Annotated in this window: 58 protein-coding genes, 2 tRNA genes and 1 pseudogene (2 of these 61 running past the window's edge); 44 read left to right on the top strand and 17 right to left on the bottom strand. The window is 71.0% G+C overall.

Annotated features, from left to right (window positions below):
* The 5 genes from AB0G10_RS00865 to AB0G10_RS00885 all read left to right on the top strand — a co-directional run.
* Positions 1–157, top strand: partial view of a hypothetical protein gene (locus AB0G10_RS00865; RefSeq protein ID WP_014447648.1) — the 3' portion only. The gene continues 2 nt to the left of window position 1, outside the view; only the last 157 of its 159 coding nucleotides appear in the window; the start codon is cut by the window's left edge — 1 of its three bases falls inside, at position 1; the stop codon is at positions 155–157.
* A 9-nt stretch (positions 158–166) separates the two neighbouring features.
* Complete coding sequence (locus tag AB0G10_RS00870) at positions 167–943, top strand: PH domain-containing protein (RefSeq protein WP_360914479.1); 777 nt, start codon at positions 167–169, stop codon at positions 941–943.
* Positions 940–1,797 (top strand): PHP domain-containing protein, encoded by an 858-nt coding sequence (locus AB0G10_RS00875; RefSeq protein ID WP_360917911.1) that lies wholly within the window; start codon positions 940–942, stop codon positions 1,795–1,797. Before AB0G10_RS00870 ends, AB0G10_RS00875 begins: the two co-directional genes overlap by 4 nt.
* Before the next feature lie 61 nt (positions 1,798–1,858).
* Positions 1,859–2,476 (top strand): MarC family protein, encoded by a 618-nt coding sequence (locus AB0G10_RS00880; RefSeq protein ID WP_360914482.1) that lies wholly within the window; start codon positions 1,859–1,861, stop codon positions 2,474–2,476.
* A 115-nt stretch (positions 2,477–2,591) separates the two neighbouring features.
* Complete coding sequence (locus tag AB0G10_RS00885; RefSeq protein WP_360917912.1) at positions 2,592–3,389, top strand: PD-(D/E)XK nuclease family protein; 798 nt, start codon at positions 2,592–2,594, stop codon at positions 3,387–3,389.
* Between the two features lie 176 nt (positions 3,390–3,565).
* Here the strand turns inward: AB0G10_RS00885 and AB0G10_RS00890 are convergent, their stop codons facing one another.
* Together AB0G10_RS00890 and AB0G10_RS00895 are read right to left on the bottom strand one after the other, a co-directional pair.
* Positions 3,566–4,420, bottom strand: a complete 855-nt coding sequence (locus AB0G10_RS00890) for an oxygenase MpaB family protein (protein ID WP_360914484.1) — start codon at positions 4,418–4,420, stop codon at positions 3,566–3,568.
* 93 nt (positions 4,421–4,513) lie between these two features.
* Entirely contained in the window at positions 4,514–4,945 is a 432-nt protein-coding gene (locus tag AB0G10_RS00895) for a Fur family transcriptional regulator (RefSeq protein ID WP_360914487.1), read from the bottom strand.
* A 116-nt stretch (positions 4,946–5,061) separates the two neighbouring features.
* On the opposite strand from AB0G10_RS00895, the gene AB0G10_RS00900 reads away from it, so the two are divergent.
* Positions 5,062–5,538, top strand: a complete 477-nt coding sequence (locus tag AB0G10_RS00900; RefSeq protein ID WP_360914490.1) for a DUF2231 domain-containing protein — start codon at positions 5,062–5,064, stop codon at positions 5,536–5,538.
* Positions 5,539–5,587: 49 nt separating this feature from the next.
* On the opposite strand, the gene AB0G10_RS00905 is transcribed toward AB0G10_RS00900, so the two are convergent.
* Positions 5,588–6,022 (bottom strand): translation initiation factor 2, encoded by a 435-nt coding sequence (locus AB0G10_RS00905; RefSeq protein WP_360914493.1) that lies wholly within the window; start codon positions 6,020–6,022, stop codon positions 5,588–5,590.
* 64 nt (positions 6,023–6,086) lie between these two features.
* Here AB0G10_RS00905 and AB0G10_RS00910 point away from each other — a divergent pair, with 64 nt between their 5' ends.
* Positions 6,087–6,266 (top strand): hypothetical protein, encoded by a 180-nt coding sequence (locus AB0G10_RS00910; RefSeq protein ID WP_360914496.1) that lies wholly within the window; start codon positions 6,087–6,089, stop codon positions 6,264–6,266.
* Between the two features lie 33 nt (positions 6,267–6,299).
* Here the strand turns inward: AB0G10_RS00910 and AB0G10_RS00915 are convergent, their stop codons facing one another.
* Positions 6,300–6,821, bottom strand: coding sequence for a hypothetical protein (locus tag AB0G10_RS00915; RefSeq protein ID WP_360914498.1), 522 nt, complete (start codon positions 6,819–6,821; stop codon positions 6,300–6,302).
* 164 nt (positions 6,822–6,985) lie between these two features.
* Between AB0G10_RS00915 and AB0G10_RS00920 the strand changes: the two genes are divergently transcribed.
* Entirely contained in the window at positions 6,986–7,207 is a 222-nt protein-coding gene (locus tag AB0G10_RS00920) for a hypothetical protein (protein ID WP_360917988.1), read from the top strand.
* A 14-nt stretch (positions 7,208–7,221) separates the two neighbouring features.
* On the opposite strand, the pseudogene AB0G10_RS00925 reads toward AB0G10_RS00920, so the two are convergent.
* Both AB0G10_RS00925 and AB0G10_RS00930 read right to left on the bottom strand, forming a co-directional pair.
* A pseudogene (locus AB0G10_RS00925) lies at positions 7,222–7,485 on the bottom strand (FmdB family zinc ribbon protein); the annotation flags it as partial.
* Between the two features lies 1 nt (position 7,486).
* On the bottom strand, positions 7,487–8,101 hold the full coding sequence (locus tag AB0G10_RS00930; RefSeq protein WP_360914501.1) for a 5-formyltetrahydrofolate cyclo-ligase: 615 nt from the start codon (positions 8,099–8,101) through the stop codon (positions 7,487–7,489).
* A gap of 83 nt (positions 8,102–8,184) precedes the next feature.
* Between AB0G10_RS00930 and AB0G10_RS00935 the strand changes: the two genes are divergently transcribed.
* From AB0G10_RS00935 to AB0G10_RS00960, 6 genes are all read left to right on the top strand, one after another.
* Complete coding sequence (locus AB0G10_RS00935) at positions 8,185–10,164, top strand: diguanylate cyclase (RefSeq protein ID WP_360914504.1); 1,980 nt, start codon at positions 8,185–8,187, stop codon at positions 10,162–10,164.
* A 46-nt stretch (positions 10,165–10,210) separates the two neighbouring features.
* On the top strand, positions 10,211–11,122 hold the full coding sequence (locus AB0G10_RS00940; protein WP_360914507.1) for a UTP--glucose-1-phosphate uridylyltransferase: 912 nt from the start codon (positions 10,211–10,213) through the stop codon (positions 11,120–11,122).
* Positions 11,119–12,429, top strand: a complete 1,311-nt coding sequence (gene glp / locus AB0G10_RS00945; RefSeq protein WP_360914510.1) for a gephyrin-like molybdotransferase Glp — start codon at positions 11,119–11,121, stop codon at positions 12,427–12,429. The genes AB0G10_RS00940 and glp overlap by 4 nt, the downstream gene beginning before the upstream one ends.
* The gene (locus tag AB0G10_RS00950) at positions 12,430–13,062 is read left to right on the top strand and encodes a GNAT family protein (RefSeq protein ID WP_360914512.1); all 633 of its coding nucleotides are present in this window, start codon (positions 12,430–12,432) and stop codon (positions 13,060–13,062) included.
* A 126-nt stretch (positions 13,063–13,188) separates the two neighbouring features.
* On the top strand, positions 13,189–13,944 hold the full coding sequence (locus tag AB0G10_RS00955; protein ID WP_360914515.1) for a hypothetical protein: 756 nt from the start codon (positions 13,189–13,191) through the stop codon (positions 13,942–13,944).
* Between the two features lie 78 nt (positions 13,945–14,022).
* Positions 14,023–14,099 (top strand) — tRNA-Ala (locus AB0G10_RS00960).
* A 78-nt stretch (positions 14,100–14,177) separates the two neighbouring features.
* Here the strand turns inward: AB0G10_RS00960 and AB0G10_RS00965 are convergent.
* Complete coding sequence (locus AB0G10_RS00965; RefSeq protein ID WP_360914518.1) at positions 14,178–14,699, bottom strand: DUF2199 domain-containing protein; 522 nt, start codon at positions 14,697–14,699, stop codon at positions 14,178–14,180.
* A gap of 133 nt (positions 14,700–14,832) precedes the next feature.
* Here AB0G10_RS00965 and AB0G10_RS00970 point away from each other — a divergent pair, with 133 nt between their 5' ends.
* On the top strand, positions 14,833–16,077 hold the full coding sequence (locus AB0G10_RS00970) for a GAF domain-containing protein (protein WP_360914521.1): 1,245 nt from the start codon (positions 14,833–14,835) through the stop codon (positions 16,075–16,077).
* A 78-nt stretch (positions 16,078–16,155) separates the two neighbouring features.
* On the opposite strand, the gene AB0G10_RS00975 is transcribed toward AB0G10_RS00970, so the two are convergent.
* The 3 genes from AB0G10_RS00975 to AB0G10_RS00985 form a co-directional block, all read right to left on the bottom strand.
* The gene (locus tag AB0G10_RS00975; RefSeq protein WP_360914524.1) at positions 16,156–18,603 is read right to left on the bottom strand and encodes a bifunctional polysaccharide deacetylase/glycosyltransferase family 2 protein; all 2,448 of its coding nucleotides are present in this window, start codon (positions 18,601–18,603) and stop codon (positions 16,156–16,158) included.
* Positions 18,600–19,391, bottom strand: coding sequence for a hypothetical protein (locus AB0G10_RS00980; RefSeq protein ID WP_360914527.1), 792 nt, complete (start codon positions 19,389–19,391; stop codon positions 18,600–18,602). The genes AB0G10_RS00975 and AB0G10_RS00980 overlap by 4 nt, the downstream gene beginning before the upstream one ends.
* Before the next feature lie 451 nt (positions 19,392–19,842).
* On the bottom strand, positions 19,843–21,426 hold the full coding sequence (locus AB0G10_RS00985; protein ID WP_360914530.1) for a phospholipid carrier-dependent glycosyltransferase: 1,584 nt from the start codon (positions 21,424–21,426) through the stop codon (positions 19,843–19,845).
* A gap of 75 nt (positions 21,427–21,501) precedes the next feature.
* On the opposite strand from AB0G10_RS00985, the gene rsmI reads away from it, so the two are divergent.
* A complete protein-coding gene (gene rsmI / locus AB0G10_RS00990; protein WP_360914533.1) occupies positions 21,502–22,350 on the top strand; it encodes a 16S rRNA (cytidine(1402)-2'-O)-methyltransferase in 849 nt (282 codons plus the stop codon).
* A 194-nt stretch (positions 22,351–22,544) separates the two neighbouring features.
* On the opposite strand, the gene AB0G10_RS00995 is transcribed toward rsmI, so the two are convergent.
* Positions 22,545–23,600, bottom strand: a complete 1,056-nt coding sequence (locus AB0G10_RS00995; protein ID WP_360914536.1) for a hypothetical protein — start codon at positions 23,598–23,600, stop codon at positions 22,545–22,547.
* A 132-nt stretch (positions 23,601–23,732) separates the two neighbouring features.
* Here AB0G10_RS00995 and metG point away from each other — a divergent pair, with 132 nt between their 5' ends.
* The gene (gene metG / locus AB0G10_RS01000; RefSeq protein WP_360914539.1) at positions 23,733–25,535 is read left to right on the top strand and encodes a methionine--tRNA ligase; all 1,803 of its coding nucleotides are present in this window, start codon (positions 23,733–23,735) and stop codon (positions 25,533–25,535) included.
* Between the two features lie 45 nt (positions 25,536–25,580).
* Here the strand turns inward: metG and AB0G10_RS01005 are convergent, their stop codons facing one another.
* Positions 25,581–26,615: a hypothetical protein gene (locus AB0G10_RS01005; RefSeq protein ID WP_360914542.1), complete on the bottom strand. Its 1,035-nt coding sequence runs from the start codon at positions 26,613–26,615 to the stop codon at positions 25,581–25,583.
* Between the two features lie 79 nt (positions 26,616–26,694).
* Between AB0G10_RS01005 and AB0G10_RS01010 the strand changes: the two genes are divergently transcribed.
* From AB0G10_RS01010 to AB0G10_RS01035, 6 genes are all read left to right on the top strand, one after another.
* A complete protein-coding gene (locus tag AB0G10_RS01010) occupies positions 26,695–27,648 on the top strand; it encodes a TatD family hydrolase (protein ID WP_360914545.1) in 954 nt (317 codons plus the stop codon).
* A 24-nt stretch (positions 27,649–27,672) separates the two neighbouring features.
* Positions 27,673–28,572 carry a 16S rRNA (adenine(1518)-N(6)/adenine(1519)-N(6))-dimethyltransferase RsmA gene (gene rsmA / locus AB0G10_RS01015; protein WP_360914548.1) on the top strand — a complete coding sequence of 300 codons (900 nt, stop codon included), beginning with the start codon at positions 27,673–27,675 and terminating at the stop codon, positions 28,570–28,572.
* Positions 28,569–29,144: a Uma2 family endonuclease gene (locus AB0G10_RS01020; RefSeq protein WP_360914551.1), complete on the top strand. Its 576-nt coding sequence runs from the start codon at positions 28,569–28,571 to the stop codon at positions 29,142–29,144. The genes rsmA and AB0G10_RS01020 overlap by 4 nt, the downstream gene beginning before the upstream one ends.
* A complete protein-coding gene (locus AB0G10_RS01025; RefSeq protein WP_360914554.1) occupies positions 29,141–30,088 on the top strand; it encodes a 4-(cytidine 5'-diphospho)-2-C-methyl-D-erythritol kinase in 948 nt (315 codons plus the stop codon). Before AB0G10_RS01020 ends, AB0G10_RS01025 begins: the two co-directional genes overlap by 4 nt.
* A 7-nt stretch (positions 30,089–30,095) precedes the next feature.
* The gene (locus AB0G10_RS01030; protein WP_360914557.1) at positions 30,096–31,895 is read left to right on the top strand and encodes an ABC-F family ATP-binding cassette domain-containing protein; all 1,800 of its coding nucleotides are present in this window, start codon (positions 30,096–30,098) and stop codon (positions 31,893–31,895) included.
* A 78-nt stretch (positions 31,896–31,973) separates the two neighbouring features.
* Positions 31,974–32,438, top strand: coding sequence for a DUF4383 domain-containing protein (locus tag AB0G10_RS01035; RefSeq protein WP_360914560.1), 465 nt, complete (start codon positions 31,974–31,976; stop codon positions 32,436–32,438).
* Between the two features lie 30 nt (positions 32,439–32,468).
* Here the strand turns inward: AB0G10_RS01035 and AB0G10_RS01040 are convergent, their stop codons facing one another.
* The gene (locus AB0G10_RS01040) at positions 32,469–33,071 is read right to left on the bottom strand and encodes a TetR/AcrR family transcriptional regulator (protein ID WP_360917913.1); all 603 of its coding nucleotides are present in this window, start codon (positions 33,069–33,071) and stop codon (positions 32,469–32,471) included.
* Between the two features lie 116 nt (positions 33,072–33,187).
* On the opposite strand from AB0G10_RS01040, the gene AB0G10_RS01045 reads away from it, so the two are divergent.
* The 10 genes from AB0G10_RS01045 to cysN all read left to right on the top strand — a co-directional run bounded on the left by AB0G10_RS01045 (position 33,188) and on the right by cysN (position 43,453).
* The gene (locus tag AB0G10_RS01045; protein ID WP_360914563.1) at positions 33,188–34,078 is read left to right on the top strand and encodes a resolvase; all 891 of its coding nucleotides are present in this window, start codon (positions 33,188–33,190) and stop codon (positions 34,076–34,078) included.
* Between the two features lie 17 nt (positions 34,079–34,095).
* Positions 34,096–34,167, top strand: a tRNA-Gln gene (locus AB0G10_RS01050).
* 81 nt (positions 34,168–34,248) lie between these two features.
* Entirely contained in the window at positions 34,249–35,691 is a 1,443-nt protein-coding gene (glmU, locus tag AB0G10_RS01055; RefSeq protein ID WP_360914565.1) for a bifunctional UDP-N-acetylglucosamine diphosphorylase/glucosamine-1-phosphate N-acetyltransferase GlmU, read from the top strand.
* Between the two features lie 111 nt (positions 35,692–35,802).
* Entirely contained in the window at positions 35,803–36,783 is a 981-nt protein-coding gene (locus tag AB0G10_RS01060) for a ribose-phosphate diphosphokinase (protein ID WP_127543476.1), read from the top strand.
* A 369-nt stretch (positions 36,784–37,152) separates the two neighbouring features.
* Entirely contained in the window at positions 37,153–37,767 is a 615-nt protein-coding gene (locus AB0G10_RS01065; protein WP_360914569.1) for a 50S ribosomal protein L25/general stress protein Ctc, read from the top strand.
* Between the two features lie 84 nt (positions 37,768–37,851).
* Positions 37,852–38,454, top strand: a complete 603-nt coding sequence (pth, locus tag AB0G10_RS01070) for an aminoacyl-tRNA hydrolase (protein WP_360914572.1) — start codon at positions 37,852–37,854, stop codon at positions 38,452–38,454.
* A gap of 106 nt (positions 38,455–38,560) precedes the next feature.
* Positions 38,561–40,201, top strand: coding sequence for a sugar transferase (locus AB0G10_RS01075; RefSeq protein ID WP_360914575.1), 1,641 nt, complete (start codon positions 38,561–38,563; stop codon positions 40,199–40,201).
* Between the two features lie 95 nt (positions 40,202–40,296).
* The gene (locus tag AB0G10_RS01080; protein ID WP_360914578.1) at positions 40,297–41,178 is read left to right on the top strand and encodes a 3'(2'),5'-bisphosphate nucleotidase CysQ; all 882 of its coding nucleotides are present in this window, start codon (positions 40,297–40,299) and stop codon (positions 41,176–41,178) included.
* Between the two features lie 65 nt (positions 41,179–41,243).
* Entirely contained in the window at positions 41,244–42,155 is a 912-nt protein-coding gene (gene cysD / locus AB0G10_RS01085; RefSeq protein ID WP_360914581.1) for a sulfate adenylyltransferase subunit CysD, read from the top strand.
* Positions 42,155–43,453, top strand: a complete 1,299-nt coding sequence (gene cysN, locus AB0G10_RS01090) for a sulfate adenylyltransferase subunit CysN (RefSeq protein WP_360914583.1) — start codon at positions 42,155–42,157, stop codon at positions 43,451–43,453. Before cysD ends, cysN begins: the two co-directional genes overlap by 1 nt.
* Here the strand turns inward: cysN and AB0G10_RS01095 are convergent.
* The 4 genes from AB0G10_RS01095 to galE all read right to left on the bottom strand — a co-directional run bounded on the left by AB0G10_RS01095 (position 43,450) and on the right by galE (position 46,692).
* On the bottom strand, positions 43,450–44,247 hold the full coding sequence (locus AB0G10_RS01095) for an ATP-binding protein (RefSeq protein WP_360914586.1): 798 nt from the start codon (positions 44,245–44,247) through the stop codon (positions 43,450–43,452). The two genes, cysN and AB0G10_RS01095, sit on opposite strands and share 4 nt — an antisense overlap.
* 97 nt (positions 44,248–44,344) lie before the next feature.
* The gene (locus tag AB0G10_RS01100) at positions 44,345–44,554 is read right to left on the bottom strand and encodes a hypothetical protein (protein WP_360914589.1); all 210 of its coding nucleotides are present in this window, start codon (positions 44,552–44,554) and stop codon (positions 44,345–44,347) included.
* A gap of 36 nt (positions 44,555–44,590) precedes the next feature.
* The gene (galK, locus tag AB0G10_RS01105; RefSeq protein ID WP_360914592.1) at positions 44,591–45,721 is read right to left on the bottom strand and encodes a galactokinase; all 1,131 of its coding nucleotides are present in this window, start codon (positions 45,719–45,721) and stop codon (positions 44,591–44,593) included.
* Complete coding sequence (galE, locus tag AB0G10_RS01110) at positions 45,718–46,692, bottom strand: UDP-glucose 4-epimerase GalE (RefSeq protein WP_360914595.1); 975 nt, start codon at positions 46,690–46,692, stop codon at positions 45,718–45,720. The genes galK and galE overlap by 4 nt, the downstream gene beginning before the upstream one ends.
* 132 nt (positions 46,693–46,824) lie before the next feature.
* On the opposite strand from galE, the gene trpS reads away from it, so the two are divergent.
* The 11 genes from trpS to AB0G10_RS01165 form a co-directional block, all read left to right on the top strand.
* Entirely contained in the window at positions 46,825–47,850 is a 1,026-nt protein-coding gene (gene trpS / locus AB0G10_RS01115) for a tryptophan--tRNA ligase (RefSeq protein WP_360914598.1), read from the top strand.
* A gap of 4 nt (positions 47,851–47,854) precedes the next feature.
* On the top strand, positions 47,855–48,385 hold the full coding sequence (locus AB0G10_RS01120) for a 2'-5' RNA ligase family protein (RefSeq protein ID WP_360914601.1): 531 nt from the start codon (positions 47,855–47,857) through the stop codon (positions 48,383–48,385).
* 21 nt (positions 48,386–48,406) lie between these two features.
* Positions 48,407–49,327, top strand: a complete 921-nt coding sequence (locus AB0G10_RS01125) for a YihY/virulence factor BrkB family protein (protein WP_360914604.1) — start codon at positions 48,407–48,409, stop codon at positions 49,325–49,327.
* Positions 49,328–49,334: 7 nt separating this feature from the next.
* Complete coding sequence (locus tag AB0G10_RS01130) at positions 49,335–49,706, top strand: hypothetical protein (protein WP_360914607.1); 372 nt, start codon at positions 49,335–49,337, stop codon at positions 49,704–49,706.
* Positions 49,706–49,945, top strand: a complete 240-nt coding sequence (locus AB0G10_RS01135) for a hypothetical protein (RefSeq protein WP_360917914.1) — start codon at positions 49,706–49,708, stop codon at positions 49,943–49,945. Before AB0G10_RS01130 ends, AB0G10_RS01135 begins: the two co-directional genes overlap by 1 nt.
* A gap of 172 nt (positions 49,946–50,117) precedes the next feature.
* The gene (locus AB0G10_RS01140; RefSeq protein ID WP_360914610.1) at positions 50,118–51,227 is read left to right on the top strand and encodes a BMP family ABC transporter substrate-binding protein; all 1,110 of its coding nucleotides are present in this window, start codon (positions 50,118–50,120) and stop codon (positions 51,225–51,227) included.
* 159 nt (positions 51,228–51,386) lie between these two features.
* Complete coding sequence (locus tag AB0G10_RS01145; protein ID WP_360914613.1) at positions 51,387–52,871, top strand: ABC transporter ATP-binding protein; 1,485 nt, start codon at positions 51,387–51,389, stop codon at positions 52,869–52,871.
* The gene (locus AB0G10_RS01150) at positions 52,868–54,124 is read left to right on the top strand and encodes an ABC transporter permease (RefSeq protein ID WP_360914616.1); all 1,257 of its coding nucleotides are present in this window, start codon (positions 52,868–52,870) and stop codon (positions 54,122–54,124) included. The genes AB0G10_RS01145 and AB0G10_RS01150 overlap by 4 nt, the downstream gene beginning before the upstream one ends.
* 3 nt (positions 54,125–54,127) lie before the next feature.
* The gene (locus AB0G10_RS01155; RefSeq protein WP_360914619.1) at positions 54,128–55,396 is read left to right on the top strand and encodes an ABC transporter permease; all 1,269 of its coding nucleotides are present in this window, start codon (positions 54,128–54,130) and stop codon (positions 55,394–55,396) included.
* Positions 55,397–55,427: 31 nt separating this feature from the next.
* Complete coding sequence (locus AB0G10_RS01160; protein WP_360914622.1) at positions 55,428–56,141, top strand: cytidine deaminase; 714 nt, start codon at positions 55,428–55,430, stop codon at positions 56,139–56,141.
* A protein-coding gene (locus AB0G10_RS01165) for a thymidine phosphorylase (protein ID WP_360914625.1) crosses the window boundary here: on the top strand, positions 56,138–56,154 show its 5' end (the start). The gene runs 1,261 nt beyond the window's last position; only the first 17 of its 1,278 coding nucleotides appear in the window; its start codon is at positions 56,138–56,140; its stop codon lies beyond the right edge, outside the window. Before AB0G10_RS01160 ends, AB0G10_RS01165 begins: the two co-directional genes overlap by 4 nt.

A 56,154-nucleotide genomic window follows, 5' to 3' on the forward strand; every position in this document is an offset into this window, starting at 1 on the left:
GATCAAGAAGGTCCTCACCTGGCTTGGTATCGCATTCTTGATCTTCTTCATCGCCTTCAACCCGAGATCCGCCGCGGCGGTCTTCGAGTCACTCGGAGGCACGATCGCCGACATCGCCCGAGGCTTCGGCACCTTCTTCACCGACCTCGTCGCATAGCATCGCTACATGGATCCTGGCGACCCCCGCGACCAGCGAGCCGAGGGTGCCCGGCGCCCTCGGGAGGACGACGAGAACTACGGGTACGACGACCCGGCGTTCGACGACACCGCGGCCTACGCACGCGGCCAGCGGCGTGCCGACGAGTTCTATGAGGATCCCGACGAATACCAGCCGCCCTCCTTCACCGAGGAGGAGCTGGAAGGTCTCGACCGCGGCGGCGGCCCCCGGCGCTTCCTCCCGCTGGAGGACGAGCCGACCACATTGGTCGCGCGCTACCTCTTCCCCACGGAGCGATACCGCGGCGAGTGGAAGCGGCACTGGATCCACCTGACGACACCGATCTCGATCGGGGCCGGCGCCACCCTCGTCCTCGGCTACCTCGCGGGCTTCCTCACCCGGCAGAACATCGACGGCATGGTCACGGTGGCCGTCCTGATCTGGCTCGGCGTGATCAGCTGGGTCGCCTGGCGGGTCTTCGACTGGTACTTCGACAGGTTCATCCTGACCAACAAGCGGGTCATGGTGGTCAACGGCATCGTCACCCGGAAGGTGGCCATGATGCCCCTCCTGCGGGTGACCGACATGAAGTACGAGCAGTCCGCTCTCGGCCGGATGCTGAGCTACGGCACGTTCGTCCTCGAGTCGGCCGGCCAGGACCAGGCGTTGCGCGAGGTCAAGCACCTGCCCAACCCGAACGAGCTCTACCTCCGGGTGGTCGAGGAGATGTACGAGCCCCAGGCCGTCGAGGCGCGGCTCGGCAAAGAGGACGACGACGCCGACTGACCGTGAGCAGAATCGACCTCCACTGTCACTCCACCGCGAGCGACGGCACGCTGACCCCGGCCGAGCTGGTCCGGGCCGGTGCCGACGCCGGGCTGGACGTCCTGGCGATCACCGACCACGACACCACCGGCGGCTGGGAGCAGGCCGCCGCGGCCCGGCCGGCCGGGCTCGCCCTGGTGCGCGGTGCCGAGCTGTCCTGCTGGTGGGGTGAGGGCGGCCAGGGGATCGCCCTGCACCTGCTGGCCTACCTCTTCGACCCGGCCGAGCCACTGCTCGCGGCCGAGCTTGCCCGGATGCGCGGGGATCGAGAGCAGCGGGCCGAGAAGATCGTCAGGAAGTTGCGGGCGGACGGCGTGCCGATCACCTGGGCCGAGGTCCAGGAATACGCGGCCGGCGGGTCGGTCGGGCGTCCGCACATCGCACAGGCGCTGATCCGGGCCGGGCTCGTCGCCACCACGACCGAGGCCTTCGCGTCGGCCTGGCTGGGCGCCCGTTACTTCGTACCCAAGTCTGATCTTGATGTTTTCCAGGCTGTGCGATCGGTGCGGGATGCCGGGGGCGTGACCGTCTTCGCTCATCCACGGGCGACCGTGCGTGGCCGGGTGGTGCCCGATCGGCTGATCGTGGCGCTGGCCGAGTCGGGGCTGTTCGGGCTGGAAGCCGACCACGAGGACCACACGCTCGCGGAGCGGATGCACGTGCGGGACCTGGCCGGACGGCTCGGACTCGTGGTCACCGGATCGTCCGATTTCCACGGCACCCACAAGACGGTCCGGCTGGGCGCCCACACGACCGCCCCGGAGATGTACGAAAAGATCGTCTCGGCGGCCACCGGAGTGCCGGTCCTGGGGTGAGGCGGGGTGACGCTCGCCCCAGCGGCCTGCGGAAAGATCGTCCGGGACCTACCTTGTTCGGGTGAATGTCAAGCTGTTCGGCGAGTTCTTCGTGACTCTGCTGGTGATCGTCGATCCCCCCGGCATGGTCCCGGTCTTCCTCGCGCTCACCGGCAGCATGCCGGCGAAGGCCCGCAACAAGGCCGGGATGCAGGCCGTCCTGCTCGCCCTCGGCGTGATCGTCGGGTTCGCCATCGCCGGCCAGACGCTCCTCGACTACCTGCACGTCCAGCTCCCGGCCCTGCAGGCGGCCGGTGGCCTGCTGCTGGTCCTGGTGGCGCTGCAGCTGCTCACCGGCAAGACCGACGAGCCCAGCGACCAGGTCGGCACCAGCAACGTGGCCCTCGTCCCGATCGGCACCCCGCTGCTGGCCGGCCCCGGCGCCATCGTCGCGACGATGCTCTTCGTGCAGCGCGCCGAGTCACTCGACGAGCACCTGATCCTGGCGGCCGCGATCCTCGCCGTGATGTTCACGGTCTGGCTGGTGCTGCGCTTCTCCGGGATCATCGTGAAGCTGCTGCGCCCGGCCGGCATCGAGGTGCTCACCCGGATCGCCGGCCTGCTGCTCGCGGCCATCGCGGTGCAGCTCATCGCGGATGCCGTCTTCGCGTTCGTGCAGGGTTACAGCGGCCGGTTCTGAGCCTTCGCGTTCGATTCTTGTCGGGGGGTGCTGGCAGGATTGCCGTGTGTCCCCCACCCGATCGCGCGCCACCGGTTCTCGCTCGGCGGTCCCCGAGCAGCTCGGCTTCGCCGGCATGCCGGAGCGGCTCTTCGTCTGCACGCCGAGCAAGCTCGGGGCCTATGTCGACTGCCCCCGGCGCTACCGCTACTCATACGTCGACCGCCCCACCCCGCCGAAGGGTCCGCCCTGGGCGCACAACTCGCTCGGCGCCAGCGTGCACACCGCCCTGAAGAACTGGTTCGCCCTGCCGGTCGAGCGGCGGGTGCCGGGCGCGCTGCCCACGCTGCTGAAGGCGACGTGGGTGCGCGAGGGCTACCGCGACGTCGACCAGGAGCGCGCCGTCTACCAGCGCGCCCTCGACTGGCTGGAGAGCTACGTCGCCACCCTCGACCCGGCCGATGAACCGCTCGGCGTCGAGCGGGTGGTCGCCACCAAGACCTCGATCCTCGCGCTGAACGGCCGCGCCGACCGCATCGACGCCGACGGCGGTGAGGCGGTCATCGTCGACTACAAGACCGGCCGCTCCGAGCTGACCGCCGACGACGCGCGCGGGTCGATGGCGCTCGCGCTCTACGCCTATGCCGCCGAGCGGGTCTTCCGCAGGCCGTGCCGCCGGGTCGAGCTCCACCACCTGCCGACCGGGACGGTGTCGGCGCACGAGCACACGGCGGAGTCGCTGGAGCGTCAGGTGCGGCGGGCCGAGGAGACCGCGCGCGACATCATGGCCGCGGAGAAGGCGGTGGCCGAGGGCGCCGATCCCGATGCGGAGTTCCCGGTGAATCCGGGGTCGTTGTGCTCGTGGTGCGACTTCCGGAAGGTGTGTCCGGCCGGGGTGGCGGGGAAGGAGCCTTGGGCCGCGGTTGAGCGGTGATCTCCTTCGGGCCGGCTGGGGCCGGTGGGCGGGGCCGGGGTGAGCGGGGCCGGGGCGGGCGGGGGTGCGGTGTGTCCGGGGCGCTGCCTGGCCGGGCCGCGTGAGTCGGTTGCGCTTGTCTGGCTTCGCCTCTGGTTCGGCTTGGTGGGCCGGTTGCGGCTTCCTTTTCGTACGTTTCAAGCCTGGCCGGCTCTGGCCAGGGCCTGCCGGCGTAGGGGTGGGACCCTGTGTTGCTCGGGCAGGGTTTTGAGGACCGTGGCTATCAGGGCTCGCAGGCCGCGCGCGGACAGCCGGGCCGCCAGATCGGTGGTGGGCCAGCCGGGGCCGCCGTACATCCTGCGCGCCCACGGTGGGAGCAGGCCTATCGCCGTGCTGGCGATGCCCAGGTAGGCCCAGCGCGGCGGGCCGAGCGTGAGGCCCAGCTGGAGAGCCTTGCCTCCCCAGTTCGACGGGACCGGGGGAACCGTCAGGAAGAGGGCCGTCTCGGCGCTGTCCCTGGTCAGGGTGAGCTCGGGACGCATCGCCTCGTAGTAGGCCTCCACCTCGGCCGCCGTCGCGGGAACCGTGGTGGGGTCGAGGCCCACCAGCTCGGCGGATCTGAGCTGCTCGGTGTAGTAGAGGTCGGCCTCGTCGTCGGTGAGCCGCACCCCGGCCATCCGCGCGGTGCTCAGGAACGACTCGACCTCGGCCACGTGCACCCAGCGGAGCAGCTCGGGGTCGTCGATCCGGAACCGCTCGCCCGTCCTCGGGTCGACGGCCGACATCTTCGCGTGCAGGCGGCGGAGGCGGGCGGCGGCCTCGGTCACGTCGGCCGTGCTGCCGAAGACGACGGTGCCCACATAGTTCGACGTCCGGATCAGGCGGCCCCACGGGTCGGCGCGGTATCCGGAGTTCTGCGAGACGCCCGCCACGGCGCGCGGGTGCAGCGCCTGAAGGTAGAGCGAGCGGAGCCCGCCCAGCAGCAGGATCGGCTCACTGTGAAGTCTCCACGTGACCGAATCCGGCCCGAACAGCCCGACGTCTCCCGCCATGCCATCCAGCCTGCCACGCGCCGGCGCCCATCCGTCAGCCAACCGACCTGAGCGTTCGCTGACAACCACCCCGGCCCGGCTCGGGTGGCCGGCTCAGGCCGTCTCTGCGGCGCGGTCGGCCTGGCATTTGGGGCAGAGTCCCCAGAAGGTGACCTCGGCCTCGTCCAGGAGGAAGCCGTGGGTGTCGCTCGGGATCAGGCAGGGCGGTTCGCCGGTGGCGCAGTCGACGTCGGCTATCTCGCCGCAGCCTCGGCAGACGATGTGGTGGTGGTTGTCGCCCACCCGGGCCTCGTAGCGGGCGGGACTGCCGGCCGGCTCGATCCGGCGGGCCAGGCCGGCGCGGGACAGGGCGCCGAGGACGTCGTAGATCGCCTGGGTGGAGACCGAGTCGAGGCGGCCGCGGACCCGGCCGGCGATCTCGTCGACCTCGAGGTGGCCGCCGGCGGTGAGGACGTCGAGCACGGCGAGCCGGGGCCGGGTCACACGGAGGCCATGGGACCGCAACAACTCTTCACCGTTCGACACCGATCCATGACAACACGTCGGGGGCCGTTCACCAACCGGGATCGTCGTCACACTGGAGGTCGCCGTATCGCCGCTGTCGTGAGAATGTTTGCGTCGTCACGCAATTTCGAGGAGGAATGGTGTTCGACCAGGTCAATGGTTTACCGGTACATATCCTCGTACTCCACGCCGCGGTCATCTTCGTGCCGCTGCTCGCGCTCGGCAGCGTCGTCTACGCCCTGGTGAAGCCGTGGCGGGCGAAGATCGGCTGGGCCGTCGCGCTGCTGGCGGTCGTCGCCCCGATCTCGGCGACGGTGTCGAAGCTGTCCGGGACGGAGCTCTACAACCGGCTGCTGAGCCAGGGCATGTCCGGGCCGGGCAAGGTGATCCTGGACGACCACATGAACTACGGCACCATCACGATGTGGCTGTCGATCGCCCTCGGCGTGGTCAGCCTGGTCCTCGTGGTGCTCACCAGCCGCTCCGGAGCGGGCCTGCCCAAGGTCGCCGATCTGGCGTCCGCCGTGGTGATCGTGGTGCTGGCCGTGCTGACCGGCTACTACATCTTCGAGACCGGCGACTCCGGCGCGACCGCGGTCTGGGGCACCTACTGACACCGGCGCCTGCCTCCCCGCACGAGCCGCGGAGAGGCAGGCGCCGGTGTCAGAAGAACACCCTCGCGCACAGCAAACAGATCAGGATGATGCCCACGGCGCCGGCCACCAGACCCACGCCGTAGGTGACGGTCCGCGCCGAACCCTCCGCCTCGTCGAGCGCGTCGATGTCCTGAGCCGGCATGGAACGCGGCGGCGGCGGGTGCGCGATCGTGGGCGGCCGCCAGCCCGGCGCCGGGGGATCGGTTCGCGGCGGTCCGGTGTAGGACTGGGCCCCGCCCCCGCCCCCGCCGCCACCTCCTCCTGCTCCTCCTGCTCCGCCGGCGCCGCCGGGTCCGCCCGTGCCGCCAAGCCCACCCGGTCCGCCTTGGCCGGGCACGGTCGAGCCGCCCTGGTCGGAGGGGTCCGGGCGGCCGAGTGAGTCGGCGGCCGGGTCGGGGCGCTGCCAGTACGCGTCGTCCGAGTCACTGGTGGGGGATGTCACGTTCACCGACGGTACAGCCGGAGGGGGACGACGGCCTTGCCGCCGTCGGCTTACCCTCTTAGACGTGGACATCCTGGATGGCCCCGAGCGGGACAGCGACGCCGAGCGTGAAGTCGACTTCGAGTCCGAAGAGGCCCCGGTGCTGCCCGATCAGACCCGTGACGACACCGAACGGGGCTGGGGCGAGACGAGCTATTCGAACGACGACCGGCTCTACGAGGACCGGCCGCCACACTGGGGCTGAGCGCACCGCCGGCCGGGTGAGTGCGGCGCGCCGTCAGCCGGGGCGGATCAGGATGGCGAAGCCGCCGTCGGAGGCGGCTACCGCCCGTTCGGCCTCTTCGGGAGCGAGGGCCAGCAGCAGGCCCCCGGTGGCCGGGTCGTTCTCCCCGGTCACCTCCAGGACCAGGGCGGCGCTCGCCACGGGTGTGGTGCGGTCGCCGGGACGCAGCAGGTCCACCCGCTGGCCGGGGCGGACCAGGGTCAGTGCGGTCGGGTCGGCGAGGCGTACCGGAACGCCCACCCTGCCCGGCGGAATGCCGGCGGCGCTCTGATCGGCCGGTGTGGCACCCGCCGGCGTGGTCGCGGAAGCCCGCGCCGCGGACTGCGGTGGACCGGGCGCGACCGGACCGTGAGCGGACGGCTGGAACCAGAGGACCGCCGCCGATGTGAGCAACAACACCGCCGCGAGCGCCGCGCGGATCAATGAACCGCGGCGGGGGCGGCTCCAGCGGACCGGGTCGAGGCGGTCGCGGCGTCGTTCGGCGCGCTCATGGCGGGCGGTGAATCCGCGGGACATCCGAAGCCTCCTCTCGCTGGTGTGCGGAGAAAGCTAGGCCGCCTCGCCGTCGTCGTCCGGGAGGCCTGTGGACGAAGCGGGATTGTGGACGACCGGCGAGAAGTCGGGTGACCTTGCTAGAGGGCACGGCAAACGCGCCGGCCTCGGGGAGGCCGGCGCGTTCGATGCGTTGCAGCGGTCAGGAAGCGGTGCTCGCCTTCGCCGACGAGGACGACGCCGGGGTGCTCGTCGAGGACGAGGACGAGGACGACGACGACGAAGAAGACGACGAAGAGGACGTCGACGCGGAGGACGACGACGAGTCGCTGGAGGTCGAGGTCGTGGCGGGGGCCGCTGAGCCGGACTTCTCGGCGCTCACGTTTCCGGAGCGGGAGTCGTTGCGGTAGAACCCGGAGCCCTTGAAGACGATGCCGACCGAGTTGAACACCTTGCGGAGCTTGCCCTGGCAGTTCGGGCACTCGGTCAACGCCGGGTCGGAGAAGGACTGCACGGCTTCGAGCTGCTCACCGCATTCGGTGCAGGCGTACTGGTAGGTAGGCACTTGCTCCTCCGGATCGTTCGGCTGTTGGCACTCGCCAACTCCGAGTGCCAATGTTGCGGCATCGGAGGTCAATTCGTCCACTCCGGCACCGGCCTGAGCGTTGGCGACATCCGAGCAGAACACCTCAGCCGAACGAGATGAGCCCGTCCGTGGGCGTGATCACACCGCGTACCGCCCGATCGTGCGGCTCGGCGGGCACCTCGTCGACCAGCTCGCCGTCGTGCAGCAGCGCCAGCGTGAACGGTCCCGGGTCGCCGAGCCGGGCCAGGACCCGGTCGTAGGAGCCGCCACCCCGGCCCATCCGCACGCCCATCCGTACGCCCGCACGCCCCACCGCCAGCGCCGGCACGATCACGAGGTCGGCCGAGCGGATCGCGTCCGGGCCGAGCCGCGGGCCACCCGGTTCCCGCAGACCGCGTGGCGCTGCCGTGAGCGTCCCGTCGAAGACCGCCCAGTCCAGGTCGTGATCGGGCATGAGTACGGGCAGAAGCACGACCGGCACCGCCGCGGCCAGCAGTCCCGGCAGTCCGGCGCCTCCGGGCTCGGAGCCGACCGGCACGTACGCCGCGACCGTGGACGGCTTGTTCACCCGTACGAAAGACCGCACTTGACCCTGGATCTCGGCGGCCGCCGAAGCGAGCGCCGCGTCCGAAAGTGATCGACGGGCCGTGAGCAGGCGTGTGCGCAGCGCGATCTTGCTTTGTGGTGATTTTTCCGCGTCAGCGGCTAAATCGGACATGCAACACCCCCTTTTGAAAACCGGCAAACGGCGCACACTATGTCAGCATCGCCTGGAAAAGAGGGCCACTCCCGGGAGGATGTGTGACACTACGTGGCCGGCTAACCAGCGCGTTCCTGGTGGTCGTGCTCGGTCCGGTCCTGCTCGGATCCATCTTCGTCGCCCTCACCGTCGGCGCGGTGAGCCGGGAGCGAACTGCGGACCGGCTCGATCACGCAGCCGTCACCGTGGGTGCCGCGGTGAGCGCCGTCTGTCGTCAACTACAGGCCGCCGCCGACGCGGTCGCGGTGGTCCCGGCTACCGAGCGTTCCGCCGTGGCCGACCAGCTGATCGCCCGCGGGCTCGCGACCGCCATTCGGATGACCGGTCCTGATCAGCAGACGCGCCCCGTGCAGGGCAGCAGCCGGGAAGAGGTCCTGGAGAAGGGCGGCCGTCCCGTCGGCTGGCAGGACTGCGCCGGACCGGCTGGTGGCGCGGTCACCGCGCTCGCCGCGAGCGCCGACGCCTCCGACGTGACCGTCCTGGCCGCCCAGCGCGTCGACGGCGCCCTCCTGGCCCGGATCGGCGAGGCCGGCGGCGTGGCGGTGACACTCGGAGACCCGGCCCGGCGTGCCGAGGCCCAGCGGAGCACGGAGGGGGAGGCGGCGCATCGCGCGCTCACCGCCGAGCCCGGCCAGCCGTTGCCGCTCACCCTCACGGTCCCGGCCGCCGACCCCACCCTGCGCTACATGATCCTCGCCGCCATCGTGCTGGTCACCGCCCTGGTGGCGATACTGGCCGCCCGCTGGCTGGCCCGCTCCACCACCCGTCCGCTCGGCGATCTGGCCTGGGCGGCCGATCGGGTGGCGAACGGCGACCTGGACACCCGGGTCCCGATCCCGCGCCCGGACGAGCTGGGCCGGCTCGCCGGGACCTTCAACCGGATGACCCGCGAGCTGCAGTCCTACGTGCAGGCGCTCACCGCGAGCCGGGATCAGCTGCGGCGGCACCTCGCGATCCTCGGCGACACCCTCTCCAGCACACACGACCTGGACCGGATCCTGCCGGTCATCCTGCGGACCTCGATGACCGCGACCGGCGCCCGGGCCGGGCTGATCCTGCTGGCCGAGCCGGACGGCCGGCTCGCCGCGCGCTGCGGCGCCGGGCTGACCGGCGACTGGGACGTCACCGCCGCCGAGCTGGCGCAGCGGCGGCTGGTCGCCGGCCGGGGCGTGCTCGGCACCGTGGCGTCGACCGGCGCGCCGCTGCGGGGGACCAGCGGCGGCGCGCCCGACGAGCCGCCGTGTGAGTCGTATCTCGCCGTGCCGATCTGCGCGCCGCCGAACCCGGACGCCGACGGCGAGCCCGAGCCGGGCACGCTCGGCGTCCTGGCCCTCTACGACCGGCTCGGCTGCCCGGCCTTCGAGGACGCCGATCTGCGGACGCTGCGCACGTTCGCGGGCCAGGCCGGGGTGGCCGTGCACAACGTCCGGGTGCACGAGGAGGCGCAGCGGCTCTCGCTGACCGACCCGCTCACCGGCCTGTGGAACTACCGTTACCTGCGCGAGGTGCTGCGGCGGGAGGTGGAGCGGGCGAGCCGGTTCGGCCGGATGCTCACCGTCCTGGTCCTCGACCTCGATCACTTCAAGGAGGTGAACGACACGTACGGGCACGCGGCCGGTGACCTGGTGCTGGGCGAGTTCGCCCGGCGGATCCGGCTGGGGCTGCGCGAGGTCGACGTGGCGTTCCGGCAGGGCGGCGAGGAGTTCGTGGTACTGCTTCCGGAGACCGACGCGTACGGTGGTGTGATCGTGGCCGAACGGCTCGGCGCGGCGGTCCGCGAGTGGCCGGTGCCGATCGACCCACGCCGACCCGACCTCGCCGACCGGATCTCGATCAGTGTCTCGATCGGCATCGCGGTCTTCCCGGAGCACGGCAACACCGCCCAGGAGGTGCTCGACGCCGCGGACGAAGCGCTTTACGCCGCGAAGAACTCGGGTAGAGACACGTACAGACTGGCTTTCGACCCCGCATCGGCGACGAGTGGTGGGCCGCAGCCGCCGCGGCAAGTCCGTGGCCGATAGTCTCGCGGCATATCCGGGCACGATCCAGCGAAGGTGCGGTGACTGAATGACGACGAACGCGCAGGGGACAGGCCGGCGCGCGGTTAAGGCAGTGATTCCGGCGGCGGGACTCGCCACCCGGTTCCTGCCGGCCACCAAGGCCGTGCCGAAGGAGCTGCTGCCGGTGGTCGACCGCCCGGTGCTGCAGTACATCGTCGAGGAGGCGGCCCAGGCCGGCATCACCGACGTCCTGCTCGTCACCGGCCGGGGCAAGACCTCGATGGTCGACCACTTCGACCGCCGTCCCGACGTGGAGCAGCGGCTCGCGGACAAGGGCGACACGGCCCGGCTCGAGGCGGTCCGCCGCACCAGCGAGCTGGCCGACATCTACACGGTCCGCCAGGGTGAGCCGCTCGGCCTCGGCCACGCGGTCGGCACCGCCGCCTCGCACGTGGGCCCGGACAACGCGTTCGCGGTGCTGCTCGGCGACGAGTTCGTGGAGGAGGAGAAGCCCCTTCTGCCGCAGATGCTCAACCTGCAGGCGGAGACCGGCGGCATCGTCCTCGCGCTGATGGAGGTGGCTCCCGAGGAGACCTCCCGCTACGGCATCGCGTCGGTGGAGACGACCGGCACCGAGGACGTCGTCCGCATCACCGGACTCGTCGAGAAGCCGAAGCCCGAGGAGTCCCCGAGCAACCTCGCGGTGCTCGGCCGCTACGTCCTCCCCGGCAAGATCTTCGAGACGATCGCGGACACCAAGCCGGGCGCCGGCGGCGAGATCCAGCTGACCGACGCCATGGCGACGCTGCTCGCCGAGGGCACCCCGGTGCACGGCATCGTCTACCGCGGCCACCGCTACGACACCGGCATGCCGCTGGGCTACCTGCAGGCGGTCGTCCAGCTCGCGGTGCAGCGCCCCGACCTCGGTGAAGAGTTCCGCGCGTGGCTCACCGAGTTCGTCGGTGGTCAGAAGGGATGACCGCTACGGCCGATGCCGAGGCGGCCGCCAACGAGCTGATGCCTCTCGCCGAATACCTGGGCAGCGTGCTGCGCAGGTTGCGGGCGCTGCCTCCGCTCGACCTCGACCTCACTCAGGCGCACGGGAACGTGCTGGCGGCCGACGTGATCGCGCCGCACCCGTTCCCGGCGTTCGACCAGGCCGCGATCGACGGGTACGCGGCCCGATGGGAGGACCTGGCCGGCGCCGGGCGCATCGGGTCGCACCCCTCGGCCGGCAAGTTCGACAGCAAGAGCCGCTCGGTCCGGCTCAACGTCGTGGGGGACCTGGGCGCCGCGAGCTGGCGTCCGGTCCGTCTCACCCCCGGAACCTGCTTCTCGGTGGCGGCCGGCGCGCCGCTGCCGATCGGTGCCGACGTCGTGGTGCCGGTGCACTGGACCGATCAGGGCATGGCGGCCGTGGAGATCCTGCACGCGCCGAAACGCGGCTCCGGGGTCCGGCGGGCCGGCGAGGAGATCGCGGTCGGCCAGGTGCTGGCCCGCGCCGGGACGTACGTCTCCCCGCCGATGGTCGCCACGTTCGCGGCCTCCGGGATCGGGCACGTGCTGGTCCGGCCCAGCCCGCGGGTGGTGGTCGTGGCGACCGGCGACGAGCTCGTCGACGTGGGCCGGCCCAGCCAGCCCGGCCAGGTCGTCGACGCGAACTCGCACGCGCTGACCGCCGCCGCGGTGGAGGCGGGGGCGCTGGCGTACCGGATCGGGATCTGCGACGACGACCCGGAAGGCCTGCGCGGCCTGCTCGAGGATCAGACGCTGCGGGCCGACCTGATAATCACGACCGGCGGCACCGGAACCGGACCCGGCGACATGCTGCGCCGGGTCCTGTCACGTCCCGGGACCGGACGCGGCTCGGTGGAGTTCACGAACGTGGCTCTCTGCCCGGGCACCGCGCTCGGTTTCGGCACGGTCGGCGGCGAGGAGGTGCCGGTCGTCTGCCTGCCCGGCGAGCCGGGCGCCGCGCTGATCGGTTTCGAGGTGCTGGCCTGGCCGGTGATCCAGCTGCTCGCGGGTGCCGAGCCGGTGTTCCGGCCGAGCGTCAAGGCGCATCTTCTGGAGACCGTCTCGTCCCCCGGCGGCCTGCGCGAATTCCGCCCGGCGCACGTCGCCGAACGACGCGGAGGCGGTTACACGGTGCAGCCACTCGCCGGTGGGCCGTACACTCTCTCCGGTTTGTCCGAGGCGAACGGTCTGCTCGTCCTCGGGGAAAGGGTCACCACGGCGGCGGCGGGTTCGACCGTGGACGTGCTGCTGCTCGACCGGAGGCGATGAATGCTCGGGGCCACGCCTGGATGGCCAGCCGTCCTGGCGGATGGTCCGGTGCTGCTGCGGCCGTACAAGCGCGGTGACGCCCGGGCCTGGTCCGAGGTGCGGATCGCCAACCAGGCGTGGCTCGCGCCCTGGGAGTCGGCGCCGCCCGGCCCGTGGTCGGAGATGAACTCGCCGCGCGCCTACGGCTACGTCTACCGCGACATGAAGCGCGCCGCCCGCAAGGGCGACAGCATGCCGTTCGCGGTCTGCCTGGTCGAGGACGGCCGGGAACGCCTGGTCGGGCACGTCAACCTGGGCAACATCGTGCGGCGCGCGTTCGCGTCGGCGTACGCGGGCTACTGGGTGGATCACCGGGTGGCCGGCCGGGGCGTGATCCCGACCGCGCTCGCGCTCGCCGTGGACCACGCGTTCGGCCCGGGCGGGCTGCACCGGATAGAGGTCAACATACGGCCGGAGAACGCTCCGAGCCGCCGGGTCGTGGAGAAGCTGGGTTTCCGCGAGGAGGCGTACCACCAGCGCTACATGCACATCGACGGCGGCTGGCGCGATCACCTCGGATACGCCATGACCAGCGAGGAAGTGGCCGCCGAGGGTGGCCTGCTGTCGCGCTGGAAACGCGTTCGCGCACGCTGAACCGATCTTGCCTGCGTCACTGCTGTCGGCGCGGCGCGCGAAATATCACCGCTACCGCCCGTAACCTCGCAAACGTCGTGCATTTTTTCACGACTCTAAACGATCTTGTCGTGGCGGAACGGAGGGGTGAGGGTGCCGACCTCGGTGCTCCTCGCCGTCCTCGCCGCGGCCGGGCTGCTCGCCCTCGCCCCGGCGCTGGTACGCCGGTACGACGCCACCGAGCGGCTCGCCGCGGAGCGGGCGTCGTCGACGGCGCGGGTGCTGCAGCGCCACCGCCGTCGACGCACCGTGCCCGGACGCCGACCGATCAACCCCGCGCGCCGGGTGACGGTTACGGTACCCGCCCCTTCGAGTGATCCTGCCGCGCCTCCGGAGCGTCGCCTGCGCCTGGTCACCGGCAAGCGTCCGCCCCGCCGCGCGCCGCAGCGCCGCGGCACCCCGGCCGTGGTCCGCCGCCGCCGGGTCTTCGCCGCCCTGGTGCTGCTCAACGCGATCGAGCTGGTCGGCGTGCTGGCGGTCGGCCCCGGCTTCTGGATCAGCTTCGCGGTGACCGGGGCCCTGCTCGGCCTCTACCTGGTCCACCTGCGCAACCGGGCCATCGCCGACCGCCGCCGCCGTCGCATCCAGGCCCGCGAGGCCGCCTGGCTGGCCGCCCGCCAGGCCGAGGTGCGGCGCGAGCAGGCCCGCCGTGCCGCGGCGAGGCGGGAGGCCCAGCGCCGCCTGGCCGCCCAGCGCGAGGCCGTCCGCCGCGCCGCCATGGGCCTGGACCGGGAGCCCTCGGACCTCCCGGTGGCCGCGAACGGCGGCTCGGTCTCCTACCGGCGCCGGGGCGGTCTGCGGGGTCGTCCCTACGAGGCGGGCGGCCGGCACCACACGGCCTGAGGGGGTCGGTTCGCGAATGCCCCCGATGACCTGTTAGCCTTTCCGAGGTTCGCCGGTGAGGAATCACCGAGGAATCGGGGGGCTGTGGCGCAGTCTGGTAGCGCACCTCGTTCGCATCGAGGGGGTCTGGGGTTCAAATCCCCACAGCTCCACCAACCATCAGGGCGACTTCGGTCGCCCTTTTGTTTTCCGGTCGCGCTGCTTTCTTCGTACGCAAGAAGGTCTGTGCCCTTCTAAGTCGCGAAACCGTCCAGCCGGTGCAGGTGGAAGGCGGCGATCTCCTGCACCCGGGCCAGGGTGATCCCGGCCAGCTGCTCGACGGCCAGGGGGTGGCTCGTCGGCTCCAGCTCGATGTAGGGCGGCTCGCCGACCGGCCGGGTGTGGACGTTCGTCTTCAGGTTGAGCGTGGACGGCTCGTAGCCGGCGATCGCGTTGGAGAGCCAGCCGAAGTAGGGCGGCTCGGCCTCCCGGCCCTCCTGCTCCCAGACGTCGACCGCGCGGGTGAAGTTCGGGCGACTCAGCGAGACCCACATGCTGTACGTGAACACGCCGCCGATGTCCCAGACCGGCAGCTCGATCAGCCCGCGGACGAAGAACTGCTCCCCGAAGATCACGCAGAGGTCGGCGTCGAGCAGGCAGCCCTCCTGGCCGGCCATCTCCGGCTTCCACAGATCGGGCGCCTGCGCGGCGAAGCTGAGCGGCGGGCCGTCGTGCTTGGCGCCGCACGTTCCGCAGACGAACTGCTCGGTGCTCACAGCGCCGAAGCATACGACCGGCCGGATGGATCTTCGCGGTCGCACGTGCCACGTCACACCAGAGGTAGGGCAAAACATGAAAACAGCTACTTTCGGGTGGTATCTCTGGAGCAAGTCCCGGAGGTGACGCCCCATGAAAGCTCCACTGCCCGACAACGAGATCGAGCGGCTGGCCGCGCTGTACTCCCTCGACATCCTCGACAGCCCGCCGGAGAAGGATTTCGACGACATCGTCGCGCTCGCGGCCGGTGTCTGCGAGGTCCCGGTCGCGATGGTGAGCCTCGTCGACGCCGACCGGCAGTGGGCCAAGTCGAGCACCGGCTCCGCGCTGACCGAGACCTCGCGGGAGGTGTCGTTCTGCGCGCACGCCATCCTCGGCCGCGACCTGCTGGTCGTGCCGGACGCCCGGGAGGACGCCCGGTTCGCCGACAACCCGGCCGTGACCGCCGCCGACGGCATCCGGTTCTACGCCGGCGCGCCCCTGCTCACCACCGACGGCTTCGCGCTCGGGACGCTCTGCGTGCTCGACACCGTGTCCCGGCGGCTCGACAACGAGCAGCAGCAGGCCCTGCGCGCGCTGGCCCGGCAGGTGACCGCTCAGCTGGAGCTGCGGCGCTACTCGTTCGCGCTCGCCAACACCACGGCCCGGCTCCAGGAGCTGGAGCGCCGCAAGGACGACCTGGCCGGGCTCGTCGGCGGGGAGCTGCGGTCGTCGCTGCGGCTCATGTCGGCGTACCTGGACCGGCTCGGCGACACCGGCTTCCACGACGCCGAGATGGCCGACCTGGTGGGCCGGGCCACCGCCGCGCACGTCCGCGGCTTCCGGGAACTCATCGGCCACCTCACCTCGATGGCCGAAGCCGGCCTGGGCGGGGACAGCCTGCATATGAAGCAGTGCGACCTGACCCGGGTGACGCAGCGGGCGGTCGAGGCGGTCCGGCCGATCGCGGCGAGCAAGCACATCTGGATCCTCAACCAGGCCGGCGGGCCGTCGCTGCCGATCATCGCCGACCCGGTCCGGCTCGAGCAGGTGCTGACCCACCTGCTCTTCGCGGCGGTGAAGTACACGCCGGAGGGCGGCCGGGTGCGGGTGGGCACCGAGATGGAGTCGGGGCCGACCGTACGGCTCGACGACATGGACCTGCCCGACGGGCTGCGGCCCGACCTGTTCCCGCACCTCTACTACGGCGCCATCGCCAACCCGGCGGACGTGCCCGGACCGGATCGGGGCCTGGCCGTGGCGAAGCGCATCCTCGACGCGCACCACGCCACGGTGGCCCTCTCCGACCGGCCCGGTGACGGCACCTCGCTGCACGTCGTCTTCCCCTACGCGGAGATGACACCGAGCGAGATGATCCGGGACCTGGCGGTCGCATAAGCCCCGGACCTGGGGGGACGGCGGTCACCGGCCCCGCGCCCGACCGGCTGCAGTTCGGCCGGGCGCGGGGCCGGTGCGCTACCGGCTCTGATCGAGCCGGGAACTCCCGGCCGGGGGTGAGCCGGCATAGGGGAGCTCATCGGGGTAGTACTCGTAGGCCGGCATGCTCTGGGTGGGCACCGCCGGCGGGGCGACGGCACGGCCGGTCGGGGTCCGCGGCGCCGGGGTGAAGTGGTGCTGCACCGGCGGCCAGCTGTCGACGGCCGGGGCGACGTTGCCGCTCGGTCCGATCGGGTCGGCCGCAGGCGTCCGCGCCACCAGGCCGGCCCGGTTCAGCTTGTGCCAGCGCAGCCGGCCGCCGGTCAGCGCCGTGGTCGCCGACTGGAGCAGCACGAGGTACATCAGCTGGCGATAGGCGAACTGCTGCAGCGGCAGCTTGAGCAGCGGCTTGAGTGACTCCTTGTCGAAACGGAACGCCACCGCCGCCGTGAACATCTGCAGCGCCAGCATCCCGACCCAGGCCACCAGAGTCTCGCTGAGCTCCCAGAAGACCAGGCCGTAGATCAGCATGATGTCGACGACCGGCGCGAGCATCGGCAGCGCGACGCCGAAGAGCGCGAGGAACGGCAGCCCGACCCGGCCGAACCGGCCGGACGCGCCGGACTCGAGGATGGACCGGCGGTGCTTCCACATCGCCTGCATGGTCCCGTAGCTCCACCGGTACCGCTGGCGGTAGAGCTGCTCCAGCGTGGTCGGCGCCTCGGTCCAGGCCTTGGCGTTCTCCTCGTAGACGACCCGCCAGCCGGCCCGGCACAGCGCCATCGTGACGTCGGTGTCCTCGGCCAGCGTCTCGTCGCTGACGCCGCCGACCTGGGCGAGCGCCTCCCGGCGGAACGCGCCGATCGCGCCCGGCACGGTCGGCATGCAGTTCATCACCTCGTACAGGCGGCGGTCCAGGTTGAAGCCGATCACGTACTCGATGTGCTGCCAGGTGGCGACCATGCTGCTGCGGTTGCCGACCTTCACGTTGCCGGCCACGGCACCCACCGACGGGTCGGCGAACGGCTGCACGAGCCGGCGGATCGAGTCGTCCTCGAAGATGGTGTCGCCGTCGACCGTGACGATCAGGTCGTGCCGGGCCAGGGCCACGCCGGTGTTCAGCGCGTTCGGCTTGCCGCCGTTGGGCACCCGCACCACCCGTACGTTGGGCAGCCCCATCCGTTCCACGAGATCGGCCGTGCCGTCGGTGGACCCGTCGTCGACGACCACCACCTCGATCTCCGGATAGTCGCCGGTCGCGAGCGAGCGGACGGCCGCCTCGATGCCCTCCTTCTCGTTGTAGGCGGGCACGATCACCGAGACCGGCTCGGTCACCGGCGGGCCCCAGCGCCAGTTCGGCTTGCGGCGCTGCCGGGCGTGCCGGGTCGCGAGGAGGAGCAGCAGACCGGTACGGCCGATCGTGAGCGCCCCGACGATCACGAAGAGCGAGGCGACCAGGAGGACCAGGCCGTCGGCGAGCCGGACCGTCCAGATCAGGGCCAGGCCCCGCCACTCGTCGTGCTGCGGCGCGTCCGGGTTCAGCGGCAGGGCGGTGATCGCCTCGGCGCTCTCGGCGCGATCCGGGCCGGTCTGGGCGGCCTGCTCGGCGATGCTCAGGTTCAGGCCCTCGGTGACCGTGGTGAACCGGTAGCCGCGGGCCTTCATCTTCGGGATGAACTCGGCCAGCGCCTGGACGGTCTGCGACCGCTCGCCGCCGGCGTCGTGGAACAGGACGATCGCCGAGCTGTCCCCGGCCGGCGTCGACGACTCGACGATCTTCCGGGCGCCCGGCCGCTGCCAGTCCTCGCTGTCCAGGTCGTTCACGACGACGAGGTAGCCGTGCCGGCCGGCCTCCTTGACGAGGTTCCAGTTCACGTCGTCGATCGCGGCGTTCTTGGACGAGTACGGGAACCGGGCCAGGTTGGTCTTCACGCCGGTGGCCCGGGCGATCGCCACCTGGGTCTGGGACAGCTCCAGCTCACGCCGCCAGGGCGCGAGCCGCTGCATGTTCGGGTGGGTGAAGGTGTGCACGCCGAGCTCGTTGCCGCCGTCCACGATCTGCCTGGCCAGCTCCGGGTGGCGGGCCACCTGCGAGCCGACCACGAAGAACGTGCCGTGCGCGTCGTTGTCCTTCAGCACCTTCAGGATCTTCGGTGTCCACTCGGGATCCGGGCCGTCGTCGAAGGTGAGCGCGATGGTGCGGTCCGGCAGCCGGGTGGTGCTCTCCTGCCCGCCGGTGGTGTTGATGATCGGGCCGCCGCCGCGGATCGCCAGCGGCACCCCGGACTGGTCGCCGACCTCGGTCTCCACGTGGTCGCTCTTGAACTCGGCGTTGATGTACGCCTGCACGACCAGCACGGCCACGAAGAAGCCGATCAGCAGCGTGCCGAGCATGACGCGCGGGCGCGGCAGGATCCGGCGGCGGCTGCGGCCCCGGGCGCGCGACCGCCGGGGCGTGGTGGGGGTGGAGGAGGGGGAAGTGGTCACGGCGTGGTCCCGGTCGAGGGGGCAGGGGTGTCCACCGGGTCGTCCTCGACCGGCGGGGCGGGCGGCGGCGGGGCCGGCGCCGGGGTGGCGGTCCTGGTGTTCGTGGCGGCCGGCGCGGGGGCGGGCTCGTCGACGACGGGCTCACCGCCGGTGCCGCCCGCCTGGCCGCCGCCGGTCTGGCCGCCACCCGCCTGGCCACCGGCCGGCGGCGCGGGCGGCGGCGGCTCGTTGCCACCGCCGGCCGGCGGGGCGCTGGACGAGGTGACCGGTGCGGGCGACGTGGACCTGCTGGGCGACGGCTTGGTGGTCGACTCCGTCGTCCGCGAGGTGGCCGGCGCCGGGGTCCTGGTGACCGGCTTGACGCTCGGCGCCTTGGACGGCTTGGCCGACGGGGCCGAGGAGGAGGGCGCGACGGTCCGCCGCGGCGGGTAGTCGGTGCGCCGCTGCAACGACTCCACGATGTACCGCGGGCGGGCCGAGCTGCTCGGCTGCGGCGTGGGACTGGGCCGGGGCGCCGGCGTGGCGTCCTTCTTCTCGTCCTCGTCGTCCTCCAGGCCGGGCAGCGGTAGTACGGCGCTCGAACTGACCGGTCCACCGGCCAGACTGACGCTGAGCAACCCCCCGTAGGCGACGACGAGGATGCCGAAGGCCAACGCGAGGCGCCGAAGCAGCCGGCTGCGCCGTCCCGTCGAGTCGACGAAGACCGGGGCGGGCGCGGACACGGCGATGATCTCCGTGTCCGGGGCATGGTCGGCGGATTGCGAGGTTCTGGGCTCCTGCGAAGTCACGCGGCGAAGCTTAAGAACATTTATCGGCGATCTTGGAACAGATCACTCACAAGGGGGACAGCCGACTGATCCCCTGAAATGGGACGAAATGATGAGGCCGGAGTATTGACCGGTCGGAGCCGGTCCGGCCGGTTCCCGATCGCATTTCGCTGAGCAGCGGTGAGGCCCCGGACCGAAAGACGTTACGCCGATTCGGGCATCGATTTGCTGTCGCATTCCCGACTGGCAATTCGAGCATTCTTCACGAATCGATTAAACCCTTAAGCGAGATTGGAGTGTAATGTCCGAATCGCCATCAAGGTGTTTGCGACACGGCAATCTTGTGGGGTCACCCGTTGTGCCGGTCATCCGACCTCGTTAAGCTCCATCTTGCGCGCCCCTATCGCCCGCTTCCCCCGTGGCAGGCGATCGGGGCGCGCCCTGTTTTCCGGGGCGGGCGCCCGGATTCGGCCTAGATCCAGCGGCTCCCGAGCCACATCCGCACCGACCAGTCGTCATAGGGCATCAGCGTGCCGACGAAGACCGGGTAGAAGTAGGCGAAACAGAGCGCCACCAGGACCACGAAGGTCGTCAGGACCACCGTGCCGATCAGCTGGCGATCCGAGCGGCCCGGCCCGGCCACCAGGCCCGTCGGTGGCGTCATGATCGCGCCGAGGACGTAGACGACGGCCAGGATCAGGAACGGCAGCGCCGGCAGGGCGTAGAACGAGAACATCGTCCGGCCGTCGGCCACCGCGAAGTAGAACCAGGGCAGCAGGCCGGCCACCGCGCCGGTGAAGATGGCGTAGGCCCGCCAGTCGCGCCGGGCGATGCCGAACCAGACCAGCGCGCCCAGCGCCGGCAGGAACGACCACCACAGGATCGGCGTGCCGAGCAGCAGGATCTCGGCCGCGCAGTTCGAGGCGCCGCAGTCGCCGGCGCCGTTCCAGTAGAACGCGACCGGGCGGCCCAGCAGCAGCCACTGCCACGGCCACGACTGATAGGTGTGCTTCTCGGTCAGTCCGCTGTGGAAGTTGTAGGCCTCGGAGTGGTAGTGCGCGAGGTTGAGCAGCGCGCCGATGACCGGCGGCTCGCTCATCCCGTTCGCCTCCCGGTAATGCCGGAAGTAGCCGACGTCGGTGACGAACCAGCCGGTCCAGGTGGCGAGGTAGAGGAGGAACGTGAGGGCGAAGCTGAGCAGCAGCCAGCCCAGGTCGCCGAGGATGCCGGCGACGATCGGGCCGCGGACGCCGGCCGAGCGCCGCGCCTGCACCCGCCAGACGATCACGAGGACGGCGAAGAACGGGGCGAAGAAGAGCGCGCTCCACTTCACGCCGCAGGCCAGGCCGAACGCGGCGCCGGCGGCGAGCAGCCACCACGGGACGATCCGGGGGAGGTGCGGCGTGGCGGACGGGTCGTAGCCGCCGTCGAGCGCCCGCTGCCAGCTGCGCCGGTAGTGGTCGCGGTCGAGCACCATGCAGGCGAACGCCACCAGGATGAACAGGCCCAGGAAGATGTCGAGCAGCGAGGTGCGGGACAGCACCAGCTGGAAGCCGTCCAGCGCCATCAGCAGGCCCGCCGTGCCGGCCAGCACGATCGAGTGGAACATCCGGTAGGCGACCCGGATCAGGACCAGGATCATCAGGGTGCCGGCGACCGCGGCGGAGAACCGCCAGCCGAACTCGCTGTTGCCGAAGAAGTGCTCGCCGAACGCGATCAGCCACTTGCCGAGCGGCGGGTGAACCACGTATGCCGGGCCGTTGGTCTTCTCGTCCCACTCGACGCCGTGCTGGAGCATGTCCCAGGCGTCGGTCGGGTAGTAGACCTCGTCGAAGATGTAGCCCTTCGGGCGGCTCAGCCCGGCGAACCGCAGGATCGCCGCGATCGTCACGATGATCGCCGTGACTATCCACGAGTACGGGTTGAAGCGCTGATCCAGCGTCGACAGCCGCCGCCGGACGATGTCGGGAACAGCACGCACCCCCGGGGACCGATCCGCCCCGGAGGGGGAGTCCGCGGTGGTGAGTTCATTCTCAGCAGTGGCCGCCGTCGTCACCCCGCGATCGTAGGCCCCACGCCTGAGAAGTGATGCCCGCCATCGCCGCGTCCTGTCATGTGATGGACTTTTCCGATGGCGGGACATGAGAACGGACTCGGGCGGGTAGTGCTGGCGGGCGCGCCGCTGGGCAACATCGGCGACGCCTCCGCCCGGTTGCGCGAGGTCCTGGCCTCGGCGGACGTGATCGCGGCCGAGGACACGCGGCGCCTGAACCGGCTCGCCCGCGACCTCGGCGTGACGGTCGGCGGGCGGATCGTGTCGTACTTCGAGGGCAACGACGAACGGCGTACGCCCGAGCTCGTCGAGGCGCTCGCCGGGGGCGCGGTCGTCGCGGTCGTGACCGACGGCGGCATGCCGAGCGTCTCCGACCCCGGCTACCGGCTCGTCCGGGCCGCGCTCGACGCCGGCTACCCGGTGACGGCCGCGCCCGGGCCGAGCGCCGTCACCACCGCGCTGGCGCTCTCCGGGCTGCCCAGCGACCGGTTCGTCTTCGAGGGGTTCCTGCCGCGGACCGGCTCGGGCCGGCGTTCCCGGCTGCGCGAGCTGGCGGCCGAGCCGCGGACGCTCGTCTTCTTCGAGGCGCCGCACCGGATCGTGGGGGCGCTCGAGGACCTCGCCGCGGTCTTCGGCGCGGACCGGCCGGCCGCGATCTGCCGGGAGCTGACCAAGACGTACGAGGAGATCCGCCGGGGCTCGCTCGCCGACCTGGCCGCCGGCGCGGCCGCCGACGAGCCGCGCGGCGAGATCACCCTGGTGGTGGCCGGGGCGCCGCCGGTGGCCGCCGAGGTGCCCTCCGAGGAGGAGCTGCGCGCGGCCGTCGCCGAGCGCGAGGCCGCCGGCGAGTCACGCCGCGACGCCATCCAGGCGGTGGCGGCCGAGCACAACCTCAAGAAGCGCGACGTCTACAACATCGTGCACTGAGCTGGCTGGCTCCGCTTCGCTCCGCGGCAAAACGCTGAGCCTGCTGGCTCCGCTTCGCTCCGCGGCAAAACGCCTTGTAACCGGTGAGGAGTCGCGTGATTTGCCGCCACCCGCAAACCCCGCGGGCGTCGGCAAATCCCACGCCTCCTCACCGGCGGCGTTTTGCGGGTTGCTCGGGGGCTACCTTCGTACCCCTAGAAAGCGGCCGCGAGGAAGCCCAGCTGGAGCAGGATCGGGGCGGTGAAGCTGAGCAGGACAGCGCGGCGGCGTTTCATGCCGGTCTCGAGGCGGTGCGCGCCGGTGCTCTGGGCGATGCCGTAACCGCAGATCAGGACGAGCGCGAAGCCGAGGATCCAGCGGAGGTTCATGAGGGTTCCGGCGGGTCCGGCGTAGGCCTGGCCGCTGCCGGCGCTGACCATCCGGGCCGGGGTGATCGCGCCGGTGGCGCGGCCGTCGCCGGAGATGCCGAGCAGCGTCACGTGGGAGACGGTGAAGCGGCCGTCGTCGGTGGTGAAATCGCCCGCGCAGCGCTGCGTCAGGCCCTCGCCGCGGCACTGGGTCGTGGTGGCCCGGCCGTCGTCGCCGTGCCCGACCGCCAGCCAGAACGGCTCGGCGCTGACCCAGGCGAAGAACGCCGCCAGCAGGCTCAGCGTCACCAGGGCGGCGAGCGGGCCGGCCGGGCTGGTGCGGCGCGGCTGCACGCGGCGGCGACCCGGCTGCTGGTGCCGGTGCGGGCGGGTGGTGTCGGCGACGGCGCGCTCGTGCTCGCTCATCCAGAACGGCGAGTTCTCCAGCCGCTCCAGGCGCGCCTCCACCTCCGGCGACACCGCGACGTCCGGCAGGGGACGCTGCGCGTTCAGGACCACCGTGGGCCGGTTGCGGTCCTCCGGGGGTTGATCTCCGATGCCTTCGAGTACGGCCGGAGCCTGCTCGCCGGACGAGTCCGGCTCGATGATCATCAGCTCCCCGGCGGTCGCCAGCCGGGAGCCCTCGGTCAGGTCCCGGGCGCCCGCGGCCCGGGCCTCGGCGGCCGCCTCACTATCCGCGATCAGACTCTCCGCGGCCGGGCTCTCCGCGATCAGGCTCTCCGCGGCCGGGCCCTCGGCGCGCGGCTCGCCGGCCGCCGCCGGGCCGGTCGGCGGCTCCCGGTCGCGCCCGCCCCGCCACCATCCGGCGTCGGGTTCGGCGAGGGTCCACGGATTGCCCTGGTGGCGGGGGTTCTCCCCGGGCTGCGGCGCTTCTCCGGTCACTAGATTATTGAACGCTCGCACCCGGCCGGGATCACGTCACACATGGGGTGTGTCGTGACAATTCGGGCGGGGGGCGTGTCGGGTGGCAATCCGTTCGCACCGCAGCGGAGGCGGTCACTACCCTTGTACGTCATGAGTCACGTTCTCGCCGCGGTTGCCTGGCCCTACGCCAACGGCCCGCGCCACATCGGTCATGTTTCCGGCTTCGGGGTGCCGTCCGACGTCTTCAGCCGGTACATGCGGATGGCCGGCCACGACGTGCTCATGGTCTCCGGCACCGACGAGCACGGCACGCCGATCCAGGTGCAGGCCGACGCCGACGGGGTGAAGCCGCGCGAGCTCGCCGACCGCTACAACCGGGTGATCGTCGAGGACCTGCACGGGCTGGGCCTCTCCTACGACCTGTTCACCCGCACCACGACCACCAACCACTACGCCGTGGTGCAGGAGCTGTTCCAGGGGCTGCACGCGAACGGCTACATCGTCGCGCGCACCACGCTCGGCGCGATCTCGCCGTCCACCGGGCGCACGCTGCCCGACCGCTACATCGAGGGCACCTGCCCGATCTGCGGCTACGAGAGCGCCCGCGGCGACCAGTGCGACAACTGCGGCAACCAGCTCGACCCCGAGCAGCTGATCAACCCGAAGTCGCGGATCAACGGGGAGGTGCCGCAGTTCGTCGAGACCGAGCACTTCTTCCTCGACCTGCCGGCCTTCGCCGAGGCGATCGGCCACTGGCTCGACCAGCGGGAGAACTGGCGTCCCAACGTCCTCAAGTTCTCCCGGAACCTGCTCGACGACCTCCAGCCCCGGGCGATCACCCGTGACCTGGAGTGGGGCGTGCCGATCCCGCTCGACGGCTGGCGCGAGCGCAACGACAAGAGGATCTACGTCTGGTTCGACGCGGTCATCGGCTACCTGTCGGCCTCGATCGAGTGGGCCCGGCGGACCGGCGACCCGCAGGCCTGGCGCAAGTGGTGGTCGGCGGACGGCGAGGGCAAGGACGCCTCGGCCTACTACTTCATGGGCAAGGACAACATCGTCTTCCACTCGGTGATCTGGCCGGCGCTGCTGCTCGGCTACTCGGGCGAGGGCGACAAGGGCGGCCAGGCCGGCGAGTTCGGCAGGCTGAACCTGCCGACCGAGGTGGTCTCCAGCGAATACCTGACGATGGAGGGGAAGAAGTTCTCCTCGTCCCGCAAGGTCGTCATCTACGTGCGCGACTTCCTGGAGCGCTACGACGCCGACGCCCTGCGGTACTTCATCGCGGCGGCCGGGCCGGAGTCGAACGACACCGACTTCACCTGGGCCGAGTTCGTCCGGCGCAACAACGACGAGCTGGTGGCCGGCTGGGGCAACCTGGTGAACCGGTCGATCTCGATGGCCGCGAAGAACTTCGGCGCGATCCCGCCGGCCCTCGACCTGACCGCCGAGGACCAGGCCCTGCTGGCCGTCGCCCGGGAGGGCTTCGCCACGGTCGGCGAGCTGATCGGCAAGCACCGGCAGAAGGCGGCGATCGGCGAGGCGATGCGGGTGGTCGCCGAGGCCAACAAGTACCTCTCCGAGCAGGCGCCGTGGAAGCTCAAGTCGGAGGAGGAGAAGCCGCGGCAGGGGACCGTCCTGCACGTCGCCCTCCAGGTGGTGAGCGACGCCAACACGCTGCTCACGCCGTTCCTGCCGCACTCCGCGCAGAAGGTCTTCGAGCTGCTCGGCGGGACCGGGGTGCACGCCCCGATGCCGCAGATCGTCGAGGTCGACGACCTGGACGCCGGCCCGTCCTACCCGGTGCTCATGGGCGACTACACGGTGGGCGCCCGCTGGGAGTCGGTGCCCCTGGTGGCCGGCACGCCGCTGGCCGCGCCGAAGCCGGTCTTCCGCAAGCTCGAGCCGTCGGTGGTCGAGGAGGAACTGGCCCGCCTCGGCGAGAGCTCCTGATCGTCTCCGGGGTGACGAGAAGGGCCGGCTGCGTGCCGGCCCTTTTCACAGCTGGTAGGCGATGTCCGCGATGTGGTGGTCGGCCAGCTCGTCCACCGGCGCCCAGGCCTCGTAGACGCCGCGCTCGTAGCAGCGCGCCCCGGTCGCGTTGATGCCGTCGACGTCCGGCCTGATCAGCCGCAGCCGGGCCCAGGTCTCGTCCCGCTGGAGCACCCAGGACGGCACGCCACGCCAGAGCGCCTGCTCGGCCCGCCGGCTCAGGGTCTGCACCGGGTAGCGGGCGGCGCGGGTGAGCGCGCGGACCCGGAACTCGCCGGGCGGGTCGGCGACCGCCTCGTACTCCTTGTCGTCGATCCGGCCGACCAGCCGGGCCGAGGCGGCGCCGGTGCACGGCACGTACTCCCGGTCCGGGCTCGCGCCCGGGATCTCGCCGAGCAGGCTCCGCCAGCGCGGCCCGGCCAGCCGCAGCCAGCCGTTCTGCTCCGGCTGATAGGTGTAGAGGATCACCTCTTCGCCGCCCGGGACATGCGCCAGGAGCTGCGCGTTCGCCGGGATCGGCAGGTCCGCGAAGCCGGCCGTGACGTATTCCGGGATCAGGTCGTCGGTGCTCGGCCCGAATCCGGTGCCGAGGACCATCGCGCCGATCCGGGAGTGCGCCGGCAGCGCCACGAGACCGGGCTGGGCCGGCGCCGACGGCACCTCGTAGTCGATCGGGTCGGTGGCCCGCCAGCGCAGCGCGAACGTGACCGAGGAGTCGGCCGTGCCGTCCGTGCGGAGCAGCGCGAGCCGGTCCGGTTCGCGCAGGTGCTCGATGTCGCAGGAGCGGTAGCAGAATCCGTACGGAAGCCAGCCGCCGAGATGACCGGCGACCTGTGCCGCGGAGAGGACCTTCGTCATCCGCGTGCCGCGGCGGATCGCCGCGGTGGCCCGGATCCGGCGCAGGTCCGGATCGTCCCGGTACACGGCAGACTGGCTCATGAGCTGGACCTGCTGCCAGTTCAGGTCGCGGCGCAGCGGCGCCATCAGGGGTGGGTCGAGCGGGTCGAATCCCAGCTCACTGTCCTCACCGGTCACCGTCACGCGGCGCAACCTAAGTGACTGCGGTGGATATCGGATGAACGCGCGGTTACCGGAAAACGCGACGTGCACAATGTCTCACATGTCTTCTCCCTCCAGCTCGCCGTCCGAGTCCCGCCGGGCGAAAGCCGCGCGGCGGGCGGGCGAGTTCCCGCCCGCGCCGGAGCCGCTCGCGATCCCGGTGTTCGACAGCCACACGCACCTCGACCTGACCGTGACCGAGGGCTCGTTCGCCACGGGCGAGGGCGACCGGGCCGAGGGTGACCGGGGCGAGGGAGACCCGGCCGAGGGCGACCGGGCCGAGGGCGACCGGGTGGAGGCGCTGATCGCGGCCGCCGCGAAGGCCGGTGTGGACCGTCTCGTGCAGGTGGGCGTGGACGTCGAATCATCCCGGTGGAGCGCGGACGCGGCCGAGAGGCACGGCGCGGTGCTCGCCGCCGTCGCCCTGCACCCGAACGAGGCGCCCCGGCTGTCCGACCTGGACGAGGCGCTCCGGGAGATCGAGGCGCTGGCGGCCCGGCCGCGGGTCCGGGGGATCGGCGAGACCGGGATGGACACGTTCCGCACCGGGGACGAGGGGCGGGCCGCGCAGGAGGCGAGCTTCCGGGCGCACATCGCGATCGCGAAGCGGCACGGCAAGGCGCTGATCATCCACGACCGTGACGCCCACGACGACGTGCTGCGGATCCTGGACGCCGAGGGCGCGCCGGACACCGTGGTCCTGCACTGCTTCTCCGGCGACGCGGCGTTCGCGGCCGAGTGCGTGCGGCGCGGGTACTACCTGAGCTTCGCCGGGACGGTCACGTTCGCGAGCGCCGGGAACCTGCGGGAGGCGGCCGCGATCACCCCGCCGGAGCAGATGATGGTGGAGACCGACGCGCCGTACCTCACGCCGGTGCCGTACCGGGGGCGGCCGAACGCGTCGTACCTCATCCCGATCACGGTGCGGGCGCTCGCGGCGGCCCGGGGCGTGGACGTCGACGAGCTCAGCGCCACCATCTCGGCGACCGGGGAGCGGGTCTTCGGACCGTGGTGAAGGGCCCGATCTAGGCTCATCACCATGGCTGACACTCTCTTAGGCCCGGCGGAGATCCGGGAACTCGCCGCGCGCCTCGGCGTCGCGCCGACCAAGAAGCTCGGCCAGAACTTCCTGCACGACCCGAACACCATCCGGCGGATCGTCGCTGCGGCCGCCCTCCGCCCCGACGACGTGGCGCTGGAGGTCGGCCCCGGCCTCGGCTCGCTGACGCTCGGGCTGGTCGCCGCGGTCCGGCACGTGCACGCCGTGGAGCTCGACGCGAAGCTGGCCGCGGCCCTGCCGGAGACCGTCACGGCGCCGCACCTGACCGTGCACCCGGGCGACGCGCTGCGGGTCACCGGCGACCTCTTCGACCCGGCGCCGACCATGCTGGTGGCGAACCTGCCGTACAACGTGGCGGTGCCGGTCGTGCTGCACCTGCTCGCCGAGCTGCCCTCGCTGCGCGGCGGCCTGGTCATGGTGCAGAAGGAGGTCGCGGACCGGCTCACCGCCGGTCCCGGCTCGAAGGTGTACGGCGTCCCGTCCGTGAAGCTGGCCTGGTACGCCGAGGCCAGGCCGGCCGGCAAGGTCCCGCCCGCGGTGTTCTGGCCGGTGCCCAACGTGGATTCCGGGCTCGTCGCGTTCACCCGGCGGGAGCCGCCGGCGGGCCACGGGCCCGCGTCCCGCGCGGACGTCTTCGCGGTGGTCGACGCGGCGTTCGCGCAGCGCCGCAAGACGCTGCGGGCCGCCCTGGCCGGCTGGGCGGGCGGCGCCGACCGGGCCGAGCGGGTGCTCCGCGAGGCGGGGGTGAGCCCGCAGGCGCGCGGGGAGGCGCTCACCGTGGGCGAGTTCGCCGCGATCGCCGCGGCGGCGAAAGTGTCGGCCCCCGGCGGTAAGCTCAGCCCGTCGACCGGCGCGCAGCCTGAGGAGGTGGACTCATGACCGCCGAACCGGCAGGTGATGTGGTGTGGAGTGAGGACCTCGTCAAACAGAAGCGCGCCGGCTACACCGTCGAGGACGTCCTCAACCTGCCCGCCGACGCCCCCCGCGTCGAGCTGTCCGATGGAGTCCTCCGAGTGGTCCCCTCTCCGACCGGTGGTCATCAGAAGATCAATTGGCGGCTGATGGGCTGGCTCGACCGGCACTGCCCGAAGGGCTTCGAACCGCAGATGGCGGTCGGTGTCGTCGTCGACTTCGACTCGACCATCGAGCCGGACGCCCTGATCCTGCACAGCCCGGTGGACCTCGGTCACCACTTCTTCCCGCCGGAGCAGGTGGTCGTGGCCATCGAGATCGTGTCGCCCGGCACCAGGAGGCGGGATCGTCTGGAAAAACCGGGTCTCTACGCCGCCGCGGGCGTTCCGCACTACTGGCGAATTGAGCAGGACCCGGTGCACATCTTCGCCTACGACCTGGCGAAGGGCAGATATGACCTGGTCGCCGACTCGGATGAGGAGCTGGTGTTGAGCGCGCCGTTCGAGATTCGGCTGCCCGTCCGGGACATCGCTCCGTGACCGAGGCGTGGGGACCGGACGACGAGGGACCGCGTCCGCATCCCGGTCCGGTGCGGGTGCGGGTGCCCGCCAAAATCAATCTGCATCTCGGCGTCGGCCCGCTGCGGCCGGACGGCTTCCACGAGCTCAACACGGTCTACCACGCGATCGGGATCTTCGATGAGCTCACCGCTCGCCGGGGCGACACCCTCACGCTGACCATGGAGGGCGTCGGCGCCGGGGAGCTGGCGCTGGACGAGAGCAACCTGATCATCCGGGCCGCCCGGGCGCTGGCCGCGCGGGCGCGGGTCCCGGCCTACGCGCGCCTGCACCTGCGCAAGTCGATCCCGCTCGCCGGTGGCCTGGCCGGGGGCAGCGCCGACGCGGCCGCCGCCCTGATCGCCTGTGACGTGCTCTGGGGCCTCGGCATGTCCCGGGACGAGCTCGCCGAGGTCGGCGCGCAGCTCGGGTCGGACGTGCCGTTCCTGCTGCACGGCGGCACCGCCCTGGGCACCGGCCACGGCGAGGCGGTCAGCCCGATCCTGGCCCGGCCCACCGCGTGGCACTGGGTGGTCGCGGTCGCCGACGGCGGTCTCTCCACCCCGGCCGTCTACCGCGAGCTCGACACGCTGCGGGACAGCTCCTGGCCGCCGGCGCCGCTCGACGGTCCCGACCGGCTGATGGCCGCGCTGCGCCAGCGCGACCCGGAGGTGCTCGGCGCGGCGCTCGGCAACGACCTGCAGGCGGCCGCGCTGTCGCTCCGCCCGCAGCTCGCCGACGTGCTGAAAGCCGGTCACGAGGCGGGCGCGATCGCCGGCATCGTCTCGGGTTCCGGCCCGACGTGCGTCTTCCTCGCGGCCGACGCCGGGCACGCCCAGCGGGTGGTCGCCGGGCTGAACGCGGCGGGCGTCTGCCTGGAGGCGGTCACCGCGCGGGGGCCGCAGCCGGGCGCGCGGGTAATCTAGACGCATCGTGGCCAACATCATCAACCTGGACCGGGTCAACAAGGGTTACGGCGCCGCCGGTCAGCTGCTCACCGACGTGTCGCTCGGCCTGGACGACGACGCCCGCATCGGCATCGTCGGCCTCAACGGGGCCGGCAAGTCGACGCTGCTGCGCCTGCTCGCCAAGATCGAGGAACCGGACGCCGGCCGGGTCACCCACCGACGCGACCTGCGGGTCGCCACCCTTCCGCAGACGCTCAACCTGGCCGCCGAGGCGACCGTGCGCGACGTCGTGCTCGGCACCGCCTGGCTCGCCGAGGGCATGGGCGCCGAGCACGAGTGGGCCGGCGACGCCGGTGTCCGCACCATCCTCGACGGCCTCGGCATGGGATATCTCGGCCTGGACAGCCCGGTCGGCCCGATGTCCGGTGGCGAGCGCCGCCGGGTCGCGCTCGCCGCGCTGCTGGTCCGCGAGAGCGACCTGCTGATCCTCGACGAGCCCACCAACCACCTCGACGTGGCCGGTGTCGACTGGCTCGCGAAATACCTGCTCACCCGCAAGGGCGCGCTCGTCGTGGTCACCCACGACCGCTGGTTCCTGGACGCGGTCTGCACCATGACCTGGGAGGTCGTGGACGAGCAGGTCTACACGTACGAGGGCGGCTACGCCGCGTGGACGCTGGCCCGCGCCGAGCGCCTGCGGGTCGCCGCCGCGGTCGAGGCCCGCCGGCAGAACCTGCTGCGCAAGGAGATCGCCTGGCTGCGCCGGGGCCCGCCGGCCCGGACCTCCAAGCCGAAGTTCCGGATCGACGCGGCGAACGAGCTGATCGCCGACGTCCCGCCGGTCCGCGACACGGTCAGCCTGCAGCGCCTCGCCACCACCCGGCTCGGCAAGCAGGTCTACGACCTGGAGGACGTCGAGCTCAACGCCGGCCCCAAGCCGATCTTCAAGAACCTGACGTTCCAGGTCGGCCCGGGTGACCGGCTCGCCATCCTGGGCGCGAACGGCGCCGGCAAGACGACCCTGCTGCGGCTGCTCGCCGGCGTCACGAAGCCGGACGGCGGCCGCCTGGTCACCGGGTCGACGGTCCGTCCCGCGTTCCTCTCCCAGGAGCTCAAGGAGCTGCCCGGCGACCTGCGCCTGCTGGAGGCCGTGGAGGAGGTCGCGAAGCGGGTCAAGCTGGGGGACCGGGAGCTCTCGGCCGGTCAGCTGGCCGAGGTCTTCGGCTTCACCGACAAGCGGATCTGGACGCCGGTGAGCGACCTGTCCGGTGGTGAGCGCCGCCGGCTCCAGCTGCTGCGCCTGCTCGCCACCGAGCCGAACGTGCTGCTGCTCGACGAGCCGACGAACGACCTCGACACCGACACGCTCGCGGCGCTCGAGGACCTGCTCGACTCGTGGCCCGGCACCATGGTGGTCGCCAGCCACGACCGCTACCTGGTCGAGCGCGTCACCGACACGGCGTACGGGATGTTCGGCGACGGCCGTCTCGTGCACCTTCCGGGCGGCATCGACGAATACCTCGCGCGGGTGGCCGGCAACGGTGCTCCGGCCGTACCGAATGCGAAGGAAGCGCAAGCGCCCGCAGGCGCTCCCGGCCTCTCCGCGGGTGAGTTGCGCCAGGCTCGCAAGGATCTTGCTCGTCTCGAGCGGCAGATGGACAAGCTCGCCGAGAAGGAAGCGAAGATCAACGAGAAGCTGGCCGAGCACGGCAGCGACTACGAGAAGATCGTGGAGTTCGAGGCTCAGCTCAAAGCCGTGCGCGACGAGAAGGAGCAGGCTGAGATGGAGTGGTTGGAGCTCGCCGAGCAGGTGGGCAGTAACTGATCCGGGGGGTGTGCCTGCGCCCTTCTTTCCGATACGCGAGAATCGGTACGACTACAAGTGACCTTGGAGACGGACAGCATGGCCTCGCATATTCCGGTCAACCACCCCCTGCGGCCGATCTACCGGATCGTCGGCTTCCTCGCCGGCGCCTACCTCGTGGTCTTCGGCGTCCTGGGCGCGATCCAGACCGCCGGTGAGCCGTTCGCCAACGAGACGGGCATCCGGGTCCTCGGCCAGGAGACCAACATGCTCTCCTCGCTGATCCACATCGTGATCGGCGGCCTGGTGCTGCTCGGCACCGCGATCGGCAAGAACCTGGACGTCGCGATCGACAAGTACCTGGGGTGGGCGCTGCTGGTGCTCGGCACCTACTCGCTGGCGACCATCCGCACCGACGCGAACTTCCTCGGCTACAGCATGTCCACGGTGATCGTGACCTACCTGGCCGGCCTGCTGCTGATCACGATCAGCCTGTACAGCAAGGTCGTCCCGGAGTCGCAGGCCGGCGCGCCGCGTCAGGTCCGCGAGGGACGCACCGCCTGACCTTCTCCGGCTTCACCCGCAGGGTGCGGATCACCGCACCTTGCGGGTCAGCAGGCCCGGCTTCGTCTCCAGGTGGGACAGGCCGTTCCAGGCCAGGTTGACCAGGTGGGCGGCGACCATCTCCTTCTTCGGGCGCTGCGCCTCCCGCCACCACTGGCCCACCAGCGCGACCATCCCGACCAGCGCCTGCGAGTAGAGCTCGGCGAACTTCGGGTCGATGCCCCTGCTCTTGAACTCGGCGCCGAGGATGTGCTCCACCTGGTGCGCGATGTCGTTCATGACGCTGGAGAAGTTGCCCGCGGCGGACAGCACCGGCGACTCGCGGACCAGCACCCGGAAGCCGTGCGGCTCCTCCTCGATGTAGTCGAGCAGCGCGAGCGCGGCCTGTTCCAGCAGCTCCCGGGGATGCCCGGCGGTCAGCGCCGCGGCGATCCGGTCGAGCAGGGTGCGGACCTCGCGGTCGACGACCACCGCGTAGAGGCCCTCCTTGCCGCCGAAGTGCTCGTAGACCACCGGCTTGGACACCTTGGCCCGGGCGGCCACCTCCTCGACGCTGGTGGCGTCGAAACCGCGCTCGGCGAAGAGCTGGCGGCCGATCGTGATCAGTTGTTCCCGGCGCTGGGCGGCGGGCATGCGGATCCGTGGGGCGCGGTTGCCGCTTTCCGTCTGATCTTTCACCCGGCCATCCTGTCAGGAATGGCATGGCGGCCGCCTTGCAGGTCGATTCGCGGGCGGTTCAGCATTGTCCTATGACCACTAGTGATGAAGCACGTAGGCATGCGACGGAGATGCGGGCCGAGGCACGGCGGCTGCGCGTCGATCCGGGACTGTCGCGATCGCAGCTGAGAAGGCTCTTCGGCGTCAGCAACGGCACCCTGACGGATTGGCTGCGCGGGATCGAGCCGCCCGGGTGGACCAGGCGCCCCAACGCGAAAGATCACCTTCACGACGAGGCGATCGAGCTGCGGAACGACGGCTGGTCCCTCCAGGACATCGCCACTCGATTGGGTGTCGCGAAGTCGACCGCGTTCAACTGGGTCGGGCACATTCCGCTCGACCCCGACAGCGCCCGCGCCACCCAGAAGCGGGAAGCGGCGAAGAGGCGGGTCGCGGGGCGGTGGGACGAGTTCCGGGCGGATCGTGATCGGCGCCAGGCCGAGGTCTGGGAGCGGGCGGCGGGTGATGCCGGGTGCCTGTCGGATCGTGACGTTCTGCTGGCGGGGGCGGTGGCCTACTGGTGTGAGGGAAGCAAGTCCAAGCCGTGGGCGCGGGACGACCGCTTGACGTTCATCAACAGTGATCCCGGGCTCTGCGGTCTCTTCCTGCGGTTTCTCCAACTCGGTGGATACGAGGCCGAGGATCTGAAGTACCGCTTGAGCATTCATGAGACCGCGGATGCCGAGAGGGCCGCGGACTGGTGGTCGGCTCGGCTGGGCCTTCCGCGGGAACTCTTCCGCCCTCCGACGATCAAGAAGCATGTTCCCCGGACCCGCCGGGCCAACGCCGGCGACGACTATCACGGGTGTCTGATCATCGAGGCTCCGCAGTCCCGCCTTCTGTATTGGCGGATGGAAGGCGTGATGCGGGCTGTCGTCCAGGAGACTTCGTCCGCTTTCGCCGCGCGCGGGGTGGGACGCTAGGCTGTCTCCAGCACTATTCGGCCGTGGTGTAATTGGCAACACCCTTGGTTTTGGTCCAAGTTTTCCGGGTTCGAGTCCTGGCGGCCGAGCAAATTCTGTGGTATAAGCCCGATGGCTGAGGGGTTGGATATCGCCCCGGCAATCTGCCACTGAAATCGATGGAGTCCCGCGTGAGCCAGGCCCCCAGCCGTACCGTTGTCGTTCTCGCCGCCGGCGAGGGGAAACGGATGAAGTCCGCGACGCCCAAGGTTCTGCAGCCGCTGCTCGGCCGCACCCTGCTCGGGCACGTGCTCGCCGTCGCGTCGGCGATCCGGACCGACCGCACCCTCGTCGTGGTCGGGCACAAGGCCGACCAGGTGGGCGCATTCCTGGCCGAGGCCGCCCCGGCCGCCACCCCGGTCCTGCAGGCCGAGCAGAACGGCACCGGGCACGCCGTGCGGATCGCGCTCGACGCGGCGCCCGAGCTGACCGGCACCGTCGTGGTGCTCAGCGGCGACGTGCCGCTGCTGCGCCCGGAGACGGTCGAGGCGCTGCTCGCCACGCACGAGCGGGCCGGCGCCGCGGCGACCGTGCTGAGCGCCGAGGTGGCCGAGCCGGGCGGGCTGGGCCGGATCGTCCGGGACGCGGGCGGCAACCTGGAGCGGATCGTCGAGAACAAGGACGCGACGCCGGAGCAGCGCGCGATCAAGGAGATCAACTCCGGGATCTACGCGTTCGACGCGGCGCTGCTGCGCGAGGCGCTCGGCAAGCTGTCCACGGACAACGCCCAGGGCGAGGAGTACCTGACCGACGTCTTCGGCATCCTGGCCGGGCAGGGGCACCCGGTCGCGATCGAGGTGGCCGAGTTCGCGTACGAGACGCTCGGCTGCAACGACCGTGCCGAGCTGGCCCGGCTGCGGGTCCTGATGCGCGACCGGGTCAACGAGGCCTGGATGCGCTCCGGCGTGCTGCTGCTCGACCCGGCGACCACCTGGATCGACGTGACCGCGACCCTCGAGCCGGACGCCGTGGTCGACCAGAACTCGCAGATCTCGGGGACCAGCTCGGTGGCGACCGGCGCGGTGATCGGCCCGGACACCACGCTGGTGGACACGATCGTGGCGGAGGGCGCGACGGTGCTGCGCACGCACGCGATCGGCGCCGAGATCGGCCCGTCGGCGACCGTGGGTCCCTACTCGTACCTGCGGCCCGGCACGAGGCTGGCGCGCAAGGCGAAGGTCGGCGGGTTCGTCGAGACGAAGAACGCCGAGCTCGGCGAGGGCGCGAAGGTGCCGCACCTGTCGTACGTGGGGGACGCCTCGATCGGGGCGAACGCCAACATCGGCGCCGGCACGATCTTCGCGAACTACGACGGCGTGACGAAGAGCCGGACCACCGTCGGCGAGGCCGCGTTCGTCGGCTCGGACACCGTCCTCATCGCGCCGGTCGAGATCGGCCCGGGGGCGTACGTGGCGGCCGGCAGCGCGATCGCCAAGGACGTGCCGGCCGGCAACCTCGGGGTGACCCGCGCGCCGCAGCGAAACGTGGAAGGCTGGACCGAGCGCCGCCGTGCCGGAACGAAGTCCGCCAAAGCCGCTGCGGAAGCCTCGAATATCACCTCTGAGCAGGACTGATCCAGCGGGGGTGAGGCATCCCACGCGGCGGCCTCGAAACGTGGCGGTTACGTTCTCGCAAGGGATACTTCACTGCGAACCCACCCCCTAAACAACGGGAGCAGCGAGTCGATGGGCAGCATCGTCGCGGAGAACCGTAAGAGTTTGATGCTCTTCTCGGGCCGGGGATTCCCGGAACTGGCGGAGGAGATCGGACAGGTGCTCGGCGTCGCGCCGACCCCGTCCGACTCGTACGAGTTCGCCAACGGGGAGATCTTCGTTCGGTTCAAGGACTCGGTCCGTGGCTCGGACGCCTTCGTGGTCCAGTCGGTCACCGAAGGGGTGAACCGGTGGGTCATGGAGACGCTGATCATGATCGACGCCCTGAAGCGTGGGTCGGCGAAGCGGATCACCGTGGTCCTGCCGTTCTACCCGTACTCGCGGCAGGACAAGAAGCACCGCGGCCGGGAGCCGATCTCCGCCCGCCTGGTCGCCGACCTGCTGAAGACCGCGGGCGCGAACCGCATCCTCACGGTCGACCTGCACACCGCGCAGATCCAGGGCTTCTTCGACGGCCCGGTGGACCACCTGTTCGCCATGGACATCCTGGCCGACTACGTGCAGCGCAAGTTCGCCGGCCGCCCGATGACCGTGGTGGCGCCGGACTCCGGCCGGGTGCGTGTCGCCGAGCGCTGGACCGACCGGCTGGGCGGCTGCCCGCTGGCGTTCATCCACAAGACCCGCGACCCGCTGAAGCCGAACCAGGTGGTGGCGAACCGCGTGGTCGGCGAGGTCGAGGGCCGGGTCTGCCTGATCGTCGACGACATGATCGACACCGGTGGGACGATCACCAAGGCGGCGGACATCCTCTTCGAGGAGGGCGCGGCCGACGTGATCGTGGCCTCCACCCACGCGCTGCTCTCCGACCCGGCCACCGAAAGGCTGAAGAACAGCCGGATCAGTGAGCTCGTGGTGACGAACACCCTGCCGCTCTCGCCGGAGAAGCGGCTCGACAAGATCACCGTGCTGTCCATCGCGCCGCTGCTGGCCCGCGCGATCCGCGAGGTCTTCGACGACGGCTCGGTGACCACTTTGTTCGGTGGCCTCAGCTAGTTCCGCAAGCGACTTCCGAGAACGCCCGTCCGTGACGGGCGTTTTCTCTTGTGACGCAAGTTGCGGCGGACCGGACTTTTTTCCGCAGAGGCCGTCAGGTGAGGCCGACCCGCTGACCGGTGCACGATCGTGGCAGGTAAGCTAGTGCGGTTGCCACGGCGAGGGTGCCTCGTGGTCTGCTGAGGTTCGCAGTCCACTCGAGGTGCCGTCATCGACGCGGTGCTCCGGGCCTGTGCCCAGCGCGCCCTTCGCCCGGCAGCGCCGGCGACGGTCCCAGCGCCGTCGGCGGACACCACTTGTACGTCCTGCCGGATACCGCAGCCGCAGACTTAGACGCAGCCCGCATCGAGAAGTTTCAGGAGTTTCCCCGTGTCCGAGGTAAAGATCAGCGCCGAGCCCCGTACCGAGTTCGGCAAGGGTGGTGCCCGCCGCACGCGCCGGGCCGGTCTGGTGCCGGCCGTGCTCTACGGCCACGGCGAGAAGCCGCAGCACATCGCGCTGCCGGCCCGCGAGTTCGCCGCTGCCATCCGGCACGGTGGCCTGAACCAGGTCTTCACGATCGACATCGCCGGCAACTCGGGCGCCACGCTCGCGCTGCCGAAGGCGATCCAGCGTGACCCGATCAAGGACACGTACGAGCACGTCGACCTCCTCATCGTGAAGCGCGGCGAGAAGGTCCAGGTGGACATCCCGGTGACCCTGACCGGTGAGGCCGCCAAGAACACCCTGATCGTCCACGAGTCGAACACGGTCGCGGTCGTCGCCGAGGCGCTGCACCTCCCGTCCGAGCTCGAGGTCTCGATCGACGGCCTCGAGGCCGGCGCGCACGTCACCGCCGGCGACGTGAAGCTGCCGAAGGGCGTCGAGCTCGCGGTGGACGCCGAGACCGTCCTCGCGATCATCAACGCCGCGCAGAGCACCACGCAGGCCGAGGACGACGCGGCCGCCGCCGAGGCCGAGGCGTCGGGCGAGACCGCGGAGTAAGTCTGTCGCGGCAGCGGTAAGCCAGGAATCAGGGAAAGTGCCTCCGGGTACTTTCCCTGATCTGTATATGCGGTGGAGGCGGAGTTGAGCGACGAGGCACCCTGGCTGGTCGTCGGCCTGGGCAACCCCGGCAAGGAGTACGCCGGCAACCGGCACAACGTCGGTTTCATGGTGGCCGACCTGCTGGCGTCCCGGGTCGGCGCCAAGTTCGGCCGGGCCAAGCGGGCGCAGACCGAGGTGGCGGAGGGCCGGCTGGCCAATTCGGGGGGATTCAGTGGTGGTCCGAAGGTGATCCTGCTGAAGCCGCTGACCTACATGAACCTGTCCGGCGCCCCGGTGGTCGCGCTGTCCCAGTTCTTCAAAGTCCCCGTGGCGCATGTGATCGCGGTGCATGATGAGCTTGATGTGCCGTACGGGCAGGTGCGTGCCAAGCGGGGCGGCGGCGAGGGCGGTCACAATGGACTGCGCTCGATGTCGAAGTCCCTGGCGAGCAAGGAGTACGCGCGGGTGCGTGTCGGGATCGGGCGGCCGCCGGGGCGGCAGGACCCGGCCGACTACGTGCTCGCCGACTTCTCGTCGGCGGAGCGCAAGGAGTTGGACTTCCTGGTGGACCGGGCGGCCGACGTCACCGAGGCGATCGTCCTCGAGGGCGTCGAATGGGCGCAGAACAAATACCACGGAGTCTGACATCCTGGTCTTTGTCCGTCTTGTCATGCCGTGACGTGTTTTACCGTCCGCCCGTTGGTCACACGGATGCACCCGAACGGTGCGATGGGTGACAGGAGGTCGGGGGATGTCGCAGGACGTGTCCGAGAGCCGGGCGGATGCGTTGACCGCGAAATCCCCCAACCACGGGCCGCAGCAGCCCACCGGCCGGGATCGCGGCCGTAACGCCCGGATCCCGGGGCCGGTGCCGCGGTCCTTCAACGACGCGATCGACCGGCACTGGTCGGACCGCCCGAACCGCTCCCAGGCGGTCCGCCCGGCCGGGCGGCCGTTCGTCCGCAACCGCGGCCGGCACGCCGCGATGTCCCGGCGCCAGCTCTGGGAGCGGCAGTACGTCTGGTCGCTCGTCCTCTGCGACCTGACCGCGGGCGTGGCCGCCGGGGTGGCGACCTTCATGGTCCGCTTCGGCGACGCGGTGACCCAGTACAACCGCGCGTACATGATCTATTCGGCGCTGCTGCCGGTGCTGATCCTCGCGGTGCTGGCGGTCTCCCGGGCCTACGAGCGGCGGTACCTCTTCGTCGGCAGCGACGAGTACCAGCGGGTGATCCGGGGCGGGGTCGGGCTCATCGCCGGCGCGGCCGTGGTCTCGTACGCATTGAATCTGGATCTCGCCCGGTCCTATGTCCTCGCGGCGCTGCCGGCGACCATCGCGGCCGTCGTCCTGCTGCGGTTCGTTCTCCGCAAGCGGCTGCACTTCTCCCGGCTCCGGGGCGAGAACCTCCGGCGGGTGATCGTGGTCGGACACGAGCTGTCCGTGATCGGAATCACCCGACAGCTGCGCCGCGAGCGGTACCACGGCCTGGAGGTGGTCGGCGCCTGCCTGCCGCCGGACGCCGACGGGGTCGGGGTCACCGACCTGCCCGTCTACGGCACGTTCGACGAGGTGGCGGGCGCTGTCGAACGGGCCGACGCGGACACCGTGGTGGTGCTCAGCTGCCCGGAGCTGGACGGCGCCGCGGTGCGCCGGCTGGCCTGGCAGCTGGAGCGCGACGAGGTCGACCTCGTGGTGGCCAGTGCGCTGGTCGACGTGGCCGGTGCGCGGACCACGATTCGCCCGTTCGATGGACTTCCGATGCTGCACGTCGAGCATCCCCGGCTGCATGGCGGATCGCGCCTGGTCAAGGACGTGTTCGATCGTCTGGGGGCACTCGTTCTGCTGATCCTTTGCGGTCCCGTGCTGCTGAGCGTGGCGCTCTGCGTGGGACTCACGTCACGCGGCCCGGTACTCTTTCGCCAAGTGCGCGTGGGACGAGACGGGCGGCAGTTCCGGATCTTCAAGTTCCGCAGCATGTACCTCGACGCCGAGGCTCGTCTCGGCGACCTGAGGCACCTCAACGAGCACGACGGTGTGCTCTTCAAAATGCGCGACGATCCGCGGGTCACCCCGGTCGGTCGATGGCTGCGCCGGTTCTCGCTCGACGAGCTGCCGCAGTTGATCAACGTCCTTCTGGGGCAGATGTCGCTGGTCGGCCCGCGACCCCCGCTTCCGACGGAGGTCGCCGCTTACGCCGAGGACGTGCGGCGGCGGCTGGCCGTCAAGCCCGGCATGACCGGTCTGTGGCAGGTGTCCGGGCGCTCGGACCTCTCCTGGGAGGAGGCGGTCCGTCTCGACCTGCGCTATGTCGAGAACTGGTCCCTGAGCCTCGATCTGGTGATCCTGCTCAGGACCGTGACCGCCGTGGTGCGGTCGTCCGGAGCGTACTGAGCCCGGGCCTGCCTCCCGCAGGGCCGAGCGTACCGAGTCCGGGCCTGCCTCCCGGCAGGGCCGGCGCCTGCCGAAAGGCGAGGAGGAGCGAGACGATGGGCGAGCAGACGAAGACGTCGGCACGCATTGCGGGGCCGCGCGAAGCCGGCGAGGGCGGCTCGCCGCCGGTCATCGACGCCGCGTTCGCCCGCTGGCTCGCGGACCGCGCCGGCCAGGTGCTTCTCCAGGTGCGGGAAGAGCTCGGGTACGAGGACCCGAAGGCGCTCAAGGCGGCCGGGGACCAGGCGGCCCACGACCTGCTCCGCGCCGAGCTGGCCCGATGGCGGCCCGCCGACGCGGTGCTCTCCGAGGAGGACGAGCACGCCCGGGTCGCGTGGGAGGAGGGCCTCGCCCGCCCCGACCGGCTGGACTGCTCGCGGGTCTGGATCGTCGACCCGCTGGACGGCACCCGCGAGTTCTCCGAGGAGGGCCGCACCGACTGGGCCGTCCACGTGGCCCTCTGGACCGCCGACTCGTCCAACCCGGCCTGCCTCGCGGCCGGCGCCGTGGCGATGCCGGCCCAGCACCGCACGCTCGCCACCGACCACCCGCCGGCGTACCCGCCCATGCCGCTGGAGTCGGCGACCGGCGGCGCGATCCGGATCGCGGCGAGCCGGACCCGGCCGCCCGCGTTCGTGACCGCGCTGGCCGAGGAGATCGGCGCCGAGCTCGTGCCGATGGGCTCGGCCGGGGTGAAGATCGCCGCGGTGATCAGCGGCGAGGCCGACGCGTACGTGCACGCCGGCGGCCAGTTCGAGTGGGACTCGGCGGCGCCGGTCGCTGTGGCGTTGGCCACGGGACTGCACGCATCCCGTATCGACGGCACCCCGCTGGCCTATAACCAGGGCGACCCGAAGTTACCTGACCTGGTCGTTTGTCGTAAGGATCTCGCTCCTCGGTTGCTTGCTGCGCTGCAGAAGCATCTTCCGACACAATGACGAGTCGGTTCCGACCGTGGAAAATCGCAGGGTGAACACCGGAGAAAGGTCTGGGGACTGAACCCATGAGCCAGACGAAGCCTTACCGCGTCTCTCATCTGGATGCACTCGAAGCGGAGAGCATCTTCGTCATGCGGGAGGTCATGGCCGAGTTCGAGCGCCCAGTGCTGCTCTTCTCCGGCGGCAAGGACTCGATCGTGATGCTGCGCCTCGCCGAGAAGGCGTTCGCGCCGGCGCGCATCCCGTTCCCGGTCATGCACGTCGACACCGGCCACAACTTCCCCGAGGTCCTCGACTACCGGGACCGCCGGGTGGCGACCCTCGGCCTGAGCCTGGTGGTCGCGAGCGTCCAGGAGGCGATCGACACCGGCCTGGTGCGCGAGCTGCCGGACGGCACCCGCAACCGGATCCAGACGCCGGTCCTGCTCGACGCGGTGGAGAAGTACCGCTTCGACGCCCTCTTCGGCGGCGCCCGCCGCGACGAGGAGAAGGCCCGCGCCAAGGAGCGGATGTTCAGCTTCCGCGACGAGTTCGGCCAGTGGGACCCGAAGAACCAGCGGCCCGAGCTGTGGGCGCTCTACAACGGGCGGCACCACCCCGGCGAGTCGATCCGGGTCTTCCCGCTCTCCAACTGGACCGAGCTCGACATCTGGCACTACATCGCCAAGGAGCAGATCCCGCTGCCGAGCATCTACTACGCGCACGACCGCGAGGTCGTCGAGCGCAACGGGATGTTCTACGCGGTGAACGAGTTCATCCGGCTCCGGGACGGCGAGACCTCCGAGGTCCGCCGGGTGCGCTACCGCACGGTCGGCGACGCGTCGCAGACCGCCGCGGTGCTCTCCGACGCCGACACGGTGGAGAAGGTGATCGACGAGGTCGCCGCCACCCGGATCACCGAGCGCGGCGCGACCCGCGGGGACGACAAGGTCTCCGAGGCCGCGATGGAAGACCGTAAGCGAGAGGGTTACTTCTGATGAGCCAGGCAGTTCTGGAGCCGGACGCCGCCGCCGCGCGGGGCATGGACCTGCTGAGGTTCGCCACCGCCGGCAGCGTGGACGACGGCAAGTCGACCCTCATCGGCCGGTTGCTCTACGACACCAAGACGATCTTCGAGGACCAGCTCGAGGCCGTGGAGACCGCGAGCGCGTCCCGCGGCGACGAGTACACGAACCTCGCGCTGCTCACCGACGGCCTGCGCGCCGAGCGGGAGCAGGGCATCACGATCGACGTGGCGTACCGGTACTTCGCCACCCCGCGCCGCAAGTTCATCATCGCGGACACCCCGGGGCACATCCAGTACACCCGGAACATGGTCACCGGCGCCTCCACGGCCGACCTCGCGCTGATCCTGGTGGACGCGCGCAAGGGCCTGGTCGAGCAGTCCCGCCGGCACGCCTTCCTCACCAGCCTGCTGCGGGTGCCGCACCTGGTCCTCTGCATCAACAAGATGGACCTGGTCGACTGGGACCAGGACGTCTACAACAAGATCGCCGACGAGTTCACCTCGTTCGCGGCCAAGCTGGACGCGCCGGACCTGACGATCATCCCGATCTCGGCGCTCAACGGCGACAACATCGCGTCCCGCTCGGACAAGTCCCCGTGGTACGAGGGCCCGTCCCTGCTGCACCACCTCGAGCACGTGCACATCGCCAGCGACCGCAACCTGGTCGACGTCCGGTTCCCGGTGCAGTACGTGATCCGCCCGCAGTCCACCACGGTGACCGACTACCGCGGCTACGCCGGCCAGGTCGCCTCCGGCATCCTGAAGCCCGGCGACGACGTCATGGTGCTGCCCTCCGGCCTGACCAGCAAGATCGCGTCGATCGACACGGCCGACGGCCCGGTCGACGAGGCGTTCCCGCCGATGTCGGTGACGGTCCGGCTGACCGACGAGATCGACATCTCGCGCGGCGACATGATCTGCCGCCCGAACAACGCGCCGGCGGCCGCCCAGGACCTCGAGGCGATGATCTGCTGGATGGACGAGACGGCCCCGCTGCGGGTCGGCGGCAAGTACACGATCAAGCACACCACCCGCACGGCCCGGACCGTGGTCCGCGGCGTGCAGTACCGGCTCGACGTGAACACGCTGCACCGCGACGAGACCGCCGGCGAGCTCTCGCTCAACGAGATCGGCCGGGTCAAGCTGCGGACCACGGTGCCGCTGCTGGCGGACGAGTACCGCCGCAACCGGACCACCGGTGGCTTCATCCTGATCGACGAGAGCACCAACCGGACCGTCGGCGCCGGGATGATCATCGAGGCGCGCTAGGGGCGCACGGTCGCCCAGACGATCTTGCCGGTCTCGGTGGGGGTGCTGCCCCACCGGGCCGCCGTCTCCTGAACCGTCCGCAGTCCCCGGCCCCGCACATCGAGCGGCAGGTCGGGGCGCGGGCGGTTCGGCTTCGTCAGGACCTGCGGCAGCGTGGGATCGCCGTCCGCGACCGACAGGTGCAGGCCGGCGCCCCGCCGGGTCACCACCACGAGGATCTCGGTGCCGGCGTGCTCGACCGCGTTCGTCACCAGCTCGGACATCACCAGCCGGCTCGGGTGCAGCAGCCGGACCAGCCCCCACGCCAGGCAGGCGTCGCTCACCAGGTTGCGGGCGAGGCTCGGCGCGTCGGTCTCCGGCGCCAGGGTCATGGTGAGCCGCTCGTCGCCGGGTATCCGCCCGGAGAGCGCCACCCGGGCCTGCCCCACCTTCGCGTAGACCGGCAGGAACCGGCGTACGCCCAGGCCCTGCATCCGGTCCGCCAGCGGCAGATCGGGCGGGACGCAGAGGGCGAGCGGCACCGGCGGCGTCAGGGCCGCGGCGGCGTGCTGGGCGGTCATCCAGGTCGGCGCGCTCTCGCTGCGCGGGTCGAGCAGTCCGGACAGGTCGACGATGAGCGCGTCCGGATGATCGGTGAAGCATCGGCGCAGCGACGCCGAGGCGTTGTACCGGAGCTGGTCGTCCCAGCAGCCGCGGACCGTGAGAAGGGATACCGCGGCGTCCGCCCCGGCGTCGAGGCGGACGGAGACACCTTGCTCGGTGTCATCGGAGAGATACGGTGGGCTGACCCCCATGCAGCACACCATAGTCAGGTGACTGCCCTCCGAGCCCCTGGTCTCGCTCCTGCGGGTGACCGGCCGAAAGGCCGAGCCGACCCCCACGACCGGGTGGTTACGAGCGGTCCCGGTGGTCGGTGAACTCGTCGATCGCCTCGGTCACGGCGCCGGTGATGTCACCCGATGGGACGGCGATCGCCTCGGCCTGCTCGTGCAGCCGGTCCTCGTGGGTGTGCTGCGGCTCGGGCGCCGTGCCCGCCCCGGCGAAGCCGAACTCGTTCGGCTCGTCCGCCTTGGTCCTCTGGTCCTGCGGTTCGCTGGTCATGGAGCGGCCATACCCACCGCAGGACCGTCTGAAGCGTCAGATCCGGGCGGCGCCCGGACCGGCCACGGCGACCCAGCTCTCCGGGGCGGTGAAGCCGTGCTTCTCGTACGCGGCCGCGACCGCCGCGGCGGTGGCCCCGGCCCGGTCCGCGTCGATCAGGGCGAGCACGCAGCCGCCGAAGCCGCCGCCGGTCATCCGGGCGCCGTAGGCGCCGGCCTCCAGCGCCGCCTCCACGGCCACGTCCACCTGCGCCACGGTGATCTCGAAGTCGTCGCGCATCGAGGCGTGCGAGGCGGTCAGCAGCGGCCCGATCTCCCGGGTGCGGCCCTCGCGCAGCAGCGCGACGGTGTCGAGGACCCGCTGGTTCTCGGTGACGATGTGCCGGGTGCGGCGGCGCAGCTCGTCGTCGCCCAGCTTCCCGAGCGCCGCCGGCAGGTCGTCCGCCGCGACGTCGCGCAGCGCCCGGACGCCCAGGGCGGCGGCCGCGGCCTCGCAGGCCCGGCGGCGCGCGCCGTACTCGCCGTCGACGTGCTGGTGCGGCGCGTTGCTGTTGATCACCAGGATCGCCAGGCCCTCGGCGGCCAGGTCGAACGGGATCTGCTCGACCTCGTAGGACCGGCAGTCCAGGAAGAGCGCCCGGCCGTCCTCGCAGCGGATCGAGGCCGACTGGTCCATGATCCCGGTGGGGGCGCCGACGTAGACGTTCTCGGCCCGCTGGGCCAGCGCCGGGCGCTTCTCCACCGGCAGGTCCAGCCCGCCGAGGTCGACCAGCGCGGTGAGCACGGCCGACTCGAGCGCGGCCGAGGACGACAGGCCGGAGCCGAGCGGCACGTCCGAGTCGATCGCGATGCGCACCGGCGGGACCGTGAAGCCGGCGTCCTGCAGGGCCCAGACCACGCCGGCCACGTAGGCGCCCCAGCCGGTCACGTCGCCCGGCGCGGTGGTCCCGAAGCTCACCGGCTCGGGGATGAGCGTGGAGCAGACGTGCCAGCGGTCGTCCGGCGACGGCCCGGCCGCGGCGACGGTGCGCTGCGGCAGGGCGAACGGGAGCACGAAGCCGTCGTTGTAGTCGGTGTGCTCGCCGATCAGGTTGACCCGGCCGGGCGCGGCCCAGACGCCGGCCGGCTCGGCGCCGTACGCGGCCGCGAAGACCTCGGAGACCGTCATGCCACGTGCTTCCGGTAGAAGGTCCAGGCGTCGCCGATCATCGCCTGCAGCGTGTTCTTCCGCGGCACCCAGCCCAGCTCGGTGCGGGCCCGGTCGGAGGAGGCGACCAGGGTCGCCGGGTCGCCGTCGCGGCGCGGGGCGATCTCGACCGGGATCGCGGCGCCGGTGACCTCGCGGGCCGCCTCGACGACCTGCTTGTTGGAGAAGCCGTTGCCGTTGCCCAGGTTGTAGATCTTGTGCTCGCCGGCCACGGCGGCGTCCAGCGCGAGCAGGTGCGCCCGGGCCAGGTCCTCGACGTGGATGTAGTCCCGCACGCAGGTGCCGTCGGAGGTGGGGTAGTCGTCGCCGAAGAGCTGGAGCTTCTCCCGCTTGCCGGCGGCCGCCTGCAGGGTGATCGGGATGAGGTGGGTCTCCGGGTCGTGCCGCTCGCCGATCTCGTGCTCGCCGGTGATGTACGCGCCGGCCACGTTGAAGTAGCGCAGCGAGACCGCGGCGAGGCCGTGGGCGAACGTCTCCGAGGTCAGCGCCAGGTCGAAGGTCAGCTTGGTCGACCCGTACGTGCTGGTCGGCGCCTTGATCGCGGACTCGGTGATGGGCAGCTCGACCGGGTTGCCGTAGACCGCCGCGGTGGACGAGAAGATCACGCGCGGCACCTTGGCGGCCCGGATCGCATCGAGCAGGGCGAGCGACTTGACCACGTTCTCGTGCCAGTACAGTTCCGGCTTGGCCATCGACTCGCCGGCGGCGATCAGGCCGGCGAAGTGCAGGACCGCGTCGAAGCCCGCGTCCGGGGTCAGGACCTGCGCGGCGTCGGCGATGTCCGCCTGCACGAAGGTGGCGTCCGGGGCGACGGCCTCGCGGAAGCCGGTGCGGAGGTTGTCGAGGACGACCACCTCGTGGCCGGCGTCCAGCAGTAGCCTGCTGGTCACGCTGCCGACGTAGCCGGCGCCACCGGTGACGAGCAATTTCACGGCTGAGCCCTTTCGCTAGGCTTGACGATCATAGAATTCCCCACAATCGCTCATAAGTCAACAGGTTCAAACATCGGCGCAACCCGGCGGGGGATTCGCGGTTACCGGGCCGAGGCTGACACAATGACGCCCATGTCCGACGCCGCCCACCGCCCGCGTGTGCTCTCCGGCATTCAGCCGACCGCCGACTCCTTCCACCTCGGCAACTATCTGGGCGCCGTCCGCAACTGGGTGGCGATGCAGAACACGCACGACGCGTTCTACTGCGTGGTCGACCTGCACGCGATCACCATGGGGCACGACCCGGTGGCTCTGCGTAACCGTACTCGCGTCTCGGTGGCGCAGCTCCTGGCGCTCGGGCTCGACCCCGACCTCTGCACGCTCTTCGTGCAGTCGCACGTCCCCGAGCACGCGCAGCTCGGCTGGGTGCTGAGCTGCATCACCGGGTTCGGCGAGGCCGGCCGGATGGTGCAGTTCAAGGACAAGTCGGCGAAGGCCGGTCAGGACAGCACGACCGTCGGCCTCTTCACGTACCCGATCCTGCAGGCCGCCGACATCCTGCTCTACCAGGCCGACCAGGTTCCGGTCGGCGAGGACCAGCGGCAGCACCTCGAGCTGACCCGCGACCTGGCGCAGCGGTTCAACAGCCGGTTCGGCAAGACCTTCAACGTGCCCTCGGCGTACATCGTCAAGGACACCGCGAAGATCACCGACCTGCAGGACCCGACGATCAAGATGTCCAAGTCGGCCTCCTCGCCGAACGGCATCATCGAGCTGCTGGACGACCCGAACCGGTCGGCCAAGAAGATCAAGTCGGCGGTCACCGACACCGGTCGCGAGATCCTCTACGACGAGGAGAACAAGCCGGGCGTCAGCAACCTGCTGACGATCTACGCGGCGCTCACCGCGCGGACCATCGACGACCTGCTCGAGGCGTACGACGGACGCGGGTACGGCGACCTGAAGAAGGACCTCGCCGAGGTGCTCGTCGAGTTCGTGCGGCCGATCCAGGAGCGCACGAAGGCCTACCTCGACGACCCCGCCCAGCTCGACAAGATCCTCGCGATCGGCGCCGACAAGGCCCGGGCCGTCGCGGCGGCGACGCTCGCGCAGGCCTACCGGCACGTGGGGTTCGTCGCCCCGGCCCGCGAGGCCTGAGCCGGTGTCCGACCCGGCACTCACGCGCATCGGCGTGGCGATCGACATCCCGGAGCCCTGGGGCTCCGAGCTGACCCGGCGCCGCGCCGAGGCCGGCGACCCGCAGGCGGCGTACACCCCGGCGCACGTCACCCTGCTCGGCCCGACCGAGGTGGCCGGCGACGCGCTGCCGGCCGTGGAGAAGCACCTCGAGGCGATCGCCGCCGCCCAGCCGCCGTTCACCGTGCACCTGCGTGGCACCGGCACGTTCCGCCCGGTCACCGAGGTGGTTTTCGTGACGCTGGCGAGGGGAATCAGCGAGTGTGAGCTGCTGGCCGAGGCGATCACGCGGTCGGAGGACGTGCGCCGGGACACCCGGTTCCCGTACCACCCGCACGTCACCGTGGCCCAGGACGTGTCGCCCGAGGCGCTGGACGCGGTCTTCGAGGATCTGGCCGGTTTCTCGGCCAGTTTCGAGGTCACCTCGTTCACCCTCTTCTCACACGGCGGCGAGGGACCTTGGCGGCCACGGCGGGACTTCCCACTGGGGCGCTGACAACTCGGTTACGGTCTGCCGGTGAACCCGATCGACCGGGCGTACGACGCTGCCGAAGCCCGGATCACGACATGGCGCTATCGGTCGCCGTACTTCGACCACTTCTGCCGGGCCATCCTGCGCTACGAGGACGTCCAGGGCGGGCGTCTCGCGGCCGCGATCGCCTACTACGGGTTCTTCGCGGTCTTCGCGCTGCTGCTGATCGGGTACTCGATCTTCGGTCTGCTGCTGTCCAACAACGTCGAGCTCTTCGACCTGGTGACCGAATTCCTCCGGGACAACCTGCCCTTCCTCGACGTGCAGGCGATCGTGGACAGCAAGAAGACGGTCGGCATCGTGGGCATCATCGGCCTCACCTTCACCGGGATCGGCTGGGTCGAGGCGATCCGCTCCTCGCAACGGCTCATCTGGCAGTTGAGGGAGCAGCCGGGCTACATCGGCGTACGCCAGGCGGTTGATCTTCTGGTTCTGATCGGCCTCCTGGTGCTGCTCGCGCTCACCCAGCTCGCCGTCTACGGCCTGGAACGGCTGTTGCACTGGCTGGCCGGCGGCGGCTTCACCACGCTGCTCTCGGCGGTCAGCGTGGTGCTCACCCTGGGCGTCAACATGCTGCTGGCGGCGGCCCTGCTGACCGGGGTGCCGCGGCTCAAGATGACCGCCCGCCGGATGGCGCCGCCGGTGCTCCAGGTGGGCATCGGGCTGATGCTGCTCAACACGGTGGGCAAGACGTTCGTGGCGATCGTCGAGCGCAACCCGGCCTACGCCCTGGTCGGCTCGGCCGTCGGCGCCCTCGTCTACCTGTACGTCTTCAACCAGCTGCTGCTGTTCGGCGCGGCCTGGGCGGCGACCAGCCCGCACGGCCGGGTCGTGGACCTGTCGGCTGACGATAAAACCGCCCCGGTGGGGCAAAACACCTGGATCCGGGAGGCCCGCCCGCGATGATGTGCGGGTGGGCACTCTTGTGACGTTGCAGCTGCCACCCGGCTCCCCGCTCGTCGATCTGCCGTGGGTCATCACGATCGGCGCTCTCGGCGACCCGGACGAGTGGGACCCGGTGGTGTGTGGTCCCTATCAGCGCGACCACGCTCTCTCGCTGGCCCGAGCGGTGGTGGCGGACGACGAGCTCATGGCGGTGGTGGAGCCGCTGCAGCCCCTCGACGGAGTGGAGGCGATCCGCCGGGAGGTGGAGGCCGCCCGCACCGCCGACTTCAGCGAGCAGGACGCGCCCTTCGGCGTGGCCGAGGTGCCGGCCGTGCCGCCGACCGTCGACCAGGTGCGGGAGGGATGGCGGCGGATAGCCGCTGGAATACTGGCCCCGTGATGATCAGCAAGCGGTGGGCGGCGTTCCTCGTCGCGGTCGGCGTGTGGACCTGGGTGATCTGGCCGAGGTTCGGCGTCGCGATCTGGAACGACGACCGGTCCTTCGCCGGCGGCACGCCGACCTCCTTTCTGTGGATCCACGCCCTTCTGATCGTGGCGTCGCTCACCGTCGGAACCGTCGTGGGCATTCTGGGCGTGAAGGCGTGGCGGGCTCTCCTTGTAAAATCGGATCACCTCTGACCACCCAAGATGCCCGTTTCCGCCCGTACAGAGTGATACAGAAACGGGCCGAACGGGATTGGGGATTGCGGAGAGGTAACGGTGCGCGAACAGTCCGGAACGATTGCCTGACGGGTCGTTTAGCCCCGGCTACGCTGCCGTCCTTAGGTTCACCGAGCGGGTCGGTGCGCACATGAAGAAGGAGGGCGTCTTGCGCCCAGTACGTGGGAAGCGGATCCTGGCGATTCTCGCGGCAGGTGGGCTGACGCTCGCTGCCGCCGCCTGTGGCGATGCCCCTGACGAGACCCCGACCGGCGGCTCGAGCGCCGCCGCTGCCGCATACAAGGCTTGCATGGTCACCGACACCGGTGGCATCGACGACAAGTCGTTCAACGCGTCCGCCTGGGCCGGCCTCGAGGCCGCCAAGGCCGAGTCGAGCAACGTCGACCCGAAGTACGTGGCGTCCTCCTCCGAGGCCGACTACGAGCCGGGCCTGCGCAGCTTCGTGAGCCAGAAGTGCGACTTCATCCTGGCGGTCGGCGGCCTCATGGGCGACGCCACCACCAAGGTCGCCAAGGAGAGCGCCGACTCGCAGTTCGGCATCGTCGACAGCACCAGCGGCAACACCAACGTCTTCCCGATGCAGTTCGCCACCCAGCAGGCCGCGTTCCTCGCCGGCTACCTGGCCGCGGGCTACACCAAGTCCGGCAAGGTCGCGACCTACGGCGGTCTGAAGATCCCGCCGGTCACGATCTTCATGGACGGCTTCTACGACGGCGTCGAGTACCACAACAAGACCAAGGGCACCAAGGTCACGGTCATCGGCTGGGACAAGACCAAGCAGAACGGCACCTTCGCCGAGAGCTTCGTCGACCAGAACAAGGGCAAGAGCATCACCCAGACCCTGGTCTCGCAGGGCGCCGACATCGTCATGCCGGTCGCCGGCGGCACCGGCCTCGGCACCGCCCAGGTCGCCAAGGACTCCGGCGGCAAGACCTCGGTCATCTGGGTCGACTCGGACGGCTGCAAGAGCGCCGAGCAGTACTGCGACGTGTTCCTCACCACCGTCGTGAAGAACATCCAGGAGGCCGTCAAGGAGGCCGTGGTCAAGGGCGCCAAGGGCGAGGCCCTCGCCGCGAGCCCCGGCTACGTCGGCACCCTGGAGAACGACGGCGTCGGCATCGCGCCGTACAACCAGTTCGACAGCAAGGTCGACGCGGCCCTGAAGACCGAGATCGACACGCTGAAGGCGGACATCATCGCCGGCAAGGTGAAGGTCGAGTCGGCCAGCGCACCGGCCTGATCCACCAGTTAGGTAGCATCTCGGCCGCCGCCCAGCCGCGGGTCACCACCTGCGGCTGAGCGGCGGCTCGTCATTCAGTCCCTCAGTTGGCCTTACCGAATCCGGGAGATTCCGCTGAAACTCGAACTGCGCGGCATCACCAAGCGCTTCGGCGACCTGGTGGCCAACGACCACATCGACATCACGGTCGAGCCGGGCGAGGTCCACGCCCTGCTCGGCGAGAACGGCGCGGGCAAGTCGACGCTGATGAACCAGCTCTACGGCCTGCTCCAGCCGGACGAGGGCCAGATCGTCGTGAACGACGAGCCGGTCGTCTTCCGCAGCCCCCGCGACGCGATCGCGGCCGGCATCGGCATGGTGCACCAGCACTTCATGCTCGTGCCGGTCTTCACCGTCGCGGAGAACATCGCCCTCGGCCACGAGGAGATCCGCGGCGGGCCGCTCGGCTGGCTCGACCGCCGCCGCTCGCGCCGGGACGTCATCGAGACCTCCGAGCGCTACGGCCTGCCGGTCGACCCGGACGCCCTGGTCGAGGACCTGCCGGTCGGCGCGCAGCAGCGCGTCGAGATCGTCAAGGCGCTCACCCGGGATGTCGACCTGCTGATCCTGGACGAGCCGACCGCCGTGCTCACCCCCCAGGAGACCGACGAGCTGCTCGCCGTGATGCGCTCGCTCACCGCGATGGGCAAGTCCATCGTCTTCATCACCCACAAGCTCAAAGAGGTCAAGGCGATCGCCGACCGGATCACCGTGGTCCGCCGCGGCAAGATCGTCGGCACCGCCTCGCCGGACACGAGCGAGGACGAGCTCGCGGCGCTCATGGTCGGCCGCGCGGTGAGCCTGGAGGTCGCGAAGACCCCGGCGGAACCCGGCCGCAGCGTGCTGAAGCTCTCCGGCCTCGTGGTCGACGACGACCGGGGCATCCGCGCCGTCGACGGCGTCGACCTGGAGGTCCGGGCCGGCGAGGTGCTGGGCATCGCCGGCGTGCAGGGCAACGGGCAGACCGAGCTGGTCGAGGCCGTGATGGGCCTGCGCGAGGTGCGGGCCGGCTCGGTCGAGCTGGACAACGAGAGCCTCGCGAACCTGAACACCAAGCAGATCCTGCGGGCCGGCGTCGGCTACGTCCCCGAGGACCGCAGCCACGACGGCGTCGTCAAGGAGTTCTCGGTCGCCGAGAACCTGATCCTCGACATGTACGACCGGGCGCCCTACGGCAACGCCTTCGCGATGAACCACGGCAGCATCGGGAGCAACGCGCGGGAGCGGGTCGAGCAGTTCGACATCCGGTGCCAGTCCCCGGACACCGCGGTCGGCACGCTCTCCGGCGGCAACCAGCAGAAGGTCGTGGTGGCCCGGGAGATGTCCCGCCCGCTGCGCCTGCTCATCGCGTCCCAGCCGACCCGCGGCGTGGACGTCGGCTCGATCGAGTTCATCCACGGCCGGATCGTCCACGAGCGCGACCAGGGCACGGCCGTGATGGTGGTCTCCAGCGAGCTGGACGAGGTGGTCGGCCTGGCCGACCGGATCGCCGTGATGTACCGCGGCCGGGTCCTGGCGATCGTCTCGCCGGACACCCCGCGCGAGGAGCTGGGCCTGCTCATGGCCGGCATCACCGGTAACGCACCGGAAGAGGGGACGAAGTGACCACCGAAGCGCCGGTCAAGAAGGACGCCGAGCAGAAGGACGAGGAGTCCTTCCTCAGCGTCTTCACCCGTAACCTCTGGTCCTCCAACACCGTCACGGTCACCTTCCTCTCGATCGTGCTGGCGTTCGTCATCGGCGCGGTCCTGATCGTCGTCTCCGACTCCGAGGTGCTGGCGAAGTTCGCCTACTTCACCGCCCGGCCGGCCGACGCGCTCACCGCGAGCTGGACGCTGATCAGCACCGCGTACTCCGACCTGCTCAAGGGCGCGTTCGGTGACCCGGAGGCGTTCAACGCCTGGTTCAGCGGCACCGGCACCTGGCAGGACGCGCTCGCGCCGATCTCCGAGACGCTGACCTACGCCGCCCCGCTGGTCTTCACCGGCCTCTCGGTGGCGCTGGCGTTCCGCGGCGGCCTGTTCAACATCGGAGCGCAGGGCCAGGCCGTCATCGGCACCATCACGGCCGGCGTGGCCGGCTTCGCGTTCGGCCTGCCGATCGTGCTGAACCTGGTGGTCGCGATCCTGGCCGGCGCGATCGGCGGCGCGCTCTGGGGCTTCATCCCGGGCATCCTCAAGGCGCGCACCGGCGCCCACGAGGTGATCACCACGATCATGCTGAACTACACGGCCGCGCTCTTCCTCTCCTGGCTCGTGCTGCAGAAGGGCGTGCAGGACCCGAACCGCACCGACGCGATCAGCAAGGCGGTCGCCGAGTCGGCAAAGCTGCCGTCGTTCGGCGGCGTGCTCCGGGTGCACCTCGGCATCCTGCTCGCGGTCGCGGTCACGGCCGGGGTGGCCTGGCTGCTGAACCGCTCGTCGTTCGGCTTCGAGCTGCGGGCCGTCGGCGCCAACCAGCACGCCGCGAAGACCGCCGGCATCAGCGTCGCGAAGACCTACGCCGTGCTCATGGCGGTCGCCGGCGCCCTGGCCGGGCTCGGCGGCGCCACCCAGGTGCTCGGTACGGCGTACGCGCTGACCCCCGCGGTGGCCGGCAACATCGGCTTCGACGGCCTGCTGGTCGCGCTGCTCGGCCGCAACAAGCCGTGGGGCACGCTGTGGGCCGCCCTGCTCTTCGGCGCGCTGCGGGCCGGCGGCAACCGGATGCAGTCGTACTCGGGCATCTCGCTGGAGCTGGTCACCGTGCTCCAGGCGCTGATCGTCATCTTCATCGCCGCCCCCGCCCTGGTAAAGGCGATCTTCCGACTTCGCGCCACCCGCCTCGTGCGGCCGGGCGCCTCGCTGGCGAAGGGCTGAGTCATGTCGACCGCAACTGTGCAGGAGACCGCCGAGGTCACCGCGCCGGAGCCGTTCTGGACCCGGCAGCGGCGCCTCGGCGTGGGCCTCGTCGTGATCGGCATCCTGGCCGCGGCCCTCTTCGGCTCGCTCGCGCCGGGCGAGGCGGCCCGGTTCACCCTGAGCGAGGACGCCGAGGGCGCGGCGCTGTCGATCAACGGTCAGCTCGGCGCGGTGCTCTTCGGGATCGTCACGATCGCGACCGGCGGCCTGCTCTTCGCGAGCTTCGCCAAGAAGTACCAGAACCTGCTGCTCTCGCTCGGCATCCTGGCCTTCGTCCTGTCGTTCCTCTGCTGGCAGGTGGCGGGCAAGTTCCTGCCGCTCGTGGACACCACCAGCGGCACGCTGCAGCTGGCGCTGCCGCTGATCCTGGGCGCGCTCGCGGGCGTGCTCGGCGAGCGGTCCGGCGTCGTGAACGTGGCGATCGAGGGCCAGTTCCTGATGGGCGCGTTCGCCGGGGCCCTGGTCGGCACGATGGCCACCAGCGTCTGGGCCGGCCTGATCAGCGCGGCCGTCGGCGGCGTGATCATCGCGGCGATCCTGGCGGTGCTCTCGATCCGGTACCTGGTCGACCAGACCGTGGTCGGCATCGTGCTCAACCTGTTCGCGCTCGGCGTCACCGGCTTCCTCTACGAGCGGCTGATGCAGAGCGACGCGAGCACCTACAACGAGCCGCCGCGGCTGCCCGAGTGGCGGATCCCCGGCCTGGCCGACATCCCGGTCATCGGCCCGGTGCTGTTCGACACGAACCTGCTGGTCTGGGTCGCGCTCGGCCTGGTCGTCCTGATCCACTTCGGGCTCACCCGGACGCGCTGGGGCCTGCGGACCCGCGCGGTCGGCGAGCACCCGACCGCGGCCGACACGGTGGGCATCCGGGTCCGCGGCCTGCGGTACCTGAACGTGCTGATGGGCGGCGTGGTCGCCGGCCTCGGCGGCGCGTACTTCACGCTCGTGGCGACCGGCAGCTTCACCAAGAACATGACGGCCGGCGCGGGCTTCATCGCCCTGGCCGCGCTGATCTTCGGCCGGTTCACCCCGTTCGGCGCGCTCGGGGCGGCGCTCTTCTTCGGCTTCGCGCAGAAGCTGGCGACCTACCTGAGCGCGGTCGGCAGCCCGGTGCCCAGCCAGTTCCTCAACATGCTGCCGTACCTGGCCACCATCATCGCGGTGGCCGGCCTGGTCGGCCGGGTCCGTGCCCCGGCGGCCGACGGCGTTCCGTACATCAAGAGCTAGCCAGTTCCCAGAGTCAGGCAGAATCGGTTTTATGGAGATCGACTGGGCGGCGCTGCGCGCGTCCGCCATCGAGACGATGCGGCGTGCGTACGTGCCGATTTCCGACTTCCCGGTCGGTGTGGCCGGGCTGGTCGACGACGGCCGGGTGATCGTGGGCTGCAACGTGGAGAACGCGTCCATCGGGATGACCCTCTGCGCGGAGTGCGGCCTGGTGAGCTCGCTGCACGCGTCCGGCGGGGGCCGGCTGGTGGCGATCTCCTGCGTGGACGCGACCGGCGCGCCGCTGATGCCGTGCGGCCGCTGCCGCCAGCTGCTCTGGGAGCACGGCGGCCCGGACCTGCTGGTCGAGGCGCTGCCCCGGCCGCTGCGGATGACCGAGCTGCTGCCGTACGCCTTCGGGTACGAGGACATGCAGCGGGTGACCGGCGGGACCGGCGGCGCCGAGGTGCCCGCCGAGCTGGCCAAGTGGCGCGGCCGGGGATCGGTCTTCGTCCACCCGGACATCTCCGGTGGCGAGACGATCTGGACCGCGTACTGGGAGCGTTCGTCGGGTGAGCCCGGCAGCGCCGAGGAGAAGGGCATCCTGGAGGAGGGCCCGAACTTCCCGGCGGCCGCCGCGGCGGTGGCCTGGGGACTGGTCCGTACCCCGCGGGTGGTCGTGGTGGACGCCGAGGGCGGCCTCTCCTGGGCCGGCGAGGGCGACGCTCCCGAGGGCATCGGGTCGCGCTGGGAGGAGAACAGGTGAGCGGCTTCGCGGC

Origin of the sequence: Actinoplanes sp. NPDC023714 (assembly GCF_040639855.1) — a bacterium.
GTDB lineage: Bacteria > Actinomycetota > Actinomycetes > Mycobacteriales > Micromonosporaceae > Actinoplanes.

Coding starts and splice junctions, on each gene's coding strand:
- AB0G10_RS00870 (WP_360914479.1), top strand. CDS start 167: ATGGATCCTGGCGACCCCCGCGACCAGCGAGCCGAGGGTGCCCGGCGC.
- AB0G10_RS00885 (WP_360917912.1), top strand. CDS start 2,592: ATGCCGGAGCGGCTCTTCGTCTGCACGCCGAGCAAGCTCGGGGCCTAT.
- AB0G10_RS00890 (WP_360914484.1), bottom strand. CDS start 4,420: ATGGCGGGAGACGTCGGGCTGTTCGGGCCGGATTCGGTCACGTGGAGA.
- AB0G10_RS00900 (WP_360914490.1), top strand. CDS start 5,062: ATGGTGTTCGACCAGGTCAATGGTTTACCGGTACATATCCTCGTACTC.
- AB0G10_RS00915 (WP_360914498.1), bottom strand. CDS start 6,821: ATGTCCCGCGGATTCACCGCCCGCCATGAGCGCGCCGAACGACGCCGC.
- AB0G10_RS00920 (WP_360917988.1), top strand. CDS start 6,986: ATGCGTTGCAGCGGTCAGGAAGCGGTGCTCGCCTTCGCCGACGAGGAC.
- AB0G10_RS00930 (WP_360914501.1), bottom strand. CDS start 8,101: ATGTCCGATTTAGCCGCTGACGCGGAAAAATCACCACAAAGCAAGATC.
- AB0G10_RS00940 (WP_360914507.1), top strand. CDS start 10,211: ATGACGACGAACGCGCAGGGGACAGGCCGGCGCGCGGTTAAGGCAGTG.
- glp (WP_360914510.1), top strand. CDS start 11,119: ATGACCGCTACGGCCGATGCCGAGGCGGCCGCCAACGAGCTGATGCCT.
- AB0G10_RS00950 (WP_360914512.1), top strand. CDS start 12,430: ATGCTCGGGGCCACGCCTGGATGGCCAGCCGTCCTGGCGGATGGTCCG.
- AB0G10_RS00970 (WP_360914521.1), top strand. CDS start 14,833: ATGAAAGCTCCACTGCCCGACAACGAGATCGAGCGGCTGGCCGCGCTG.
- rsmI (WP_360914533.1), top strand. CDS start 21,502: ATGGCGGGACATGAGAACGGACTCGGGCGGGTAGTGCTGGCGGGCGCG.
- metG (WP_360914539.1), top strand. CDS start 23,733: ATGAGTCACGTTCTCGCCGCGGTTGCCTGGCCCTACGCCAACGGCCCG.
- AB0G10_RS01010 (WP_360914545.1), top strand. CDS start 26,695: ATGTCTTCTCCCTCCAGCTCGCCGTCCGAGTCCCGCCGGGCGAAAGCC.
- rsmA (WP_360914548.1), top strand. CDS start 27,673: ATGGCTGACACTCTCTTAGGCCCGGCGGAGATCCGGGAACTCGCCGCG.
- AB0G10_RS01020 (WP_360914551.1), top strand. CDS start 28,569: ATGACCGCCGAACCGGCAGGTGATGTGGTGTGGAGTGAGGACCTCGTC.
- AB0G10_RS01035 (WP_360914560.1), top strand. CDS start 31,974: ATGGCCTCGCATATTCCGGTCAACCACCCCCTGCGGCCGATCTACCGG.
- AB0G10_RS01040 (WP_360917913.1), bottom strand. CDS start 33,071: ATGCCCGCCGCCCAGCGCCGGGAACAACTGATCACGATCGGCCGCCAG.
- AB0G10_RS01045 (WP_360914563.1), top strand. CDS start 33,188: ATGACCACTAGTGATGAAGCACGTAGGCATGCGACGGAGATGCGGGCC.
- AB0G10_RS01060 (WP_127543476.1), top strand. CDS start 35,803: ATGGGCAGCATCGTCGCGGAGAACCGTAAGAGTTTGATGCTCTTCTCG.
- AB0G10_RS01075 (WP_360914575.1), top strand. CDS start 38,561: ATGTCGCAGGACGTGTCCGAGAGCCGGGCGGATGCGTTGACCGCGAAA.
- AB0G10_RS01080 (WP_360914578.1), top strand. CDS start 40,297: ATGGGCGAGCAGACGAAGACGTCGGCACGCATTGCGGGGCCGCGCGAA.
- cysD (WP_360914581.1), top strand. CDS start 41,244: ATGAGCCAGACGAAGCCTTACCGCGTCTCTCATCTGGATGCACTCGAA.
- cysN (WP_360914583.1), top strand. CDS start 42,155: ATGAGCCAGGCAGTTCTGGAGCCGGACGCCGCCGCCGCGCGGGGCATG.
- AB0G10_RS01095 (WP_360914586.1), bottom strand. CDS start 44,247: ATGGGGGTCAGCCCACCGTATCTCTCCGATGACACCGAGCAAGGTGTC.
- AB0G10_RS01100 (WP_360914589.1), bottom strand. CDS start 44,554: ATGACCAGCGAACCGCAGGACCAGAGGACCAAGGCGGACGAGCCGAAC.
- galK (WP_360914592.1), bottom strand. CDS start 45,721: ATGACGGTCTCCGAGGTCTTCGCGGCCGCGTACGGCGCCGAGCCGGCC.
- trpS (WP_360914598.1), top strand. CDS start 46,825: ATGTCCGACGCCGCCCACCGCCCGCGTGTGCTCTCCGGCATTCAGCCG.
- AB0G10_RS01135 (WP_360917914.1), top strand. CDS start 49,706: ATGATCAGCAAGCGGTGGGCGGCGTTCCTCGTCGCGGTCGGCGTGTGG.
- AB0G10_RS01140 (WP_360914610.1), top strand. CDS start 50,118: ATGAAGAAGGAGGGCGTCTTGCGCCCAGTACGTGGGAAGCGGATCCTG.
- AB0G10_RS01155 (WP_360914619.1), top strand. CDS start 54,128: ATGTCGACCGCAACTGTGCAGGAGACCGCCGAGGTCACCGCGCCGGAG.
- AB0G10_RS01160 (WP_360914622.1), top strand. CDS start 55,428: ATGGAGATCGACTGGGCGGCGCTGCGCGCGTCCGCCATCGAGACGATG.